Annotated in this window: 54 protein-coding genes (2 of these 54 running past the window's edge); 19 read left to right on the forward strand and 35 right to left on the reverse strand. The window is 62.1% G+C overall.

Features of this window, described 5'->3' with window-relative positions; translation table 11 throughout:
* Positions 1–469 carry the 3' portion of a sulfite exporter TauE/SafE family protein gene (locus WDB91_RS19345; protein ID WP_339115300.1) on the forward strand. It extends 398 nt beyond the left edge of the window, so the window shows 469 of its 867 coding nt (coding positions 399–867); the start codon falls outside the window, past its left edge; the stop codon is at positions 467–469.
* A 104-nt stretch (positions 470–573) separates the two neighbouring features.
* Here WDB91_RS19345 and WDB91_RS19350 read toward each other — a convergent pair whose 3' ends face one another.
* On the reverse strand, positions 574–1788 hold the full coding sequence (locus WDB91_RS19350) for a GTP-binding protein (RefSeq protein ID WP_339115301.1): 1215 nt from the start codon (positions 1786–1788) through the stop codon (positions 574–576).
* Positions 1789–2071: 283 nt separating this feature from the next.
* On the opposite strand from WDB91_RS19350, the gene WDB91_RS19355 reads away from it, so the two are divergent.
* Positions 2072–2944 (forward strand): DMT family transporter, encoded by an 873-nt coding sequence (locus tag WDB91_RS19355; protein WP_339115302.1) that lies wholly within the window; start codon positions 2072–2074, stop codon positions 2942–2944.
* A gap of 55 nt (positions 2945–2999) precedes the next feature.
* Positions 3000–3332 (forward strand): DUF2322 family protein, encoded by a 333-nt coding sequence (locus WDB91_RS19360; RefSeq protein ID WP_339115303.1) that lies wholly within the window; start codon positions 3000–3002, stop codon positions 3330–3332.
* A gap of 57 nt (positions 3333–3389) precedes the next feature.
* Here WDB91_RS19360 and WDB91_RS19365 read toward each other — a convergent pair whose 3' ends face one another.
* Both WDB91_RS19365 and WDB91_RS19370 read right to left on the reverse strand, forming a co-directional pair.
* Positions 3390–5276, reverse strand: a complete 1887-nt coding sequence (locus WDB91_RS19365; protein ID WP_339115304.1) for a PhoX family phosphatase — start codon at positions 5274–5276, stop codon at positions 3390–3392.
* Positions 5277–5410: 134 nt separating this feature from the next.
* Entirely contained in the window at positions 5411–5935 is a 525-nt protein-coding gene (locus tag WDB91_RS19370; protein WP_339115305.1) for a VOC family protein, read from the reverse strand.
* A gap of 500 nt (positions 5936–6435) precedes the next feature.
* Here WDB91_RS19370 and WDB91_RS19375 point away from each other — a divergent pair, with 500 nt between their 5' ends.
* Positions 6436–6696: a hypothetical protein gene (locus tag WDB91_RS19375; RefSeq protein ID WP_339115306.1), complete on the forward strand. Its 261-nt coding sequence runs from the start codon at positions 6436–6438 to the stop codon at positions 6694–6696.
* A gap of 198 nt (positions 6697–6894) precedes the next feature.
* On the opposite strand, the gene nrdF is transcribed toward WDB91_RS19375, so the two are convergent.
* The 9 genes from nrdF to WDB91_RS19420 all read right to left on the reverse strand — a co-directional run bounded on the left by nrdF (position 6895) and on the right by WDB91_RS19420 (position 17274).
* Entirely contained in the window at positions 6895–7863 is a 969-nt protein-coding gene (gene nrdF / locus WDB91_RS19380; protein WP_339115307.1) for a class 1b ribonucleoside-diphosphate reductase subunit beta, read from the reverse strand.
* A 23-nt stretch (positions 7864–7886) separates the two neighbouring features.
* Entirely contained in the window at positions 7887–10022 is a 2136-nt protein-coding gene (gene nrdE, locus WDB91_RS19385; RefSeq protein WP_339115308.1) for a class 1b ribonucleoside-diphosphate reductase subunit alpha, read from the reverse strand.
* Positions 9998–10420 carry a class Ib ribonucleoside-diphosphate reductase assembly flavoprotein NrdI gene (gene nrdI / locus WDB91_RS19390; RefSeq protein ID WP_339115309.1) on the reverse strand — a complete coding sequence of 141 codons (423 nt, stop codon included), beginning with the start codon at positions 10418–10420 and terminating at the stop codon, positions 9998–10000. The genes nrdE and nrdI overlap by 25 nt, the downstream gene beginning before the upstream one ends.
* A gap of 10 nt (positions 10421–10430) precedes the next feature.
* A complete protein-coding gene (gene nrdH / locus WDB91_RS19395; RefSeq protein ID WP_339115310.1) occupies positions 10431–10655 on the reverse strand; it encodes a glutaredoxin-like protein NrdH in 225 nt (74 codons plus the stop codon).
* Between the two features lie 630 nt (positions 10656–11285).
* A complete protein-coding gene (gene purU, locus WDB91_RS19400) occupies positions 11286–12170 on the reverse strand; it encodes a formyltetrahydrofolate deformylase (protein WP_339115311.1) in 885 nt (294 codons plus the stop codon).
* A gap of 84 nt (positions 12171–12254) precedes the next feature.
* The gene (locus WDB91_RS19405; RefSeq protein WP_339115312.1) at positions 12255–12809 is read right to left on the reverse strand and encodes a sarcosine oxidase subunit gamma; all 555 of its coding nucleotides are present in this window, start codon (positions 12807–12809) and stop codon (positions 12255–12257) included.
* A complete protein-coding gene (locus tag WDB91_RS19410; protein WP_339115313.1) occupies positions 12802–15747 on the reverse strand; it encodes a sarcosine oxidase subunit alpha family protein in 2946 nt (981 codons plus the stop codon). The genes WDB91_RS19405 and WDB91_RS19410 overlap by 8 nt, the downstream gene beginning before the upstream one ends.
* Positions 15744–16013 carry a sarcosine oxidase subunit delta gene (locus WDB91_RS19415; protein ID WP_339115314.1) on the reverse strand — a complete coding sequence of 90 codons (270 nt, stop codon included), beginning with the start codon at positions 16011–16013 and terminating at the stop codon, positions 15744–15746. The genes WDB91_RS19410 and WDB91_RS19415 overlap by 4 nt, the downstream gene beginning before the upstream one ends.
* 10 nt (positions 16014–16023) lie before the next feature.
* Positions 16024–17274 carry a sarcosine oxidase subunit beta family protein gene (locus WDB91_RS19420; protein WP_339115315.1) on the reverse strand — a complete coding sequence of 417 codons (1251 nt, stop codon included), beginning with the start codon at positions 17272–17274 and terminating at the stop codon, positions 16024–16026.
* Positions 17275–17384: 110 nt separating this feature from the next.
* Between WDB91_RS19420 and WDB91_RS19425 the strand changes: the two genes are divergently transcribed.
* Positions 17385–18335: a GlxA family transcriptional regulator gene (locus WDB91_RS19425; RefSeq protein WP_339115316.1), complete on the forward strand. Its 951-nt coding sequence runs from the start codon at positions 17385–17387 to the stop codon at positions 18333–18335.
* Between the two features lie 31 nt (positions 18336–18366).
* On the opposite strand, the gene glnT is transcribed toward WDB91_RS19425, so the two are convergent.
* From glnT to queD, 8 genes are all read right to left on the reverse strand, one after another.
* Positions 18367–19671 (reverse strand): type III glutamate--ammonia ligase, encoded by a 1305-nt coding sequence (gene glnT / locus WDB91_RS19430; protein WP_339115317.1) that lies wholly within the window; start codon positions 19669–19671, stop codon positions 18367–18369.
* Positions 19672–19739: 68 nt separating this feature from the next.
* Positions 19740–21065, reverse strand: a complete 1326-nt coding sequence (locus WDB91_RS19435; protein ID WP_339115318.1) for an FMN-binding glutamate synthase family protein — start codon at positions 21063–21065, stop codon at positions 19740–19742.
* Between the two features lie 11 nt (positions 21066–21076).
* Complete coding sequence (locus tag WDB91_RS19440) at positions 21077–21760, reverse strand: GXGXG domain-containing protein (RefSeq protein WP_339115319.1); 684 nt, start codon at positions 21758–21760, stop codon at positions 21077–21079.
* Positions 21761–21763: 3 nt separating this feature from the next.
* Entirely contained in the window at positions 21764–22651 is an 888-nt protein-coding gene (locus tag WDB91_RS19445; RefSeq protein WP_339115320.1) for a glutamine amidotransferase family protein, read from the reverse strand.
* A gap of 167 nt (positions 22652–22818) precedes the next feature.
* On the reverse strand, positions 22819–23454 hold the full coding sequence (locus WDB91_RS19450; RefSeq protein ID WP_339115321.1) for an XRE family transcriptional regulator: 636 nt from the start codon (positions 23452–23454) through the stop codon (positions 22819–22821).
* A gap of 63 nt (positions 23455–23517) precedes the next feature.
* Positions 23518–24861 carry a dGTP triphosphohydrolase gene (dgt, locus tag WDB91_RS19455; RefSeq protein ID WP_339115322.1) on the reverse strand — a complete coding sequence of 448 codons (1344 nt, stop codon included), beginning with the start codon at positions 24859–24861 and terminating at the stop codon, positions 23518–23520.
* Positions 24862–24921: 60 nt separating this feature from the next.
* Positions 24922–25647 (reverse strand): 7-carboxy-7-deazaguanine synthase QueE, encoded by a 726-nt coding sequence (gene queE, locus WDB91_RS19460; protein ID WP_339115323.1) that lies wholly within the window; start codon positions 25645–25647, stop codon positions 24922–24924.
* Entirely contained in the window at positions 25644–25997 is a 354-nt protein-coding gene (gene queD / locus WDB91_RS19465) for a 6-carboxytetrahydropterin synthase QueD (protein WP_339115324.1), read from the reverse strand. Before queD ends, queE begins: the two co-directional genes overlap by 4 nt.
* A gap of 264 nt (positions 25998–26261) precedes the next feature.
* On the opposite strand from queD, the gene WDB91_RS19470 reads away from it, so the two are divergent.
* Positions 26262–26603, forward strand: a complete 342-nt coding sequence (locus tag WDB91_RS19470; RefSeq protein ID WP_339115325.1) for a zinc ribbon domain-containing protein YjdM — start codon at positions 26262–26264, stop codon at positions 26601–26603.
* A gap of 23 nt (positions 26604–26626) precedes the next feature.
* On the opposite strand, the gene WDB91_RS19475 is transcribed toward WDB91_RS19470, so the two are convergent.
* Genes WDB91_RS19475 through WDB91_RS19485 form a run of 3 tightly spaced genes read right to left on the reverse strand, consistent with a single transcriptional unit; the run spans position 26627 to position 29782 of the window.
* Positions 26627–27550: a TIM barrel protein gene (locus WDB91_RS19475; protein ID WP_339115326.1), complete on the reverse strand. Its 924-nt coding sequence runs from the start codon at positions 27548–27550 to the stop codon at positions 26627–26629.
* Between the two features lie 4 nt (positions 27551–27554).
* The gene (locus tag WDB91_RS19480) at positions 27555–28586 is read right to left on the reverse strand and encodes a Gfo/Idh/MocA family oxidoreductase (protein ID WP_339115327.1); all 1032 of its coding nucleotides are present in this window, start codon (positions 28584–28586) and stop codon (positions 27555–27557) included.
* Between the two features lie 47 nt (positions 28587–28633).
* On the reverse strand, positions 28634–29782 hold the full coding sequence (locus tag WDB91_RS19485; protein WP_339115619.1) for a Gfo/Idh/MocA family oxidoreductase: 1149 nt from the start codon (positions 29780–29782) through the stop codon (positions 28634–28636).
* Between the two features lie 336 nt (positions 29783–30118).
* On the opposite strand from WDB91_RS19485, the gene WDB91_RS19490 reads away from it, so the two are divergent.
* The 4 genes from WDB91_RS19490 to WDB91_RS19505 are packed head-to-tail and all read left to right on the forward strand — an operon-like array spanning position 30119 to position 32712.
* Positions 30119–30847, forward strand: a complete 729-nt coding sequence (locus WDB91_RS19490; RefSeq protein WP_339115328.1) for an ABC transporter ATP-binding protein — start codon at positions 30119–30121, stop codon at positions 30845–30847.
* The gene (locus WDB91_RS19495; RefSeq protein ID WP_339115329.1) at positions 30822–31469 is read left to right on the forward strand and encodes an energy-coupling factor transporter transmembrane protein EcfT; all 648 of its coding nucleotides are present in this window, start codon (positions 30822–30824) and stop codon (positions 31467–31469) included. The genes WDB91_RS19490 and WDB91_RS19495 overlap by 26 nt, the downstream gene beginning before the upstream one ends.
* Positions 31459–32004: a biotin transporter BioY gene (locus WDB91_RS19500; RefSeq protein ID WP_339115330.1), complete on the forward strand. Its 546-nt coding sequence runs from the start codon at positions 31459–31461 to the stop codon at positions 32002–32004. The genes WDB91_RS19495 and WDB91_RS19500 overlap by 11 nt, the downstream gene beginning before the upstream one ends.
* 30 nt (positions 32005–32034) lie before the next feature.
* A complete protein-coding gene (locus WDB91_RS19505) occupies positions 32035–32712 on the forward strand; it encodes a nitroreductase (RefSeq protein WP_339115331.1) in 678 nt (225 codons plus the stop codon).
* Here the strand turns inward: WDB91_RS19505 and WDB91_RS19510 are convergent.
* From WDB91_RS19510 to aroQ, 3 genes are read right to left on the reverse strand one after another with little or no spacing between them, the layout of a single operon-like run.
* Positions 32709–33770, reverse strand: a complete 1062-nt coding sequence (locus tag WDB91_RS19510; RefSeq protein WP_339115332.1) for a thiolase family protein — start codon at positions 33768–33770, stop codon at positions 32709–32711. The genes WDB91_RS19505 and WDB91_RS19510 overlap by 4 nt on opposite strands.
* Positions 33767–34870, reverse strand: coding sequence for an AMP-binding protein (locus WDB91_RS19515; protein WP_339115333.1), 1104 nt, complete (start codon positions 34868–34870; stop codon positions 33767–33769). Before WDB91_RS19515 ends, WDB91_RS19510 begins: the two co-directional genes overlap by 4 nt.
* A gap of 3 nt (positions 34871–34873) precedes the next feature.
* On the reverse strand, positions 34874–35311 hold the full coding sequence (gene aroQ, locus WDB91_RS19520; protein ID WP_339115334.1) for a type II 3-dehydroquinate dehydratase: 438 nt from the start codon (positions 35309–35311) through the stop codon (positions 34874–34876).
* A 202-nt stretch (positions 35312–35513) separates the two neighbouring features.
* Here aroQ and WDB91_RS19525 point away from each other — a divergent pair, with 202 nt between their 5' ends.
* Positions 35514–36188, forward strand: coding sequence for a GntR family transcriptional regulator (locus WDB91_RS19525; protein ID WP_339115335.1), 675 nt, complete (start codon positions 35514–35516; stop codon positions 36186–36188).
* Between the two features lie 75 nt (positions 36189–36263).
* On the opposite strand, the gene WDB91_RS19530 is transcribed toward WDB91_RS19525, so the two are convergent.
* A complete protein-coding gene (locus WDB91_RS19530) occupies positions 36264–37367 on the reverse strand; it encodes a ParB N-terminal domain-containing protein (protein WP_339115336.1) in 1104 nt (367 codons plus the stop codon).
* Complete coding sequence (locus WDB91_RS19535) at positions 37364–38671, reverse strand: AAA family ATPase (RefSeq protein ID WP_339115337.1); 1308 nt, start codon at positions 38669–38671, stop codon at positions 37364–37366. The genes WDB91_RS19530 and WDB91_RS19535 overlap by 4 nt, the downstream gene beginning before the upstream one ends.
* A 478-nt stretch (positions 38672–39149) precedes the next feature.
* Here WDB91_RS19535 and WDB91_RS19540 point away from each other — a divergent pair, with 478 nt between their 5' ends.
* Positions 39150–39821 carry a hypothetical protein gene (locus WDB91_RS19540; RefSeq protein WP_339115338.1) on the forward strand — a complete coding sequence of 224 codons (672 nt, stop codon included), beginning with the start codon at positions 39150–39152 and terminating at the stop codon, positions 39819–39821.
* A 39-nt stretch (positions 39822–39860) separates the two neighbouring features.
* Here WDB91_RS19540 and WDB91_RS19545 read toward each other — a convergent pair whose 3' ends face one another.
* The gene (locus WDB91_RS19545) at positions 39861–41177 is read right to left on the reverse strand and encodes a DEAD/DEAH box helicase (protein WP_339115339.1); all 1317 of its coding nucleotides are present in this window, start codon (positions 41175–41177) and stop codon (positions 39861–39863) included.
* 393 nt (positions 41178–41570) lie between these two features.
* On the opposite strand from WDB91_RS19545, the gene WDB91_RS19550 reads away from it, so the two are divergent.
* The 6 genes from WDB91_RS19550 (at position 41571) to WDB91_RS19575 (ending at position 49885) form a co-directional block, all read left to right on the forward strand.
* Positions 41571–43628 carry a PAS domain-containing methyl-accepting chemotaxis protein gene (locus WDB91_RS19550; protein WP_339115340.1) on the forward strand — a complete coding sequence of 686 codons (2058 nt, stop codon included), beginning with the start codon at positions 41571–41573 and terminating at the stop codon, positions 43626–43628.
* Between the two features lie 61 nt (positions 43629–43689).
* The gene (locus WDB91_RS19555) at positions 43690–44694 is read left to right on the forward strand and encodes an NAD-dependent epimerase/dehydratase family protein (protein WP_339115341.1); all 1005 of its coding nucleotides are present in this window, start codon (positions 43690–43692) and stop codon (positions 44692–44694) included.
* Between the two features lie 141 nt (positions 44695–44835).
* On the forward strand, positions 44836–46023 hold the full coding sequence (gene hpxO, locus WDB91_RS19560; RefSeq protein WP_339115342.1) for an FAD-dependent urate hydroxylase HpxO: 1188 nt from the start codon (positions 44836–44838) through the stop codon (positions 46021–46023).
* A 144-nt stretch (positions 46024–46167) separates the two neighbouring features.
* The gene (locus WDB91_RS19565; RefSeq protein WP_339115343.1) at positions 46168–46674 is read left to right on the forward strand and encodes a 2Fe-2S iron-sulfur cluster-binding protein; all 507 of its coding nucleotides are present in this window, start codon (positions 46168–46170) and stop codon (positions 46672–46674) included.
* Complete coding sequence (locus WDB91_RS19570) at positions 46671–47690, forward strand: xanthine dehydrogenase family protein subunit M (RefSeq protein WP_339115344.1); 1020 nt, start codon at positions 46671–46673, stop codon at positions 47688–47690. Before WDB91_RS19565 ends, WDB91_RS19570 begins: the two co-directional genes overlap by 4 nt.
* Complete coding sequence (locus tag WDB91_RS19575; protein ID WP_339115345.1) at positions 47687–49885, forward strand: xanthine dehydrogenase family protein molybdopterin-binding subunit; 2199 nt, start codon at positions 47687–47689, stop codon at positions 49883–49885. Before WDB91_RS19570 ends, WDB91_RS19575 begins: the two co-directional genes overlap by 4 nt.
* Positions 49886–49927: 42 nt before the next feature.
* On the opposite strand, the gene WDB91_RS19580 is transcribed toward WDB91_RS19575, so the two are convergent.
* From WDB91_RS19580 to WDB91_RS19590, 3 genes are all read right to left on the reverse strand, one after another.
* Positions 49928–50473, reverse strand: coding sequence for a nucleotidyltransferase family protein (locus WDB91_RS19580; protein WP_339115346.1), 546 nt, complete (start codon positions 50471–50473; stop codon positions 49928–49930).
* The gene (locus tag WDB91_RS19585; protein WP_339115347.1) at positions 50470–51390 is read right to left on the reverse strand and encodes an XdhC family protein; all 921 of its coding nucleotides are present in this window, start codon (positions 51388–51390) and stop codon (positions 50470–50472) included. The genes WDB91_RS19580 and WDB91_RS19585 overlap by 4 nt, the downstream gene beginning before the upstream one ends.
* A gap of 131 nt (positions 51391–51521) precedes the next feature.
* Positions 51522–52541, reverse strand: coding sequence for a 1-aminocyclopropane-1-carboxylate deaminase (locus tag WDB91_RS19590; RefSeq protein WP_339115348.1), 1020 nt, complete (start codon positions 52539–52541; stop codon positions 51522–51524).
* Between the two features lie 136 nt (positions 52542–52677).
* On the opposite strand from WDB91_RS19590, the gene WDB91_RS19595 reads away from it, so the two are divergent.
* Entirely contained in the window at positions 52678–53154 is a 477-nt protein-coding gene (locus tag WDB91_RS19595; protein WP_339115349.1) for an Lrp/AsnC ligand binding domain-containing protein, read from the forward strand.
* Positions 53155–53186: 32 nt separating this feature from the next.
* Here the strand turns inward: WDB91_RS19595 and WDB91_RS19600 are convergent, their stop codons facing one another.
* The 3 genes in view from WDB91_RS19600 to WDB91_RS19610 are tightly spaced (at most 16 nt apart) and all read right to left on the reverse strand, a layout consistent with a single transcriptional unit that may run on beyond the window.
* Positions 53187–54080, reverse strand: a complete 894-nt coding sequence (locus WDB91_RS19600) for a zinc ABC transporter substrate-binding protein (RefSeq protein WP_339115350.1) — start codon at positions 54078–54080, stop codon at positions 53187–53189.
* A gap of 16 nt (positions 54081–54096) precedes the next feature.
* Positions 54097–54969 (reverse strand): metal ABC transporter permease, encoded by an 873-nt coding sequence (locus WDB91_RS19605; RefSeq protein WP_339115351.1) that lies wholly within the window; start codon positions 54967–54969, stop codon positions 54097–54099.
* Positions 54966–55699: the 3' portion of an ABC transporter ATP-binding protein gene (locus tag WDB91_RS19610; RefSeq protein ID WP_339115352.1), read on the reverse strand. Its footprint extends 16 nt past the window's final position; 734 of the gene's 750 nt are visible here — the last part of the coding sequence; the start codon falls outside the window, past its right edge; it ends in the stop codon at positions 54966–54968. The genes WDB91_RS19605 and WDB91_RS19610 overlap by 4 nt, the downstream gene beginning before the upstream one ends.

Genomic DNA, 55699 nt, shown 5'->3' on the forward strand with positions numbered 1-55699 from the left:
CGAAGGGCCGGTGACGCAGCTCGGCAATATCCTGATCGGGGCGCTCGGGGCCTATCTGATGGCGCGCGCTCTTCTGGGGCTCTGGCGGAGCCTGCGCAAACCCCGCACCCAACACCACCATCATCACGAAGGCTGCGGTTGCAGCCATGCCCATGCACCCGATCCCGAAAAATCGGCCCGCGCAAGCCTGCCCCAGGCCCTTCTGCTGATCGGGTCGGTCGCGTTCCGGCCCTGCACGGGCGGGCTGTTCGTCATGCTGCTGGCATGGCTGATTGGTGCCCCATGGACGGGCGCCTGGGCGGTTCTGGCGATGGGGGTGGGCACAGCCGTCGTGACACTGGCCATCGCGCTGGCGGCAGGCCATATGGGCAACCGATTTGCCCGCAGGCCCGACCGACCGTGGCTCGGCATCGCGGGGCGGTTCTTCGAGATGGCGCTCGGCGCGATCATTCTGGCCATCGCGATCTGACCCCTGACACCAGCAGAACGCCCCCGCCTCGGGAAGGGACGGAGGCGTTCCAGATCCGCACCGCCCGTCGTCACGGGCAGGGGCGGCGCGGAAATCCGGGGGGCTCAGGCCGCTTCAGGCTGACGCCAGCGCGGGAAGGGATCGGGCAGATCCGCCCAGCTGTGCGGCGGGATCTCTTCGGGATCGATCAGGGCGCTATCGAGTGCGCGGGTGATCCCCTCCTCGTCCAGCCCCGCCCCGATAAACACCAGCTCCTGACGCCGGTCGCCATAGGGTTCCTGCCAGTGCTGCTCCAGATAGCTGCGTGCCGACGGATGGTCCGGCCAGCGCGCCTGCGGCACCGAGGCCCACCAGATCCCCATCGGCTTCACCGCCGACAGCGCCCCTGCCAGCGAGAACTCCGCCAGCCAGTCGGGACGGGTCGCCAGCCAGAAATGGCCCTTGGCGCGGATCACCCCGCGCAGCGGCCCGTTCAGCACATCGTGAATACGCTGCGGATGGAAAGGCAGGCGCGCGCGATAGACGAAGGACGACACGCCATATTCCTCGGTTTCCGGCACATGATCGGCAAAACCATAAAGCTCCTTGGCCCAGAGCGGATGCTCATGCGCGGTGTCGAAATCGAAAAGGCCGGTATCGAGAATCCGCCCGGGCGCGACCTTGGAATGGTCGGTCTCGATGATCTGTGCATCGGGATTGAGCGATGTGACGATCTTGCGGGCCGCATCGACCTTGGAAGGCCCTGCATCGCTGACCTTGTTGAGCACCACGACATCGGCAAATTCGATCTGGTCAACAAGCAGATCGACGATCCGGCGCTCATCGCCCTCCCCCATGCTCTCGCCGCGATCGGCAATGAAATCATGGCTCGAATAATCATTGAGCAGGTTTGCGGTATCGACCACCGTCACCATCGTATCGAGTCGCGCGACATCCGAGAGGCTCTGCCCGTCCTCGTCGCGGAACTCGAAGGTCGCGGCCACCGGAAGCGGCTCGGCAATGCCCGTGCCCTCGATGAGCAGATAATCGAAGCGCTTCTCGGCCGCCAGACGGCGCACCTCGGCCAGAAGATCGTCGCGCAGGGTGCAGCAGATGCAGCCATTGGTCATCTCGACCAGTTTTTCCTCGGCATGGCTCAGCTCGGCCCCGCCCGAACGGACGAGATCGGCATCGATATTCACCTCGGACATATCATTGACGATCACCGCAACGCGGCGGCCCTCGCGATTATTGAGGATGGAATTCAGCAAGGTGGTTTTTCCGGCCCCCAGAAATCCCGAGAGCACGGTGACCGGCAAACGGCTGTCTTCGACTGACATGATGGGTCATTCCTTTTATGCCATATCCAGTTATGTTATGCTATAACAATCACACTCCAACCAAGGACGCAAGCCCCCTCTTGTCACCCAAATGTAACCGCGATAGCCTCGGCGCGATCGACAGAGTGGCAACTAGGGTTCCGGGCGTATCGCGCTGCCAGCGACCGAGCGTTGCAGAGACCACGGGCTTCCTTCCGTGGCTGCACCCGAGGGGGAAAATCCCAGAGGAGGAGACGTCGAGATCAACCAACGTCCCGTTCCGGGGCGCTCAAAGGGGGTCTCTATGACTGTATCTTCCGTCCTGATGGTGCTTTGCGCCGCCATCCTCCATGCCAGCTGGAACCTGATTGCCAAACGAAGCGCCAAAGTCGGGCCGGTTTTCGTGTTTGTCTACTCGGGCTTTGCCTGCCTTTTCTATGCGCCATGGGTGTTCTGGGTCATGGCCGATGGCACCTTCACATGGAGCGCCTTGGGGCTTGCAGTGATGGTCGCAAGCGGCGTTATCCATCTGGGCTATAATCTCTGCCTGCAACAGGGCTATGCGAAGGCCGATCTCTCGGTCGTCTATCCGGTGGCGCGCGGCACAGGCCCGCTCCTGTCGGTGCTCGGGGCGTTCTTGCTGCTAGGGGAGCAACCTACGGCAGGAGGGGTCGCGGGAATGCTCTGTGTGGTCGCGGGGATCTTCCTGATCGCCACCCAAGGCCGTCTCGCGGTCTTCACGAGACCCGGCGGCAAGACCGGTCTCCTCTGGGGGCTGGCGACCGGAAGTCTGATCGCCTGTTATACCGTGACCGATGCCTCTGCCGTGAAGCTATTGGGCATTGCGCCCGTGATGCTCGACTGGGTGTGTAACCTGATGCGGGTGGGGCTTCTGGCACCGGCCGTGCTGCGCCACCCAGACCATATGCGGGCGAGGATGCAGGGGCATTGGGGGCGCGCCGCCCTGATCGGGCTATTTTCTCCGCTGGCCTATATTCTGGTGCTGACCGCCATCTCGCAGGGCGCGCCGCTCAGCCATGTGGCGCCGTTGCGCGAAAGCTCGATGATGGTGGGCGCACTTCTGGGCATGGTGCTCCTGAAGGAGCCGGTGGGCGCGGGGCGGCTTGCGGGCTGCGCTATTCTGGTGGCGGGTGTGATCTTGCTTTCGGGTCTCTAGGCGCGCGCGCGCCAACCTGCTAAGCCCGCGCAAACCAACCCGAAAGGATGACCCCATGATCCAGCCAAGCGCCTCCTTCAAAGACAATCTGCAACAGCTGCCGCCGATCGACGCACTCGCACGGATCGAGCTGCTCGATGCTACCGGCACGGTGGTGGACACGATCGAGAACGAAGCGGGCCGGAAAGGCTCTCTGGCCGTCTACAACTATATCGCAGGCACCTTCGAGGCGCTGGATGCCAAGGCGGCGGCACATGCGGTGGCTGTGTTTGCCGAACATGGCGAGGAGGCGAAATCCCATCGCGGCTCGCACCCCAATATCGACCGCCTGCTCGATATCATTGGCGGTGCCCCCGCACTTGCGCTGCGCCCCGTTCTGGCGGCCTGATCGGCCATGGAAAAACCCTCCGGCGCAGGCCGGAGGGTTCGGTATTGAGCGGGTGGCTCAGCCGACCAGCTGACCGTCATCGCGTTTCACCGCGATTACGCTCGAGCGCGGCAGACCGCTCTCGGCAGGCCAGCTCCCGCCCGGGTGCTGGATGCCCACGAACATGGTGCGGCGGTCCGCCGACCAGCAAAGGCCGGTGATCTCGCAGCCATTAGGGCCGGTCAGGAAGCGCGCGATCTCGCCGGTGGTCGGGTCGCCCGCGAGCTGCTGGTTATTGCCCATACCGGCATAATCGCCCTCGTTGCTATCCTCGCCATCGGTCTGGATCCACAACAGGCCCGCGCTATCGAAGGTCATGCCATCGGGCGAGTTGAACATATTGCCGCCGGTGACATTCTTCGAGCCTGCATAGGCATCCGAATGCACCTCCGGATTGCCCGCCATCACGAAGAGATCCCATTTGAACGTCTCTCCGGCATGGTTGTCGTCGCTCGGATACCAGCGCACGATCTGGCCGTAATTATTGGCATTGCGCGGGTTCGGACCGTTGACGGCGGTGTCATCGCCACCGGCATTCGGCTTCACGCCGCGGTTCTTGTTATTGGTCAGGCAGCAATAGGCCTCGACCGCATAGGGGTTTACGGCAATCCATTCGGGGCGGTCCATCGTGGTCGCGCCCAGTTTCGAGGCCGCCTGACGGGCGAAGATCAGCATCTCTGCCATCTCCATGCCGGTGGTCTCGGGGGTCATGGCGAGCCACTCGCCGGTCTGGTCATCGTGGAACTTGGCCACATAAAGGATGCCGTCATCCAGAAGACCGTCCGTCGGCTGACCCGCGACATAGGGGTAGGTCGAGACATAGCGGTAGAGGAACTCGCCGCGCTCGTCATCGCCCAGATAGACCACCACACGCCCGTCGGGCGCCAGCGTGACTTCGGCATTCTCGTGTTTGAAACGGCCCAGAGCGGTGCGTTTGACCGGCGTACTCTCGGGGTTGGTCGGGTCGATCTCGACCACCCAGCCGAAGCGGTGCGGCTCGTTGGGGTTCTGGCCCAGATCAAAGCGCGGATCGAATTTCTCGTAGCCATACTGGCTCTCGTCGCCCAGACCATAGCGGTCATACCCCGCCTTGACCGTATCGGAGATACCGGTCGCCATGCCGCCGAAATAGCCGTTGAAGTTTTCCTCGCAGGTCAGATAGGTGCCCCACGGCGTCTTGCCCGCGCCGCAATTGCCCATCGTGCCCAATACCTTGGTGCCGGTGCTGTCTGCCGCGGTCTGCATCAGCGCATGGCCTGCGGCCGGACCCGAGATCGCCATCTCCGCATTATGGTGCAGGCGGCGGTTAAAGCGCGAGTTCTTCACCGGTGCATAGCCGTTCTCGCCCTCGGCGATCTCCATCACCGTCACGCCCTGGAAGTTCTGGAGCGTGCGCACATCCTCGGCCGATTGCGGAACGCCATCGGGGGTATGGGGGAGGTTGATCTCGGAATTCACATATTCATTGTTGATCGCGATGATCTCGTGCGATCCGATCTGGAACGTCTCCATCCCGTCGGTATTCTCGCCGAAGACCTTGTCCGAATCCGCCGCGGTCACACCGTTGGTGGCATCGAAATCGGCCACATTATCGAAGAGCGGGTCGCCCCAGCTGACCATGGTTTTCCAGTTCCAGCCCTCGGGCACATGCACCGTCATATCGGTCTGTGCGTCGATCGGGGTGAAGGGGAAACGCGAGGCGGCCTGGGCCTGCGCCGAGGTCGAGTTCAGAAGGCCGGTGCCCATTGCAACCGCGCCGGAACCGAAGGCCACGAGGCCACTCAGGAAGCCACGGCGCGAGATGGCGCGCTCGACCACACGGTCGAATTCGTTCTCTTCGGGGCGGGGAAAATGCAGCTCATCCCACTCATCGGCGGGCATCTTATGCGGAGGCAGCTTCGTCATTTTGGCGTTCCTCGTTTCACTTGATGAGCGAGGAGTTAATGAGCCAATGAAAAGGTTTTGTGACGTTTGCCTTAAGAAATCACGACATGCTCCCTTTCCTGTGATTGGAAAGGGAGCATTGATATCTTTCTTTTTTAGTCCGGGAAATAGCGGGTCTGCGTCGCTTCTTTCGCGTAGTGCATCGGCGACGGCATGTGATTGAACTCGATGATCAATCCCCAAGGCGTTTTGCAGAATTGGGACTGGTTTCCGGGCCCCTCTTCCGGCCCTCCCCCGTCAATCGGGCCTTTCAGGATCTCGGCACCAGCGGCCTTCAATTTGGCAATCGCCTCCTGCATGTCACGGCAATAGATGCAGATATGATGATAGCCCTGATCCTCGAAGCGAGGCTGGTCCTTACGGCCGGTATTCTCTACCTCGAACAGCTCGATATTCGGACCGGATCCAATCCGAATCATGGTGATCGCCTTCACGGCACTTTCCATCGCCAGATCGTTGATCGGGTTCATTTCAGGACCGGTAATCGGATCCTCGTCTTTGGTTTTGGCACGGAACAGGATTGTCGCGCCAAAGGCCTTCTCGAAAAACACCTCGGCTTCGGTAATATCGGGAACGGTCAGCGCCACATGTTCAAGCCCCAGAAACACATCATCTGTCATGCTACAACCTCTTATAATATAAGAAAACTTCCCGCGACCCGCGGGTATACCCGGTCAACGCGTCTGCCTCCGCTTGGGTTTCGGGATTTTTCAAAATTTTGCCGTGAGCAGGATAATGGTGAATATTTCGGAGATAAATCTTGACTTAAGGATCAAAAATACCAGATGCTAGAGAGGATCGTGGGAAGCCTATGGCTGCTCTCGATCCATCGGGGATATCCCCGATCACGCCCACCGAACGGCGTTACGATTTCCGGTCAGAAGTGACCTACCACGCTACAGCTGCTCCTGTAGGTGGTGCCGCATATCCGGTTTTTGCCTGATATGCAGGTCGGCCCTGTGCCGATCGGGCTGGAAATTTCATGGAAATGTCATGGATCTGTTTCCGAGTTGGAAAGATTCCCAGCGCATACTCCGTGAAGTTCACATGATGAACGCAACCCAGGGGCGCACCTGACTGACACAATGCCCCGTGTCTCACAAGAATAAAGGATAACCGAATGGGACTTAAACTGACTGAACTGACGAACCATCACGCCACAGGCGAGCTTGATGGCCAACCTTTCCACCTGACCGTCGAAAACGGCCAGTATTATGTGCGGATCAAACCCGAAAACGCCGCAGCCGGTCATGACTGGACCTTGGCGGATACCTTCGTGGCCCCCGTATCTACCCGTAAGGGAATGGCGGACCGGATCCGTTCCTATGCTTATGCGGCGACGGCAAAATACCGTCAATTCCAGCGCTTCGGCGCGATCTGATCGCCACGATCCGGCCTCCGGATCGGGCAGATGATACGACCGGCCCCGGCATATGGCGATTGCGCCTCTGGCTCGGGCCCTGGTCGGGATCACCCCTCCCCTACCTTCAAACGCATCAGCCCCCGACAGGTCGTCAGGGGCTTTGTTTTACGCGGGGTCTATAAAAACGCCCCGCTCTGGTGGAGCGAGGCGCGAGGATCAGAAATCCCAGTCTTCGTCTTCGGTGGCCACGGCCTTGCCGATGACATAGCTTGAACCGGAGCCCGAGAAGAAGTCGTGGTTCTCGCTATCGGGCGAGAGGGCCGCCATGATCGCGGGGTTCACCTCACAGGCTTCCGGCGGGAAGAGCGGCTCGTATCCCAGATTCATCAGCGCCTTATTGGCGTTGTAATGCAGGAAGTGGCGGACATCCTCGGTCAGGCCGATATCGTCATAAAGCTCCGCCGTATACTGCGTTTCCACCTCGTAGAGGTCGAACATCAGCGCGAAGGCGAAATCCTTGACGGCCGCACGTTCCTCTTCGGAGACCTTCTCCAGAGCGCGCTGGAACTTGTAGCCGATGTAATAACCATGCACCGCCTCGTCGCGGATGATCAGGCGGATCATATCGGCGGTGTTGGTCAGCTTGGCGCGGCTCGACCACCACATCGGCAGATAGAAGCCCGAATAGAACAGGAAGCTCTCGAGGAAGACCGAGGCCACCTTCTTGCGCAGCGGATCCTCGGCTCGGTATTCCTTGAGAATCAGATTGGCCTTGCGCTGCAGATGCGGGTTTTCCTCAGCCCAGCGGAAGGCCTCATCCACCTCGGCCGTCATGCAGAGCGTCGAGAAGATCGAGGAATAGCTCCGCGCATGTACGGCTTCCATGAAGGCGATATTCGACAGAACCGCCTCTTCATGGGGCGTGACCGCATCTTCCATCAGCGTCGGCGCACCGACGGTGTTCTGGACGGTATCCAGAAGCGTCAGACCCGTGAACACACGGATTGTCAGCTGGCGCTCATGTTGCGTCAGATTGGCCCAGGAGGGCACGTCATTGGACAGCGGCACCTTTTCCGGCAGCCAGAAATTCGACGTCAGACGGTTCCAGACCTCAAGATCCTTATCATCCTGAAGCCGGTTCCAGTTCACCGCCTTGAGCGGAGCTTTTTTCATTTGGTCAAGCATGAAACTCTTTCCTTTCCCGACAGTTACAGGCTGCAGGAGACGCAGCCCTGCACTTCCGTGCCTTCGAGCACGGCTTGGCGGAGCCGGATGTAGTAGATGGTCTTGATCCCAGATTTCCATGCACGGATCTGTGCACGGTTGATATCGCGGGTCGTCGCACTATCGGGGAAGAACAGCGTGAGCGACAGCCCCTGATCGACATGCTCGGTGGCCGCCGCATAGGTGTCGATCAGCTTTTCGGGACCGATCTCGTAGGCATCCTTGTAATATTCAAGGTTGTCATTCGACATATAGGGCGCCGGATAGTAGACGCGGCCGATCTTGCCTTCTTTGCGGATCTCGATGCGCGCGGTGATCGGGTGGATCGAGGCGGTCGCATTGTTGATATAGCTGATCGAACCGGTCGGCGGCACGGCCTGCAGGTTACGGTTATAGAGCCCATGTGCCATCACCGCCTCACGCAGCTTGGCCCAATCGGCGCGGGTCGGCAGGGTGATGCCGAATTTCTCGAAGAGCGCCGTGACGGTCTCGGTTTCCGGCAGCCAGTCGCGGGTCACATATTTCTCGAAGAAGCTGCCATTGGCATAATCCGACTTCTCGAAATTCACGAAGCTCTCGCCCTTCTCGCGGGCGATCAGGTTCGAGGCCCGCAGTGCGTGATAGGCCACAGCCGCGAAATAGGCCGAGGTGAAATCGATCCCCTCTTCCGAGCCGTAATGAATGCGCTCGCGCGCAAGGAACCCGTGCAGGTTCATCTGGCCCAGACCAATCGCGTGGCTCTGGTCATTACCCTTGCGGATCGAGGGCACAGCATCAATCGCCGACATTTCCGACACAGCCGTCAGCGCGCGGATCGCGGCCTCGACGGTCGCGCCCAGATCGCCGCCATCCATCGCGCGCGCGATGTTGAGCGAGCCGAGGTTGCACGAGATATCCGTGCCCATATGGTCGTAGCTCAGATCCTCGTGGAAGGTCGAGGGCTCGGCCACCTGCAGGATCTCGGAGCAGAGGTTCGACATGGTGATGCGCCCGTCGATCGGGTTGGCGCGGTTCACCGTGTCTTCGAACATCAGATAGGGGTAGCCGGATTCGAACTGGATCTCGGCGAGGATCTCGAAGAAGCGGCGTGCACGCATCTTGGTCTTGCGGATACGGGCATCGGCCACCAGCTCGTCATATTTCTCGGTGACCGAGATCTCGGAGAAGGCGCAGCCATAGACTTTCTGGATGTCATGCGGCGAGAAGAGATACATCTCGGCATCGCGCTTTGCCAGTTCGAAGGTGATATCGGGGATCACCACACCCAGCGACAGCGTCTTGATGCGGATCTTCTCGTCGGCATTCTCGCGCTTGGTGTCGAGGAATTTCAGGATGTCCGGGTGGTGGGCGTTGAGGTAAACGGCCCCTGCCCCCTGACGCGCGCCCAACTGATTGGCATAGGAGAAGCTGTCTTCGAGCAGTTTCATCACCGGAATGACGCCCGAGGACTGGTTCTCGATGCCCTTGATCGGCGCGCCCGCTTCGCGCAGGTTGGTGAGCATCAAGGCCACACCACCGCCGCGCTTCGACAGCTGCAGCGCCGAATTGATCGAGCGGCCGATCGATTCCATGTTGTCTTCGAGGCGCAGCAGGAAGCAGGACACCAGCTCGCCGCGGCTCTTCTTGCCCGCGTTGAGGAAGGTCGGCGTTGCCGGCTGGAAGCGGCCCGCCAGCATCTCTTCGGTCAGCGACAGCGCCATCTTGCGGTCACCGCGCGCCAGCGCTAGCGCGACCATCACCACACGGTCCTCGTAACGCTCGAGGTAGCGCTGGCCGTCGCGGGTCTTCAGCGTATAGGCGGTGTAATATTTGAATGCGCCAAGGAAGGTCGGGAAGCGGAACTTCTTCTTATAGGCGGCATCCCAGATCTGGCGGCAGAAGTCGCGATCATAAAGCTCCAGCACGGCGGCATCGTAATAGCCCTCGTCAACGAGGTAATCGAGCTTCTCGTCCAGCGAATGGAAGAACACGGTGTTCTGGTTCACATGGTTGAGGAAATAGGCGCGCGCGGCCTGACGGTCTGCCTCGAAACGGATTTTCCCATCCGCATCGTAAAGGTTCAACAGCGCGTTCAGCGCGTGGTGATCGAGCCCTTTTACGGCGTCTGCTTTGTCAAGCATTGTGCTCTCCAGAATTTCTCGAGCCCGTCTCTGACGCGGGCAATATCTAGGTCGGTGCCGCTCAACTCGAACCGGTAGAGCAGCGGGATCTTGCATTTCTCGGCGATCACTTTGCCCGCATAGCCATAGTAGATCCCGAAATTGGTGTTTCCAGTGCCGATCACACCCCTGATATTCTTGCGTATCTCGGGGTTGTTCAAAGCATGGATCACGGGTTTCGGAACCGCTCCCCGGCCCTCGCCATCGCTATAAGACGGGCATATCAGCACAAAAGGCAGCTCGGCCAAACTGGCCGAGCGATCTTCGGTGCCCCCGATGCGTATAGCAGGCAGACCGAGCCGGGTGACGAAGCGATGCGTGTTTCCGGTGGCCGAGGAAAAATAGGCCAGTCCGGTCATCGGCTTGCGATCAGGCGACGAGGGTCGCGATACGATCCGGACGGAAACCTGCCCAATGATCAGCGTCGGTCACCACAACTGGGGCCTGACGGTAGCCAAGGCCGGTCACTTTTTCCATCGCATCCGCATCCAGCGTCAGGTCGATCACATCATGCTCGATCCCGCGGGCATTGAGCGCGCGAATGGTGGCAGTGCATTGGACGCAGGCAGGTTTGGAATAAACCGTAATAGACATAGGCTCTCGACCCCGAAGCAAAGGGGCGGACATTCGGAAGGTGGATCGCATTTCTGCCAAACTCCCCCCGGACATACCGCCCGTGGACATTATCACTCATCAGATCCGCAGGAGGCGCCCATAAGGCCCGCTCTATTCTCCGTCTAGTGCCACAACAGTCCCCCAGGACCTGAAAAGCAACTTACCCTACGGAGGGTCCGGCTCAACTTCCGGACCTCTACACGGAGCGGATATGGTATCCGGTTCCATCTGATGCGCTATATATAGTAGCTGAATTGCGTCTGAAGTCCAGAGGTTTTTAGCCATTCCCCGCGCTTCCCTAGGGGCGGAAGACCCCGCATCCCCGACAGCGCGCAACCGCCTGAATCGTTGGAGCTCTGGCTACAAAGAAGACCGCCGGAAGCAAAGACCGAAAAAAATAATTGTTGGGCTGGACGAAAGACGGGGGTTCTGCAACTCGAATCGCGGGCGCGGATTCGTCCACAGGACCGGTCGCCCAGAGCACGAGCCTAGCACGGATCCGCTCGCCTGTCCCCTACGTCAACATCACGCCTCAAATGCCCGATGGCCGCCCCGGGGGACGGCCATGGAAGATGCACACCACTATATCTAGGAGGAAGCTCTTACCGCTCAGCCCATACGCTCGGAGGAGAACGAGCCCGGAGAGGCGGGGAAGACCACCGTTTTCGAGCCGTTGATAAAGACCCGACGATGGGCATGGGCATGGATCGCCCGCGCCAGAACCGCGCTTTCCACATCGCGCCCCAGCGAGACATAATCCTCGGGCGATTGCGCATGGGTCACGCGCACCGTGTCCTGCTCGATGATCGGGCCCTCATCGAGATCGGCGGTCACATAATGCGAGGTCGCCCCGATCAGCTTCACCCCGCGGGCAAAGGCCTGCTTATAGGGGTTCGCGCCCTTGAACGACGGCAGGAAGGAATGGTGGATATTGATGATCCGCCCCGACATCTTCTGGCACATCTCGTCCGAGAGGATCTGCATGTAGCGTGCCAGAACGATCAGCTCGGCGCCTGCCTCCTCGACCACCTGCATGATGCGGGCCTCGGCCTCGGGCTTGTTTTCTTTGGTCACCTTGATGCAATGGAAGGGAATATCGTGGTTCACCACGACCTTCTGGTAATCCATATGGTTCGAGATCACGGCCACGATCTCTACCGGCAGCGCCCCGATACGGGCGCGATAGAGCAGATCGTTCAGGCAATGCCCGAAGCGCGAGACCATGATGACGACCTTCATCTTGGCCGCCTCGTCATGGAAAGCGAAATTCATGTCGAAGCCGGAGGCCACGGGGGCGAACTCGGCGCGCAGGCTGTCGGCATCATTGCCGGTCTCCGAGGCAAAGCTCACCCGCATGAAGAAATTGCCCGTCTCCAGATCGTCGAACTGGGCGCTATCGGTGATATTACACCCTTTATCGGCCAGAAAACCGGAAATGGCAGCGACAATCCCGCGCTTGGTGGGGCAGGTGACGGTCAGGCAATATTTGGTCATGACTATATCCAGAAATCTTTCGCCCGATCAGATATGACCGATCGGCCGCAGGAAGAGAAGAGGCAGGGACACTACCCTAAAACATCAGCCAAGGCGCGCAGCGGCCTCATTAAGCGTATGCCAGAGACTGCCGGCATAGGAGCGCATACCCCAGATCCGGCAGTGATCGGGCGCAAGCCGCAACAGAAAGACCGACATATGGTGCAGGCCGGTGCGGGTTGCCATGCCGGTGGCCTTGGCCGCGTCAGGCAGGTTCACCAGCCGCTCGAGGAGCGCCTCGACATCCTCGCCTGTTACGTCAAACGCCACCCAGCCATCGGTCTGCTCGGTCACCGAGGCGCCCTCGGCCTGCGTTTTGACCCATGCGGCGAAATCCTCATGCGCGCGGGATGGCCCTTCGATCATCCACTGTCCCTGCCCCGCCCAGAAGGCGGTCAGACCTGCGCCCTGCGCGAGCGCACCGGGTGCGGGCAGGACCATCCCTGCCAGCTCGCTCAGGCTCTGCCCGCGCCGCATGGCCAGCGAGGCCAGCGCGATATCTGGACGTTCGGTCAGGGTCATGGACCCGAAGGTTTCAACCTTGGGCGCGGTTTCACCCAAAGCGGTGAGCGCAATCAGATCAGTCACGGGCTTAGTCACGGAGACGCTCCCCCTCTGGGTCAACAAAATGGGCAGGCACAATCCGGCAATCACAGCCCGAATTTTCCAGCGGATTATAGGCGACAATCACCTCCCCCATCCGCGTCTCGCCATGTTCCACAAAACCAAGCGCGATATGGCTTCCGACATGCGGCGAATAACAGGCCGAGGTCACCCAGCCCTGATCGGTGTCCATCGCGCGCCGGTCCCCACGGGTGAACAGATGCGACCCCGCCATGATCCGTTCTGCCGGATCCAGCGGTTGCAGCCCCACAAGACGGCGCTTGTCGGCCGCCAGCCCCTCGCGGCGCGACATGATCGCCCCGATGGAATCCTTCTTGGCAGAGACCATCCTGCCCAGACCCAGCATCTGCGCGGTAGTCTGACCATTCAGTTCCGCTCCCGCGGCATGACCCTTCTCGATCCGCAGCACAGCCAGTGTTTCTGTCCCGTAAGGCGTCACACCCAGATCGGCGCCCTGCGCCATCAGCCGGTCCATCAGCGCATTGCCGTAACGCGCAGGCACCGCGATCTCATAGGCCAGCTCGCCCGAGAAGGAGATCCGGAAGAGCCGCGCCCGTAGCCCGCCGCAGATGGTAAGTCCAGCACAGGCCATGAAGGGAAACGCCTCGTTCGACAGATCGAACCCGTCAACAATCCGCGACAGAAGCTCACGCGATTTCGGCCCCGCCACGGCAATCTGCGCCCAAGCCTCGGTGGTGGAGATCAGTTGCACATCCAGATCGGGCCACAGACATTGCCGCGCGAATTCCATCTGCCGGTAGCACAGCCCCGCATTGGCGGTGGTGGTGGTGACCACATAGTGATCCTCGGCCAGCCGCGCGCAGGTGCCGTCATCATAGATATGGCCATCCTCGCGCAACATGATCCCGTATCGCACACGGCCCACCGGCAGCGTGCCCATCATATTGGCATAGATCCGGTTCAAAAACTCGCCCGCGTCCGCACCCTGCACATCGACTTTGCCGAGCGTGGTCACGTCGCATAGCCCAACGCCCGCACGCACGGCCAGCACTTCACGGTCCACACTCTCGCGCCAGTTTGTCTCCGCGCCTTGCGGGAAATATTGCGCGCGCATCCATTGCCCGACCTCGACAAATTCGGCCCCCTGCGCTCTCGCCCATTCATGGGTGGGCGTCAGCCGCGTCGGGCGGAAATGCGCGCCACTATCGCCTCCGCCGAGCACCCCCAGAGACACGCCGGTATAGGGCGGGCGGAAGATGGTGGTGCCGGTCTCCGGGATGGATTTGCCGGTAAGTTCGGCCATGACCGCCAGCGCCGAGACATTGGCCGTCTTGCCCTGATCGGTGGCCATGCCAAGCGTCGTCCAACGTTTGAGATGCTCGATGGGGCGCATATTCTCCTTATGGGCCAGCGCGATGTCCTTCACCGTCACATCATTCTGGAAATCGACCCAGGCCCGTTTTTTGCCCGGCACATGCCAGAAGGCCGCCTGCTCCAGCGGTATATCCTCGGCCTTGGGCAGATCGGGCACAGAAGCCGCGATCCCGAGATCGCCGAGCGCGCGCGCCGCCGCCCGCGCGCCAGACGCCATCGCCTGCGCGGTCGAGCCCTCACCATTGCAGGCCCCTGCGGGGATCAGCCCCGCAGGCCCGCCCTCACCCGGCACGAAGGCCAGCAGATCCTCGTTCCAGACCGGACGCCCGCGATGATGCGAGGCCAGATGCACATTGGGGTTCCAGCCGCCCGACACGCCCAAAGCGCCGCAATCGAGCCACTCGGCCTTATGCCCCGAGCGGATCTCGATCTTCTGGAGCCCGAGCCGCCCCTTGCTGCCCGTCACCACCGATCCGGCATAAAGGCGATAGTCACCCAGAGCCTTGGCATCGGTGCGCACATCCACCACGCCCGCCACCTTGGCACCTCTGGCCAGAAGATCGAGCGCCGTCCGGTGACCATCGTCATTATTTGTGAAGATCGCGATCCCGTCGCCCGCCTGCCGCACGGGCGCCACCGCCCAACGGTTGGCATAGGCGCGCATCGCGCCCGCCAGCATGATGCCCGGACGGTCATTATCGGCAAAGGGAATATGCCGCTCGGTAGCACCTGCGGCCAGCACGGTGCGCCGCGCGGTGATCCGCCAGAGCGTCTGGCGGACTTTCCCGCCCGCCTCCGCCAGATGGTCCGACACGCGTTCGACCGCGCCGTAAACGCCGTGATCATAGGTGCCGAACACCGTCATCCGCGTCATCACCCGCACATTGGGCATCGCGCGCAACTCGGCCTCGGTGGCGCGCACCCAATCGGTCGCGGGCGCGTCATCCAGCGTATGGCTTTCGGCCAGAAGCCGCCCGCCCAAAGCGAAATCCTCATCGGCCAGAATGACCTTGGCCCCCGCACGGCCCGCGGTCAGCGCCGCCATCAGGCCCGCTGCACCACCACCGACTATCAGGAGGTCGCAATGCAGGTATCCGCGATCATAGGCATCAGGGTCGGGCAGGCCCGACAGCGCCCCGAGCCCCGCCGCCTTGCGGATCATCGGCTCGTAGAGTTTCTCCCAGAAGGCGCGCGGCCACATGAAGGTCTTGTAGTAGAACCCCGCCGCAAAGAAGGGCGACAGGAGATCATTCACCGCCAGCCAGTCGCGCTCGAGCGCGCCTGCATAATTCTGCGAGGACGCTTCCAGCCCATCATAAAGCTCTGCCACGGTGGCGCGGGTATTGGGCTCGGCATAGGCGCCGGTGCGCAGGGTCACCAGCGCATTGGGTTCCTCCGAACCTGCCGCCACCACACCGCGCGGGCGGTGATATTTGAACGAGCGCCCCATAAGCTGCACACCATTGGCCAGAAGCGCCGAGGCCAGCGTATCGCCCTGAAACCCCGAATACTCGACCCCATCAAAACGGAAGCTCAAAGGCACGTTACGGTCCACCAGACCGCCAGACAAACGGCTCATTTCGCGCCCTCCGCGTTCATTGCAAGCTCGGCGCCCAAGATCTCGTGGGTCAGCGTGTTGCGGGTGACGATCAGCCACGAGCGGTCGCCCTGCTCGTGATACCAGAGCTCGCGATGCACACCTGCCGGATTGTCGCGCAGGAAAACATACTCGGCAAAGGCCGCCTCGCCCGCATCAGGCGCAGGCCGCGCCATCAGGGAGACATCGCCCAGATAAGCAAACTCCTGCGCGTCCCGCAGGCCAAGAAGAGGATGGGGTATCAGCATGATCTGGGCCTCAGTGCAGGTTCGGTTGGGCACCAACGCCCTTTTCATCAATGACATAGCCACGCGCGAAACGATCAAGCCGCATCTTCGCGGTGACCTCGTGGCTTTGCCCCGTGGCCAGAAGATGGGCAAAGCAGAAGCCCGAGGCCGGCGTCGCCTTGAACCCGCCATAGCACCAGCCCGCATTCAGGTAGAGCCCCGAGACCGGCGTCTCGTCGATGATGGGCGAGCCATCCATCGACATATCCATGATGCCGCCCCAATTGCGCAACAGCCGCGCGCGCCCGATCATCGGCATCAAGGCCATGCCGCCTTCGAGCACATCCTCGACCACCGGAAGATTACCGCGCTGCGCATAGGAATTATAGCCGTCGATATCGCCGCCAAAGACCAGCCCGCCCTTATCGGACTGGCTGATATAGAAATGCCCCGCGCCAAAGGTGATCACATTGTCGATCAGCGGTTTCAGCCCTTCGGATACAAAGGCCTGCAGCACATGGCTCTCGATCGGCAGGCGCATCCCCGCCTTTTCCATAACACGGCTCGTGGATCCTGCCACCGCCACACCGACCTTCTTCGCCCCGATAAATCCGCGCGAGGTCTCGACCCCCTCGACACGGCCATTATTGATACGGAAACCGGTAACCTCGCAATTCTGGATGATATCGACGCCGCGCTGGTCGGCGCCGCGCGCATAGCCCCAGACCACGCCATCATGGCGCGCCGTGCCCGCGCGGGGCTGGATCAGCGCCCCTTTGATCGGGAAGCGGGCATTGTCGAAATTGAGATAGGGGAGCATGCCCCGCAGATCGGCCGCATCCACCAGTTTCGCGCCAGCCTCCGAGAGCATCATCGCATTGCCGCGCCGACGATAGGCATCACGCTGTCCGTCGCTATGGAACAGGTTGTAGATCCCGCGCTGGCTGACCATCGAGTTGAAATTGGTCTCCTGCTCGAGGTTTTCCCACAGCTTCATCGACAGCTCGTAGAAGGGCTGGTTTCCGGGCAAGAGGTAGTTCGAGCGGATAATCGTGGTGTTCCTCCCGATATTGCCCGAGCCGAGCCAGCCCTTTTCCAAAACCGCGATCTTCAGATGGCCGAAGTTTTTCGAGAGATAAAAGGCCGTCGAGAGACCATGACCACCGCCGCCGACGATGATCACATCATAGGCCGGTTTGGGCTCGGGATCGCGCCACAAAGGCCCCCATCCCTTATGCCCCGTCAGCGCCTCTTTCAGCACCCTGAACCCTGAAAACTTCATGACCTGCGCTCCTTTATCTGGCTCAGGCTATGCGGGATCAGATGAATAAACTTCTTTATATACGCCATATACTATCGTAAAAATGCCATTAGGATTAATCGGGCAAGCCTATGCAACATATCGCCTTTCTGCTTCTGGACGGCTATGCGCTAATGTCCACGGCCTCGGCCCTCGAGCCATTGCGCGCGGCCAACCAGTTCCGCCCGGGCAGCTACGAGATCACGATTCTCGCGGGCCAGGAGCGTGCGGTCTCCTCGATCGGGTCGGAATTTCCGGCACGCCCCTTCCGCACGACCCCGCCCGAGTTCGATCTGGTCTTCGTGGTGGCGGGCGGCGATCCGGCCCGCGTGACCGACCCTGCCTTGATGGCATGGCTGCGTGAGGCCGACCGGAAGGGCGTGGCCTTGGGCGGCATCTCGGGCGGGGCGCTGGTCCTTGCACGGGCGGGGTTGCTGGAAGGGCGGCGTTTTACCGTCCATTGGCATCATTATGAGGATATCGAGGCGATGGGCGGCGACTGGCTGCTGGAACGGCGGCTCTTTGTGATCGACCGCAACCGCTATACCTGCGCAGGCGGCACAGCGCCTCTGGATATGATGTATGCGCTGATTACACGCGATTTCGGCACGGGCTTCGCACGGCGGATCGCGGACTGGTTCATGCAGACCGAGGTGCGCGGGCCCGAAGCCCCGCAAATCGCCTCGATCGAGGCGCGATACGGGGTGATGCCGCCTGTGGTGACCGCCTGTATCGAGCTGATGGAAAGCCATATCGCCGATCCGCTCGACCAGAGCCAGTTGGCAAGCCTTGCAGGTGCCTCGCTCAGGCAGGTGCAGCGGCAGTTCAAATCGGCCATGGACCGGACAATGATGGAGGTCTATCGCCAGATCCGTCTGGAGAAGGCACGCGAGCTGATCGTGAACACGCGGCTGCCGCTCTCGGAAATCGCGCATCTGACGGGTTTCGCCACGCAGTCGCATTTTACCGACCGCTTCCGCGAGGCCTATGGTCATGCGCCGCGCAGCCTGCGCGACAAAAAAAGCCCGACGTCACGAGAGTGAGCGCCGGGCATCAGGAGGGGTAATTCCGCGCTCAGATATCGAGCGTATTGTCCTTTTCCCATTGCGAGAAATGCGACACGAAGGACGTCCATTCCTGCATCTTCATCTTGATATAGGAGGCCGAGAACTCCGACCCCATCGCGGCTTTCAGCCCCTCATCGGCGTCAAAATTGCGCAGCGCATCGAGCAGGTTCAGCGGCAGGCGCGGCGCATCCTTCACCTTGTAGCCTTCGGCATACATGTCGATGTCATGGCGCGGCCCCGGATCGGCCTTGGAGCGGATGCCCGAAAGCCCCGCCGCGATGATCACCGCCTGCAACAGATAGGGGTTCACCGCCCCATCGGGCAGGCGCAGCTCGAACCGGCCCGGACCGGGAACGCGGACCATATGGGTGCGGTTATTGCCGGTCCAAGTGACCGTATTGGGCGCCCATGTCGCACCAGAGGTCGTGCGCGGCGCATTGATCCGCTTATAGCTATTGACCGTAGGGTTGGTGATCGCGGCCAAGGCTTCCGCGTGCTTCATGATGCCGCCCAGGAAGGTGCGGCCCTGATCCGAGAGACCCAGCTCTTTGGACTTATCGGCAAAGGCATTGACCTTGCCCTCCAGATCCCAGACCGAGATATGCGCGTGGCAGCCATTGCCCGTCAGCCCCTCGATGGGTTTGGGCATGAAGGTGGCGCGCATACCGTGTTTCTCGGCGATCGACTTCACCATGAACTTGAAGAAGCTGTGGCGGTCGGCGGTGACCATCGCATCATCAAAGCCCCAGTTCATCTCGAACTGGCCATTGGCATCCTCATGGTCGTTCTGATAGGCACCCCAGCCGAGCTCCAGCATATAATCGCTGATTTCGGCAATGATATCATAGCGCCGCATCACGGCCTGCTGGTCGTAGCAGGGTTTGGCCGCGGTATCATAGGGGTCCGAGATCTGATCGCCCTCAGGCGTCAGCAGGAAGAATTCGGCCTCGATACCGGTCTTTACCCGCAGCCCCTCGGCCGCCGCCTCATCGACCAGCTTCTTCAGCACATTGCGCGGTGCCTGATCCACCGGCTCGCCTTCCATCACGCAATTGGCCGGAACCCATGCCACCTCGGGTTTCCATGGCAGCTGGATCGCGCAGGCGCTATCGGGGACCGCCAGCATATCGGGATGGGCAGGCGTCAGATCGAGCCATGTGGCAAAACCCGCAAATCCCGCGCCGTCTTCTTCCATATCGGTGATCGCCTGCGCGGGCACCAGCTTCGCGCGCTGGCCCCCGAAGAGATCCGTATAGGAGACCATGAAATATTTGACGCCCTTCTCGCGGGCAAATTCGGCCAATCCTGCCATCTGAACACCTCTTATCCCTGTTGCATGGGGCGGGGCGTTTGCCGCCCTCGCCCTGTCTTCCGGCTGGCTCAGAAGCCGCCCTTGCCCGGCCACCAGTTGGTGCCCGCCAGCGGCACCTGCGCCATTGCGGCCGCTTCCATCGTCAGCGCGCACAGATCCTCGGGCTCGAGATTATGGACATGGTTATGGCCACAGGCCCGCGCGATGGTCTGGCATTCGAGCGTCATCACGTTGAGGTAGTTGCGCAGCCGGCGCCCTGCCGCCACCGGATCGAGCCGCTTCATCAGCTCGGGGTCCTGCGTGGTGATGCCCGCCGGATCTCGGCCCTCATGCCAGTCGTCATAGGCGCCCGCCGTGGTGCCGAGCGCGTTATATTCGGCCTCCCAACGCGGGTCGTTATCGCCAAGCGCGATCAGCGCCGCCGTGCCGATCGCCACCGCATCCGCGCCGAGGGCCAAGGCCTTTGCCACATCAGCCCCCGAGCGGATACCGCCCGAGACCACCAGCTGCACCTCGCGGTGCATGCCGAGATCCTGCAGCGCCTGCACGGCGGGGCGGATACAGGCCAGTGTCGGCTGGCCAACGTTTTCAATGAACACATCCTGCGTGGCGGCCGTGCCGCCCTGCATGCCATCAAGCACCACCACATCGGCACCGGCTTTCACCGCAAGCGCCGTGTCGTAATAGGGGCGCGCACCCCCCACCTTGATATAGATCGGCTTCTCCCAATTGGTGATCTCGCGCAGCTCCAAGATCTTGATCTCCAGATCATCGGGGCCGGTCCAGTCGGGGTGCCGGCAGGCCGAACGCTGGTCGATCCCCACCGGCAGATCACGCATGCCCGCAACCCGTTCGGTGATCTTCTGACCCAGCAGCATCCCGCCACCGCCCGGTTTGGCGCCCTGCCCCACCACGATTTCAATCGCATCGGCGCGGCGCAGGTCATCGGGGTTCATCCCGTAACGCGAGGGCAGATATTGATAGACGAGTTTCTCGGAATGGCCGCGTTCTTCCTCGGTCATGCCGCCATCGCCGGTGGTGGTCGAGGTGCCCGCAAGGCTGGCCCCGCGCCCCAGAGCCTCTTTCGCATGGCCCGACAGCGCGCCAAAAGACATGCCCGCAATGGTGATCGGGATCTTGAGCTCAATCGGCTTCTTGGCAAAACGTGTGCCCAGAGTCACCGAGGTGTCGCATTTCTCGCGATAGCCCTCGAGCGGATAGCGCGACATTGACGCGCCCAAGAACAACAGGTCGTCGAAATGCGGCACACGGCGTTTTGCGCCCCCGCCACGGATATCATAGATACCGGTCGCCGCGGCACGGCGGATCTCGGAATTGACCTCCTTGGAGAAGGTCCAGCTCTGGCGCGGTTCGGTCTGCGGTGTCTTTTCCATCTACGCGCTCCTCAATATTCGTCTGCGTGGTCGATGTTGAAATTGTAGAGCTTGCGCGACGAGCCGTAGCGTTTGAACTCTTCGGGTTTGGCATCGGCGCCGGTCTTCTCGAGAATATCCTTCAGGAAGGCGATATGCTCGGGGCGCATCTCCTTCTCGACGCAATCGGCGCCGAGCGATTTCACTTTGCCGCGCACAAACAGACGCGCCTCATAAAGGCTGTCGCCCAAGGCATCGCCCGCATCCCCCAGCACGACCAGATTGCCGCGCTGCGCCATGAAGGCCGACATATGGCCGATATTGCCATGCACCACGATATCGATCCCCTTCATCGAGATCCCGCAGCGCGAGGACGCATTGCCCTTGATGTTCAGGAGCCCACCACGACCAGTGGCACCGGCATATTGGCTGGCATCGCCCTCGATGGTGACCATGCCCGACATCATATTCTCGGCCACCCCCGGACCGGTCGAGCCCTCGACCGTCACTGTGGCTTCCTTGTTCATGCCCGCGCAGTAATAGCCCGTCGAGCCCTTGATGGTCACGCTCAGCGGGCCATCAAGCCCCACGGCCACCGCATGGGAGCCGCGCGGATTGGTGATGTCGAAGGCTTCATTCTTGCGGTCTTTGGCGGCCGCCTGCAAGGTGGAGTTCAGCTCGCGCAGCTCCATCTGCGACATATCCAGAACACTCATGGATCAACGCTCCCAGAAATAGACAGTGGCGGGTTCGGGCTCCCAGACGCGGGCCGCCTCGATTCCCGGCAAATCGGCAAAGGCGCGGTATTCGGAGGCAAAGGCCACATAATCCTCGGTCTCGGCCATGATCGCGGGCTTGCAGGCGATCGGGTCACGCACCACGCCAAAGCCGTTCTTGGTGCCGGTGACAAAGGTGAAGAAGCCGTCGAGATCCTTCAGCGTGCCTTCCAGCGCCTCGCCAAGGCTCGCGCCCTCGGCAATGCGCGAGGAGATATAGGCCGCCCCCACTTCGGTATCATTCTCGGTCTTGGTGAAGACACCCTTCTTGGCCAGCTTGCGGCGCATCGAATTGTGGTTCGAGAGCGAGCCATTATGCACCAGACATTGGTCATCGGCGGTCGAGAACGGGTGCGCACCTTGCGTTGTCACGGCGGATTCGGTCGCCATACGGGTATGGCCGATGCCGTGGCTGCCGCCCATTTCACGGATACCGAAGCGCGCCGCCACATCCTTGGGCAGGCCGATCTCCTTGTAGATCTCCATGCTTTCGCCCACGCCCATCACGCGCAGCCCCTTGGCCTCGACGGCCGCCAGAAGGGCAGCCTCGGCTTCCATCGGCGCCTTGATAACGGCATGGGTGGACACAACCTTCACCGACACCCCAACGCCTGCGGCCTTGGACAGATCGTCTTCCAGACCTGCAAAATCCACATCCGGCGTATCCGATTGCACGGTGATCTTCACACCATCGCTCTCATCGCCATAGATCGCGATCCCCGCACTATCGGGGCCGCGTTCAGTCATGGTGATCAGCATATCGGTCAGCATATCGCCCAGCTTCGGGCGCAGATCGTCCTTCTTCAGAAAAAGGCCAACAATCCCACACATAGGTCATCTCCCAGACATCGAGACCGGCGCCAGCGCGCCTTCTTCAAAATCACTAAGGAGAATTTTTTATTCCTAATAGGAAAATAATTACGATCCCGATCACTGCCCCGCCATTGCCTAGAATTTAACCGCCCTCGCGCATTGATGGTCACGCGTTGGGCGCCCGGTCAACGCGATTGCGGATAGGTGATGATCGACAGATAGCGGATCGGCAGGTCCGAGAGATCCTCCGGCCCATGCGGCGCATCCGCATCGAACAGAAGCGAGTCGCCCGCCTCCAGCACATAGCGCTGGTCGCCATGGCGGTAGGTCATCGTGCCATCGATCATATAGAGAAGCTCGATCCCCTCATGCTGGAAGATGGGGAATTTGTCCGACGGGCTTTCAAGCGTGATCATATAGGGCTCGACCACCACGCCCGAATTGTTCGAGCCGATATGGCCCAGAAGCTGGTATTGATGACCGGCCCGCGTGCCCTCGCGCTCAATCTCCACGCCATCGCCGGCCTTCACATGCATGCAGCCGCGCGCTTCCTCATAGCCCGAGAACAGCTGCACCAGCGGCACACGCAGCGCATGGGCCAGCACCGAGATCGTCGAGAGCGAGGGGGAGGTCACGCCATTCTCGATCTTGGACAGCATCCCCACCGACAGCCCCGTCTGCCCCGCCAGATCGGCCACCGTCATACGCTGGCGCTTGCGCAGATCGCGCACCTGACGGCCAATCGCCACCTCGAGATTCTTCTCGCGGATCTCGCGCACGGCATGGGGGTTCTGTTGCAGCCCCTTCCTGGTCTGTGGCACCTCTGGCTCCTTCGCTATCCTCGAAGGGCCATCTTGCAAGAAATTTTCCTCTCAGGAAAGACTTCAGATCCCCGACAGCATCCGCGAAATACGCAGCGCATAGCGGTCGGTCATGCCCGAGACGAAATCCCCCATCGCATGCAGCGCCGTCTCGGGGCTGCGCACATCGCGCAGATCAAGCCCCAGCACCCGCACCACCTGCGCCGAATGCGCATCGAGTGCTTCCGCATCCCAGCCTTTCGCGCCAAGCCTGTCATAGATCGGCGCGATACCATCGAGCACATTGCCGATGATCCGGTAACCCGACACCTCCAGCTCGGTCTTGCGCGGGGCGGTAAAGATACGCGCCTTGGCCAGCGCACGGATCGCCGCGAACTGCGCGCCCAGACGCCCCGCCTCCACCAGCCCCTGGCCGAAGGTGCCGCCCATGATCTCGCCGTAATTCTGTTTGAATGCCTCGAGGCAGCTGTCGATCGCCCGCCCGATGCTGAGCGCGCGCAGCAAAGCAATCTCTTCGGCCTGCGTCATGCCCTGCGCACCGCGATTGGGTTTTTCGGCCAGATTGAACAGCGCCTCGCGCACCACATCAAAGGGTAGCTCGCCGGTGGTGAACGCATCCTCGAGATCGACGATATTATAGCAGATGTCATCGGCGGCCTCGACGACATAGACCAGCGGATGCCTGCGCCACCATTGATAGGGGCCCACGGCAATCTGCGGCAGACCAAGGCTGGATGCTGCCTCGGCAAAGAGCCCCAGATCGGAATTGAAAATACCGAATTTCTTGGCTCCGAAATAGCCCGCCGAGCGGTAATCGCTCAGCCCCGCATGTGTTGCCGCCGAGAGCGGGTATTTCATGAACGCGCCCAGCACCGCCTTCGACAGGCGCATACCGCCATCATTGCGATACATCTCCTTGCGGGCGATGATGCGGAAGCCTTGGGCATTCCCCTCGAAATGGCAAAATTGCGGGTGTAGCTCGGGGTCCAGATCACCACAGACCCCGCGGGCCTCGTCAAAGGCACGGGCAAACCACGCCCCGATCGAGGCCTCGCCCGAATGACCGAAAGGCGGATTTCCGATATCATGGGCCGCGCAGGCCGCCTGCACGATATTGGCAATCGCGTTTTCCTCGCCCGCCGCGATCTCGTCTTCCTCCACCAGCCATTGCCCGATGGACATCGCCAGAGACCGGCCCACCGACCCCACCTCGATCGAATGGATCAGCCGGTGATGGACATGGTCATGCTCGTAAAGCGGCTGCACCTGCGTCTTGTTGGCCAGACGGCGGAACGGCTCGGAGAAGACGATCCGGTCGTAATCCTGCGTGAAGATCGACCGGTTGCGGGCTTCCGAATATTTCCGGTCGCGCAGGCGTTCGTTCGACAGAAGGCTCGTCCAGTCCATGCTCATCTCCGTTGGGGCCGTCTCCTTCTAGCGCCCGAAGACAGCAAAGGCGAGACGCGATCACACGCCGCGTTTATTGCCCCAGATCATTACATGCAGCTGCGGCAGCACGCGCGGGCGGAACCATTTCGCCGCAATGGTCAGGTCAACCAGCCATTCGAGCCGCTTGGCCGCCTGATCCAGATCGACGGGCAGAGCGGGGTCCACCTCCGGATTGCCCGGTTGCAGATAAAGGGGGAGTTCGGGATAGCTCGCCGCCGCCGCACGGGCAAAGGCGAAATCCTCCTCGTCGAAAATGACGATCTTCATCACCACCTGCGTATGCGGCCCTGCGGCCTTCACACAGTCGTCGAACCGCTCCCAGACCACGCGCTCGCCACTCGAAGGGGGCTTGGGGCTCAGCACCAGCGTGTCGAGCATCCCGAACCACGGCGCGGGGATCGAGCCCTGGGTCTCGCAGGCAAAGCGGTAGCCCGCCGCCTGCCCCATCGAGATTACCGGCCCCAGATTCTGGATCGCCGGATTGCCGCCCGAAAGCGATACCGTCAGCGGACGGTTGCCCGAGAGATGCTGCACCTCGTCCCAGATCTCGGCGGGTGTCATCTTCTGCCATGTGTGGCGATACTGGCTATCCACGGCATGCAGGCTGTCACACCAGCTACAGCGGTAATCGCAGCCGCCGGTGCGCACGAAGACCGTGGGCTCGCCGATCAGCACGCCCTCACCCTGAATGGTGGGGCCGAAGATCTCCGAGATGCGCAGTGTCTCGATGCGCTCCGCACTCATGGCCGGAACTCCGCCCAGGTCTTGGGCGTCTCCGACACCTTCACCGCCGTGACCTCGGGCCAGCGCGCCTTGCACCATTGATAGAAGTGATGCGCCATATGCTCGGCCGTCGAGGGGCAATCGAGCACATCATTGAGATGGCGGTGATCGAAGCGGGTGTCGATATAGTCCTTCAGATCCTTCAGCTCGTGATAATCGCGCACGAACCCGTCGGCATTCAGCTCGCTGGCCGACAGCTCGACCACGACCACATAGTTATGCCCGTGCATCCGCGCGCATTGATGGTCGGCGGGCAGATGGGTCAGCTGGTGCGAGGCTGAAAAATGGAATTCTTTCGTGATGCGGAACATCAGGGCATCTCCTTGGCAACGGGCAGGACACACCATAATGCAACATCAAAGGGGCATGGCCCCTGCAGGATACTCGTCATAGCTCAGTCCTTGTTTTGATAACCGGGTAGGCTGCGACCGGTGATTTTTCCGATACCGTTTCTGATGGGCTCTTGCAAGACATAGGCGGGGATATGGAAAATGCCGCCACATCACATCTGATTATCAGCGCAAACCTATCGAATTTTCTTGCCAAATGGAGAGGTGCCCCCTATCGCAGGCGCCATGATGGATACATTGCCCCCCTGCCCCAATTGCGCCTCCGCCTATACCTACGAGGTCGACGCGCTACTCACCTGCCCCGAATGCGGGCATGAATGGTCGGCGCAAGCCGCCGGCGACGATGACGAGATCATCCGCGATGCGGTTGGCAATATTCTGGCCGATGGCGACACCGTGACCGTGATCAAGGATCTCAAGGTCAAGGGCAGCTCGTCGGTGGTCAAGGTCGGCACCAAGGTGCGCGGCATCCGTCTGGTTAGCGGCGATCACGACATCGACTGCAAGGTCCCCGGCATCGGCCAGATGGGGCTGAAATCGCAATTCGTGAAAAAGGTGAACGAGTAAGGGCGCACCCTTACCCGTTTCTCTCAGACAAATCCCGTCTCGCGCAGATAGCTGCGCGAGGCCGCCAGATCCTCGAGGATCGAGCCGGTATTACGTGGATCGCGCTCCTGCTCGATGGTGATATAGCCGCCATAGCCCTTCGCTTCCAAAAGCGCATGGATGGCCGGATAATCGATCACCCCGCGCCCGATCGGGCACATCACCCCTTCGCCGCAGGCATCGAAGAACCGGATCCGGCGGCCCATCACATCGGCAAACACCTCCGCATCGATATCCTTGAAATGGATGTAATCGAGCCGGTCCCAGTATTTTTCAAGCGTGGCCACAGGATCCATCCCCGCATAGAGCGTATGGCCCGTATCCAGACAGAGCCCCGCCACCTCGGGCGGAATATCCGCCACCAGCCGTTCGATCTCATCGGCAAACTCGATATGCCCACCCGCATGCGGATGGATCACCGCCCGCACACCATAGCCTCTGGCCACATCGGCAATCTGGCGCAGGGTCTCCATCATCCCCGCCCATGCCGTGTCGGGCAGGCGCAGCGCGCGGTCACTGTGACCGGCAGCATAATCACGCGCGTCATGGCCCCAATCCATCACCGTCAGGTAGGGCGCGGGGAAACGCTGGCCCCCATGCGCAGGCGGCTGGGGCAGTGCCGTGATCAGCGCGCAGATCTCGCGGGTCTGGCGCAGCAGGTTCTCGCGATTGGCGGGCGTCACCAGATCATCGAAGATCGTGCCCGCCACGATGCTCAGCCCGCGTGAAACAAGCGCCTCGCCCACCAGAGTAACATCGAGCGGCATATAGCCATAAGGCCCCAGCTCTAGCCCACCGAAACCGGCATCACGCGCTTCATCAAGCACCTTCTGCCAAGGCGGAAGATGCGGATTTCTCACATCATCCACCCCCCAGCAGCAGGGCGCACAGGTCACGGTCACATCCATGCTCTCACCGCAGCGAAACGCTGCGCCCCTCTTCGGCGCTCAGCCGCGCGGCATCGAGCACCGCCAGCACCGCCACTGCCTCATCGGGCGTCACGGGCGCCGGTCCACCGGCTGCGGCAGATTTGGCAAAGGCCTCGTAATAGGCGTGATAGGCGCCCTGTTCGGAGGGGATCACCTCATCGCCTTGCCCGCGCAGGCGCAGCACACCCCAGTCTTCCTCGGCCTCATAGCCCCAGCCCGCCAGATCATCGACAGGGCGTTCGCCCGAGAAGATCTGCTTGGCCTGAATATCCTGGCCTTGCGAGATATAGCTGCCATTCGCGCCATAAAGCCGGAATTCCTTCATCACCACAGCGTTCATCTTGCTGGCCGAGAGATGCGAATGCACCCCGCTCTCGTGGCGCAGGGTGATCGTGTAACCCGCATCGGTCGCGCCCCCCTCCAGCTCGGCAATATCGAGCTGCGCATCGACCGAGACCACCGGCCCCAGCAGCGCCAGCGCCTGATCGACCATATGGCTGCCCAGATCGCGCAACAGCCCACCCTCGGGACCGGCCTCGACCGTCTCGGGGCTGTCCTGCTCGATACGCGAATGGAAGCGCCAGAGGTTGCCCAGCTTGCCCGCCGCCTTCACCGCCATCAGCGTGCGGAAATCGGCGTCCCACCGACGGTTGTGATAGACCCCCAGCGTAATCCCCGTCTCCCGCGCCAGCGCCGCGAGCGAACGTGCGGCCTCCGCCGAGGGCGCGAAGGGCTTGTCGGCCACCACATGCACGCCCTTGGCCGCTGCCTCGCGCACCAGCGCATCGCGGGTGGCAGGCGGGGTGGTGATGGTGACCGCATCAACCGTCCCACTGTCCAGCATCTCGGTCAGGCTGGAGAATATCGCCACATCGGGGAAATCGGCGCGCACCTTGGCAATGGTCGCCGGTGCCCGCGCCACGATCCCCGTCAGCTCGCAGCCCTTGGCCGCCTGAATATAGGGGGCGTGGAAATGCTGACCGCCCGTGCCGTAACCTACAACTCCAAATCGCATAATCGTCTCCTGATCCTCAATCATTTTCACCTGTTGCCGCGTGGCGCTCAGGCGTAATCCACCCAAGCCCCGCCAGCTTCGGCCGAGCGGATGCAGTTTTCAAGCCAACGCACGCCAGAGGTGCCAGCCGCCATATCGGGATAGCGCGCGGGCGGGTTTCCGGCGATCGCCTGCGCGATCCAGAGATAGATATTGGCCCATGAATCGCCCAGACCCTCGGTGTGCAGCGCCCCCATCCGGTCATATTCGTGCCCCTCCTCCTCCAGATAGGGCATCCCGTGATGCAGGATGCGCGACGGCTCGCCCTGCACCTCGTAAAGCAGCTCGTCGGGCCGCGCCGCGTGCCATTCGACCGAGGCCTTCGCGCCCACAAAGCGGTAGCGCTGCGCATCCATCTGCCCCGCATCGACCGAACTCACCCAGAGCCGCGCCCGTGCGCCATTGTCATAATGCATCAGCACCGTAGCATGATCCTCGAGCGGCGCGCGCGAGGGGATAAAGGCCGTGCGATCACACAGAAGCTTCTCGATCTTCAGATGCGGCAGCACGATTTCCGAGAGATATTGCAGATGGGTGCCGATATCACCCAGCACAAAGGTGCCCCCCGAACGCGCCGGATCGACCCGCCATTGCTGCGCCTCGGAGGCGCCCGTATCATCGCCCGCGTTGAAGCCGTGGGTATATTGCATATCGACGATACGGATCTCGCCCAGCATCCCCTTGGCCACCATCGCCGCCATCTGCGCCACCATCGGATGGCCGGTATAGCCATAGGTGACGCCCACAATCAGCCCTTTCTCGCGGGCCAGTGCGGCGATCTCGTCGCATTCGGCCACGCTGAAGAACAGAGGCTTTTCGCAGATCACATGGATCCCCGCGCTCAGCAGCGCCTTGGTGATCTCGTAATGGGTGAAATTGGGCGTGGCGACAGATACCACCTCGACCCCGTCCGCTCGCGCGGTTTCGGCCGCGATCAGCGCCTGATAGCTGTCGTAACAGCGCTCCTCGGCCACCCCGACGCGCATCCCGAAATCGCGCCCGCGCGCGGCATCCACATCGAAGGCCCCGCAGACCAGATGATAGGTCCCGTCGCGCAACGCGCCTGTACGGTGCTTGTAACCTACCTGACCGGTGCGGCCACCGCCCACCATGCCCCAGCGCAAAGGCCGAGCCAGTTGCAATTCTCCGTTGATCATCATCCCCCCGATTTTCATCCGGCGCTCCCCGCGCGAAGCACGCCTGCGCGCGCCCCGCAAGCGGTTGATCCGCCTCTCCTCCACCCTCCCGCCAATGCGGGCCTCCTTGGGCATACGGGTGATGTTAGCGCCGGAAATTTCGCGGTAAAGTGGTGGCAGATGCCGCAAAGGGGCGCGCCGCGATTTTGTTTCATTCGTGAGAGCATGCCTGTGCAATGGCGAGACAATTCCATGGCTGCACCATATGCCTGACCTTGGTCAGGGACCGGTTTCTTGCAAATCCGCCCACTTTCCGGCAGGAGGATGAGGCCCGCACGCCTTGTCCGCAGGAACCCCATGGCCCACAGCCCCCGCCTGACACTCGACCATCTGACACTCGACCTTGCCGGAAAGCCGGTGCTGAAGGATCTGGTCTTCGACCACGAGATCCGCCGCCTCGGAATCGTCGGGCGCAACGGCTCGGGAAAATCCACCCTTGCCCGCGTGGTAGCCGGGCTGATCGAGCCCTCCTCCGGCACGCTCACCCTCGACGGGATCATCCCCGCCCGCGACCGTCACGCCGCCCTCAACCGCATCGGCATCCTGTTCCAGAACCCCGACCACCAGATCATCTTCCCGACCGTGCGCGAGGAACTGGCCTTCGGTCTGCGCCAGCAGGGGCACGGCAAGGCCGAGACCCAGAGCCTGATCTCCCGCATGCTCGCGCGGTTCGGTAAATCCCACTGGATCGATGCACCCGTCTCGACGCTCTCGCAGGGCCAGAAACAGCTGGTCTGCCTGATGGCGATCCTGCTGATGCAGCCGCAGCTGATCGTGCTTGATGAACCCTTCTCCGGCCTCGATCTGGCGATCCGTGGCCAGCTGACACGGCTCTTCGAGAGCCTGCCGCAGGCCCTTATCCATATCACCCATGATCCGGACTGCCTGCGGGGATATGACCACGCGCTCTGGATCCACGAGGGCGAAATCCGGCAGTCAGGCACACCCGAGACCGTCCTGCCCGACTATCTCGACTATATGAACCAAGCGGGGCTGGGCGATGATCTCTCTGACCTCACCGATTGAGACCCGCGCCCATCGCTGGCCCGCGGGGCCGAAACTGGCGGGACTGTGTCTGGCAACCGCCTTGCTGTTCGCCCTGCCCTCGCTGCCGCTGCAACTTGCGGCCTTCGCCATCATCGCGCTTCTCTACCTGCTCCCCGGCCTGCGCTTTGCCAAAGCCGGAGCAAAAGCGCTGCGTCCACTCTGGCCTATCGCGCTCGTGCTCGCCCTCTGGCACGGGCTGACCGCCGATTGGGCGGAAGGCGCGCGTATTGTGCTGCGCTTCACCACCGCCGTGGCTCTGGCCAATCTGGTGACGATGACCACCCGACTTGCCGATATGCTCGACACACTCCACTGGCTGACACGGCCCTTGGCGGCACTCGGGGTCAATACCCGCGCGGGCGAGCTGGCCATCGCGCTCACCATTCGCTTCACACCGATCCTTGCCCAGAAAGGCCAGATGCTGGCCCAAAGCTGGCGCGCACGTTCGGCCAAGCGCGCCAACTGGCATCTTGTGCTCCCCTTGGGGATTCTGGCATTAGACGATGCAGAACATGTGGCCGAAGCGCTGCGCGCGAGGGGGGGAGTAAACCCCGCGCCGCCCTCGGCTTCCAAGGGAGGAGACCCGACAAATGGAACGTAATCTAACGATGGTGGCGCTCTTTGCCGCGCTGATCGCCGCCCTTGGTCTCGTGCCGAGCCTTACGCTGGGCTTCGGCGTGCCGATCACCGCGCAGACGCTGGGCGTCATGCTGGCGGGCACCGTGCTGGGCGCCAAACGCGGGGCGCTGGCCGCCCTGCTGATCGTGGTGCTCGTGGCGCTCGGCCTGCCGCTTCTGGCCGGTGGCCGTGGCGGCCTCGGCATTTTCACCAGCCCCACCGCAGGCTTCCTGCTGGGCTGGCCTCTGGGGGCCTTTGTCACCGGCCTGATCACCGACAAAACCCGCCAGCTGCCACTGTCGGTCTCCGCCATTATCGGCGCGGTCATCGGTGGTATCGGGATCGTGTATCTGTGCGGCGTCATCGGTATGTCGATTGTGCTGGACAAAACCCTGATCGAGGCCACATGGCTGGTCACTGCTTTCATTCCGGGCGATGTTGTGAAGGCAGTGCTGGCGGGCTTCATCACACAGGGGCTCGCCAAAGCCCGCCCGCAAAGCGTTCTCACCAGACACTGACCGACGACTAGACAAGGACGACCCCACCGCATGTCGACAAGCGTGGAAAACCTGCTGAAGGCGCGCCAATCCACCCGCGCCTTCCTGCCCGACCCCGTCTCGCGCGAGACGGTCGAACATCTGCTATGGGCCGCGCGCCGCGCGCCCTCGGGGGCCAATCTGCAACCGGGCAGCTTCCATGCGCTGACCGGCGACGCCTTGGCCACGCTTGTCACCAATATGACCCGCGCCATCGACGACCATCGCCCGCAAGTGGCGGAGTACGAATGGTTTCCCCGCCCGATCCCCGCGCATCTGAAAGCGCGGCAACGGGCGGCGGGCTATGCGCTTTACCAGAGCCTCGGCATCGAACGCCGCGATATCGACGGACGCCGCAGCCAGTTCAAGGCCAATTACCGCTTCTTCGACGCGCCTCTCGGGATCGTGGTCGCCATCGACCGGCGTATGGGCGAAGGTGGCTATATGGATCTGGGCATGTCGATCATGGCGCTGATGCTGGCCGCGCAGGACAAGGGTCTGGGCACGGTAGGGATCGGGGCATTGGCCAATTATGCCGATGTCGTCCATGAGACGCTGGGCCTGCCCGAGGACGAGATGGTGCTTTGCGGCATCGCCATCGGCACCCCTGACGAGAGCGCTGTGATCAACAGCTTCCGCACCGAGCGCGAACCGCTGGAGAGCTACGCCACCCTTCGCGGCTTCGACTAATCCCGATGGAACAGCAAGGCGGTGCCGATACCGCCTGCTGCCGCAATGGCGGCCAGTCCGGTCTCGCCCCTGGCGAGGTCATGGAAAAGCCGCACCGCCAGTATCGCCCCCGAAGCGCCGATCGGATGGCCCCGCGCCAAGGCACCGCCTTTCAGGTTGACACGATCCGGATCGATCCCCGCCTTGCGAAGGCAGGCCAGCGCCTGCACCGCATAGGCTTCCATGATCTCCACGCGATCCGCCCCTGCCCCGTCAATCGCCTCGATAGCGGCGACTGGCGCGAGACCCGGCAGATCGGGTGTGGCGCCCAGCGTGCGGCCCCGCCCAATGCGCACACCGCGCCCTTGCGCCTGCGCCCCGGCCATCAGCACGCAAAACGCCGCGCCGTCGGCGGCCACCGCCGCATTGCCCGCCGTCACATCGCCCGCAATCACCGGACTGTGCGCCATCAGCTTGGCACTGGCCTTGCGCGCAAAAGGATCACGGCGGATTTCATTAATTTCCGCAATTTCAGGAAACTCAGAACAAACTGTTCTCAAATGGCTTTCAACAGCCCACGCATCGGCTTCCTGGCGTGATATCCCGCAGAGACGGCCAAGCTGGTCCGCCGCATCAGCCATATCGGGATCGCGCTCCGGCCAAGGGGTAAACGGTGCTTGAGTATAGAACTCCGGCCCCTCCGCCCGTTGAAACGCCCGCAGCGGGCGGCGCGAATAGCTCTCTACCCCACCGGCAATCACGACCCGTGCCTGACCGCTGGCAATCAGCGCCTGCCCGAGCATGATCGCATCAAGCCCGCCCGCGCATTGCCGGTCAAGGCTCAGCCCCGCCACGCGCTCGGGCAGCCCCGCGCCCAAGGCCACGACCCGCGCGACATTTCCCCCCGGACCGATCGCATTGGAACAGATCACCTCGTCCACATCCTCCGGTCCGATCCCCGCATCCGCCAGACAGGCGGCAATCACCGGCGCGGCGATCTCGTGCGGGTCGAGCCCGGCAAAGCCCCCCCCGCGCGGCACAACGGCCGAACGACGTGCGGAGATGATGCGCACCGTCATATCATCGCCTCGAGCCGTTGCAGATCGGGCTTGCCGCTGGGCAGCAACGGCAACGGATCGACCCGTTGCCAGCCATGCGGGGCCGCAGTCGGACCGACCCTGTGACGGAAGGCCGCCAGCGCCTCCTCGACCTGCGCACCCTGTGGCCCCTGCCCGACCATCGCCCAGAGACGCGCCCCGCGCAGAGCGTCACGCCGCGCCACCACCGCAACCGGACAGCCCAGCCTTTCCGACAAAAAGGCCTCCGCCGGTTCGGGGCTCACAAGATGGTCCAGCACCTGCACCACCCGCCCCTTGCGCCCTTGCACATAGACATAACCGTCGGCATCGATCTGGCCGATCTCCCCCACGGACAGAAACCCATCATCGGACCAGCGTGTCTCTGGGCTCCCGCCGAGCCCGTAACCCTCGAAAAGATAAGGGCTCCTCACCCATAACTCCCCTGCCCCGTCGGTCCGGATCTCGACCTCCGGATAAGCGCGTCCGACCGAACCTTCAGGCGCATCCCCCGGATCCAGTGTAATGAAACTCGTCTCGGAGGCGCCGTAGAATTGCGCCACCCGCGCCTGTGGAAACCGATGTGCCAGACGCTGCCGCAGATCGGCCGACAAGCGACCGCCGCCGATAATCCATTGCCGCAGAGAGGGCGCGTTGCCCTCGCCCATCAGGATCATCTCGGCCTGCGCGGGCGTGGCATAGACATGACTGACCCCGTGCGCGACCAGCTGGCCAAGCTGCCGGTCCGCCCGCAACCCCGACAGATCGACAAGCCCTGCCCCCGCCCATGCCGCCTCGAGCGCAGCATAGAGCGTCAGCGATTGCGCCATCGTTCCGGGGAGTCCGATCACCGCATCCTGCAAGCCGAAGAGCGCCCCGTTGCGGACAAAGCTGCGCGTCCAGCTCTCGAGACTCCGGCGGATGCGTTTGGGCGCCCCGCTACTCCCGGAGGTGGTGCATTCGATATGGCCCGCATCGATAGCGGTGATCCCGTCCGACCCGACGCGCACGCCCTGTCCGGCGGCGACCATCCCGCGCAAATGGCCGAATGTGCCCCGAGGGTCGAAAAGGATCGGCCCCTGCCAATCGATACAGGCCACCATCACTCAGCCCAGAAGGCTCAGGATACGGCGGACGGCAAATTCGTAGCCCTCGATCCCGCAGCCGCAGATCACGCCATCCGCACGTCCCGAAACATAGGAGTGATGGCGGAAGGCCTCGCGTTTGTGGATGTTGGAGATATGCACCTCGAGGACCGGCCCTTCATAGGCGTTGAGCGCGTCAAGGATGGCGACCGAGGTATGACTATAGGCGCCCGGATTGATCACGATTGCGCAGGCTTTCTCACGCGCCTCGTGGATCGTATCGATGATCACGCCCTCATGGTTGGACTGGAACAGTGCGACCTCGGCACCGCCCGCCTCGGCGACGGCACGGCAGTTTTTCTCGATATCATCCAGAGTATCGCGGCCGTAAATCTCCGGTTGGCGCTTGCCGAGAAGATTCAGGTTTGGTCCGTTCAGGATATAGATTAACTTAGACATTGGTGCATCCTTTGACTCCATGCCACCGATCTATCGTGACGCGGCATCTGCGTCAAAGGACAGGACCTGAATGCGCCGCTTTTCTCATGGGTTTGAGGCATATAATCGATGTTATCATACTTCGTCGATTTTTATAGCCATGTATACTATTTACAGCGTATAGATCGGCTTAAGTTAATATGAGTCCCATCTTCAGGTTATCATGCGCAAAGCAACCCTCGTCTCTACGCTCTACGATGCGTTATTGGACCGTCTTCTGAGCAATCAGTTGAAGCCGGGCGAAAAGATCAATCTCGACCGGCTCCGCGCCGAACTCGGGGTTTCGATCAGCCCCTTGCGCGAAGCTGTATCCCGCCTGACCGGCACGCGCCTCATTCAATTCGAGGACCAGCGCGGTTATACCGTGTCGGAGGTCTCGCTCGTTGATTTCCACGAGGTGATGGAGATCTGCCGCAATAGCGAATGCTTCGCGCTGACCCGCGCCATCGAACAGGGTGACCTGCAATGGGAAAGCGACATCACCGCGGCCCTTTACCGTCTGCGCAACACCGAGGCCAATCTGCGCTCCCCTGAATGGGAGATCGCTCATCGGGACTTCCATCGGACCCTCGTTTCGGCCTGCAAGATGCCGCGTATCCATGCCATCATCGAACAGATCGCCATTGCCCAGAGGCGCTACCGCGGGCTGATTGACGCCCATGCGCTGAGCGACCGATCTGCAGATCACATCCAGCTCGCCGAGGCGGCTCTTGCGCGGGATGCCGAGCGCGGCTGCGAGATCATGCGCCAGCACATCTCCAGCGTCGAGCAGGAGATGACACTGCTGCTCCATGGTTATTTCGAGCGTGAGAGCGCGGGAGATATCGCCGCGCAATAGAGCCTGCCTCTGACAATACTCCATAAAAAAGCGGCGGGGAAACCCGCCGCTTTTTCTTCCCCACGGGGAAGGTTTTCATGAAAGCCCGTCTAGAAGATCTTTCAGGGCACGTTCCAGACTGGTGCGATCCACAGTCGAGAAATCGCGATCAAGCCGGATCTCCAGCCGGCCATTCGAGGCCGTACATTTGGCGGCTCCGGTACGGGTCTGGACCTGGAACACGGTGCGCGCCTTACCGCTCCGCGGCTTGGCGGCGGGTTTCGGCACGAGAGCCGGACGAGCGGTGTCCTCGCCGATCGCCTGCCGCAACACATCCAGCTCGTCACTGGCGGAATGGTTATCCCAGTCTTTCAGAGCCTCACGCACCTGCGCCACGATCTCGGGCCGGTCCTCCATTTCAGAGACGAACTTCAGTCCCAGCGAACGGGGCACATGCTGGATGAACTTCAGATCCTCGCCCAGACGGTCCACCAGCTTGATGAAGCTGCGGATATAGCTGCGTTTCTGGTAGCCCGCGCTTGCGAAGAGCTCGGCCACCGCCTTGTCGGGATCCATCTGCGCGGTGCCGGGATCCTTGGCATAGTTCAACGCGAGCCCGGCCATCTCTCCGAAGGAGATGTCCTTACGCACGAGGTTCTCGTCGACCATGCGGCGGTAAAGACCCTCAAGACCTTCCCCGCGGGGAAGAATGCCAGCGGGGATTACCCCCCAACGCTCGGCATCACCGGTCTCCTCGAGCAGGGACTTATAGGCCGAAAGCCTCCTAAACCCTTGAATTAGCTCGAATTTCCCATCATCGCGCGCTTCGACACGGATCGGATTGGACAGCCCCAACTCGCGGATGGACTTGATCAGCTCGGTCAGCTCGAAATCATCGTCCTTGGCACGGTCGCGGATCAGCTTCCACGTCTCGATCTGGTCGAGCGGGATCATATCGACCATCAGGCCGAGCTTTTTCATCCGCACATGCTCTGCGGCCAGCGCGTCATTCTCGGCGCGGATCTTTGCCTCGAGAGCTGTCCGGTCGCGCAGGCTGGCCGCGTTCTCGCTGATGGCGGCGGCCATGGGCGAGCGCCGGTTCTGCGGGGCAGGGGCCTCGGGTTCGACCTTCCCCGCAGGGAAGGTGCCTGTTTCATCGTCCTCGGGAAGGTCGATGGCGAAGGTCCGACGCTTCTTCATTCAATCTCCTCCAGTTTCTCCCATGCGTTCAGGAAGGTCGCACGGAACTCATCATAGGCGCGGTCAAAGGAGGCGCGCGCCCTGCGCCAGGTCTCTCGGGTCATCGTGCGGTAGTCTATCTCGTAAACAGATGACAGGAAACGCCCCGACTGCTCGACCGCCCGCGTCATCTCGATCGGGTTATCGGCTAAGCGTTCACCAAACACATTACGGAAGGCTTCGAACATCGCACGGTGCAGATCGTTGCCCGGCTCGAACCGCGTCATCAGGAAACGGATGTCGAGGAATTCCTTCGGCAAGGTCATATTCCCCGCGGGGAAGGTCCCCTCGAACCCGTGGGAGAGATCGCCCAGGGCTTCCGAAAGCTGTCCGATGAAGGAGGTGGTCGAGTCGTATTCCCAATAACCGGGCCCCGAGGGAATATAGAGGACATCGGCCGCGAAGACCGCGTTCATCGACTGGTATCCGATGGCCGGCGGGCAGTCGAACACGATGACATCATAGCTGTCATGGGGCACCGCATCGAGATAGCGGGCGACCGCGGCGAAGAATGACCAGTCAGGATTGAGATGGCGGTATTGCGCGGAGGCGAACTCGACGAAGGCCGCGTTGGCGCAGGAGGGGATCATGTCGATCGTAGGCCACGCGGTGGTGCGGATGAAATCGGTGATGCGAAGGCTGTCGAGCCCCAGATCAAGGATCGAGCCGGGAAGCCTGCGATGGGGCAGGGCCGTGCCGGATTCGGCTGCGCGGGGCGCATTGTTCATCCGCTCGGTCTCGCGGATGAGGTCGCGCGCGATGATCCCCCAGACGGTCAACTCCTCGGAGACATCGGTGAGGCCCATCGAATGGGTCAGCGTGGCCTGCGGGTCGAAATCGACGAGCAGGACGCGATAGCCATCGAGGGCCGCCGCATGCGCCATATGGAGTGCCACGGTCGATTTACCGGCTCCGCCCTTGAAGTTGGAGATGGCCACGCGGATCGCGCGCTTCTTATGCGGTCGCGGCGGCTGCAGGGAGCGGCGGTTAACCTTCATCTTGCGCCGCATCTCGTTGATCTCCGGAAGGGTGAACCAGCGCTGGCGGCCCTCCTCCTCGACTTCCCCGCCGGGAAGGTCAAGATCGGCGGCCAAGCGGCCACGGAAGGTCGATTGGTTGATCTTCAGGATCAGCTCGGAGACCTCCCAGCTGGAGAAGCGGCGCAATGTCTTCTCGTGCTCGGGCGAGAAGGTCTGCTTGCGGATGGCTGCCTGCATCTTGAGCGAGCGGGAATGCAGCTCCTCCAGACTTTCGTGAGTGAACATATCTGCCTCTTTCGGACGTTGATTATCTCTGAACCCAGAAATACGCCGGATTTGCCTTTGACGCAAAAAGAAAGTTATAAATATAGCGGAAAGTTCGAACAGCGTCCGGCGCCAATGAATTAAACGGTCTCGAGACCGAATCGACCTGCCAGTGATTCTCCCGTGTAGACCGAGTCGCGGGCGATTCCTTGAGGGGACAATATCGGGCCATTCCGGGCAATTAGGGTGACATTTCCACCCAATTAGGGTGACAGCCTATATGTCCCCCTTAACCTATGATTACCATTTTTTCTGATCAAAAGAGGATTGGAAGAAGGGTGAAAAACCCATCTGCTTGACAGAATCGAATTTCCGGACGCAAATGGCCAACATCGAGAGGAAAGCGTTGGCTTGATGTGGCTAACCGTGATACTCTCGGCAAATGAGGCGCGAAATGACGCCCGAACAATGAAGCGCTCAAATGCGCCGGAGCAGTGGCATGATGAAAAAGGCAGTGGGTCGCGGTGCGGCCGCGCGTAAATACGATTTGCTGTCCGTCCTTGGAAGCTATGCACTTTCACAGGACAAGTATATCCAGAAGCAGGCGCTCCGGCTGATCTGCCTGATAACAGCGCGATATAATTGGCAAAATGACGAGCTATCGATGGGGCAGGCCGAGATATCGAAGCTGTGGTCTGTCGATGTGCGCACGGTCAAGCGCGAGATGGCGGCGCTACGCCAACGTCGCTGGCTGATCGAAAAGCGTCCTGCGGCGCGGGGCAGGGTGGCCCTTTATGGTCTGAACGTCGCACAGATCCTCGAGGATACACGGGAGGGTTGGGCAAAGATCGGACCCGATCTGGTCGAGCGGCTCGCTCCGAGCGAACCTGCAGCGCCGGAAACGAATGTGGTGCCACTCAGGGCCGCCGATCTGCCGAGCAACGGGATCTGGCCGGACGTGGCGCGCCGTTTGCAGAGCCATCACCCGACCTTCTGGGGGGCGTGGTTCGCACAGCTGACAGTGGTCTCAGAAACCCGCGAGAGCCTCGTTCTGCGGGCAGGATCGGAATTTCAGGCCAGCTATATCGAGACGCATCTGCGCAGCACGCTCGAGGCGGTGATCCGCAATGTGGCGCCCGAGATTACGCGGGTGCAGATTGTCGCGCATTGAAAAACGCCCCGCCGGAAGACCGGCAGGGCGTGTATCTGATCAGTGCTGTGGCGCGCGGCGCTTTGCGGGCCCGGCATCGGCGGGACCCCGTTTGCCCGAGCCTTGCGGTTTGCGGCGGCGGTTCTGGCCATTCGGTTTGCCCTCACCCGCAGGTTTGAACGCCCGCACGGCGCCCGATTTCGGCGGGCCACCCCGACGACGGCCACGCGGGGCAGGAGAGACACCGGCAGGGCGCGAGCCCGCGGCCACGGGGATCTCGATCTTCATCAGCTTCTCGATCTGGTCGAGAAGCTCGACCTCTTCCTCGCAGCAGAAGGCGATGGCCTGACCTTCGCGGCCCGCACGCGCGGTCCGGCCGATGCGGTGTACATAGCTATCAGGCACTTCGGGGAGGTCGAAGTTGATCACATAGGCCACGCCCGGAATGTCGATACCGCGGGCGGCCACGTCGGTGGCGACCAGAATGGTGGTCGTGCCGGCACGGAAGCCCTCGATGGCGCGGTCGCGCTGGTTCTGGCTTTTGTTGCCGTGGATCGAGGCGGCGGGGAAGCCGTCTTTCTCGAGCGAGCGCATCAGTTTCTCGGCACCGTGCTTGGTGCGGCAGAAGACCAGAGTCAGCGCGCCCTCGTCCTGCGAGAGGATCTTGCGCAGTCGGTTGGGCTTTTCGGCCTTGTCCATGAACTGCACCGACTGGCTGACCTTATCGGCCGCTTTGCCGGGCGGGCTCACCTGAACGCGCTGGGGATTGTTGAGATAGGCCTTGGACAGCTCTTCCATCTGCTTGGGCATGGTCGCCGAGAACAGCATGGTCTGGCGCGGCGTGCCCAGACGCGGTGCGATCTTGCGCAGCGCGTGGATGAAGCCGAGATCGAGCATCTGGTCGGCCTCGTCGAGCACGAGATGCTTGGTCTGCGACAGATCGACCGAGCCGCGGTCCATCAGGTCGATGAGACGGCCAGGGGTGGCGACGAGGATATCGCAGCCCCGATGCAGCGCGCCGATCTGGCGGTTGATCGACTGGCCGCCGACGACGGTGATGATGTGGATCTTGGTGCCTTTGGTCAGCGTGCGCAGCCCGTCGGCGATCTGGTTCACCAGCTCACGGGTGGGTGCGAGGATGAGCGATTTGGCGGTTTTGGGCGCGGGTTTGGACGGCGCCTGCAGCAGTTGGTCGATCAGCGGCAGGCCGAAGGCCAGCGTCTTGCCGGTGCCGGTCTGGGCGAGGCCCAGGATGTCATGGCCCTGCATGGCCAGCGGAATGGCCTTGTTCTGGATGGGGGTCGGTTCTTTGAACCCTTGCGCGCTCAGCGCGTCTTTAAGTGCGGGGGAGAGCCCCAGCATATCGAAATCGAACATGAATATCCTTTGTGCCCGTAACCATCATGGCTGGGCGCGACCGCGGGGAGGCGGCCTGAGGGGTGTGACGCCGCAACCTCGAAAGCCACGGGCGCATCCCGCAGGCCTTGGCCGGACGATACGAACCCTGCGTGATGGGGAACGGGTGGGTGTCATACTGCTGCGTCAAACGGGACGCGGCTTGCTCACGCGGCAGCGCAGTACTACTCTATATATGAGCCATATTTCTGCATTTGTCAATTCGGTCTATTCGCGTCTTCCCCGCAGGGAAGGTTCTGCGGAGAAGCGCCGGATTTGGGTCATGCTCATGATAACCAGACAGAGAAACCTCGGATTAACCTGTGCAGGCTAGGGTCGGGAAAGTGATATGATTCCGCCGGCTATGGAGCATCTATGTTCAATTCAAAAAAACTTCGCCAAGAGCTAGAAGACCTGCGTCGCGAAGTGAATGCATTCGAGAACTCCCATGCGGTCGCGCGGGTTAGTATTGACCGTAAATTCTTGTATATTAATGAAATATTCGCCACTATGTTCGGATTCAAGACGACAGATGTCCTAGGGCAGCCCTATGACAAACTGGTGCGTGATAAGGATCTGCATCAGGAGGATTTCAACGATATCTGGCGCATCCTGAAACTCGGGACACCCGTCAACCGGATCGTGCCGCGCCTGAATGCAAGGGGCGAGGAAATCTGGCTCGATACGACCTATTCGCCGATCAGCAGCAAGGACGGGGTCACCGAGCATGTGCTGATTGCCGCGCGCGAGATCACGACGATGCATCTGCGGCGCAGGGATAACCGCAGTCAAGTCGATGCGCTCAAACGTTCGATGGCGGTGATCGAATTCGACCTGAAGGGCAATATTCTTGATGCGAATGAACGGTTCCTGACCGCGACGGATTACAAGATCGACGAGATCCGAGGTAAGCCGCACCGGATCTTCATGCCGAAAGGTGAGGCCGATAGCCAGGAATATCGTGACTTCTGGCATAGGTTGGAACTGGGTTCCTCGGAAGCGGGCCGCGTGCGGCGGGTGAACAAACACGGAGAGATCCTCTGGCTCGAGGCGGCATACGAGACGCTGATCGATCCGGAGGGACGGCCGTTCAAGGTTGTGAAATATGCGTTCGATATCACGGATGCGCGCAATATGGCTGCGGATGCCGAGGGCCAGATTGCAGCGATCCAGAAGGTGCAGGCGGTGATCGAATTCGATCCGCAAGGCACGATCACGTCGGCCAATGACCTGTTCTGCAAAGCTATGGGTTACGAGCGTTCCGAGATCCTCAATAAACCCCATAGCATGTTCATGCCGGCCGATCAGGTGAATGGTGCGGAGTATAGCACCCACTGGAAGCGTCTGCGCGCGGGCGAGACGATCGAGGGCGATTTCATCCGCATTGGAAAGGGCGGGAAGGAAGTCCATATCCGCGCAAGCTACAACCCGATTCGCAATGCGGCGGGCAAGGTCGTGAAGGTCGTGAAATTCGCCGTTGATACGACCCCTTACATGCGTATGAACAATGCGATGGAGAGCTGTCTCGAGCGGCTGTCCGAGGGCGATCTGGGAACGCGGATCGATACCGATCTGGGCGAGTTCGACAATCTGCGCGTGCAGTTCAACGAGGCGGTCGGCCGGATCGAACAGGTGGTGGTCAGCGTCCTCGAACAGACCGCACAGATCGCGCAGGAAGCGGCCTCGATCACCGCGGGCACCACCGAATTGTCGCGCCGTTCCGAGCGGCAGGCGGCAACACTCGAGCAGAGTGCCGCAGCGCTTGAAGAGCTGACGACCTCGGTGCGGGGCGCCGCCGAGATGACGCTGACCGCGCGTTCCAAGGCTGAGAAGGCGAAGGAGCAATCCGACCGCTCAAGCGTCGTGGTGAATGATGCGGTGACCGCGATGAACGAGATCGCGGCCAGTTCGCAGTCGATTTCGCGGATCACCTCGGTGATTGACGATATCGCTTTCCAGACCAATCTTCTGGCGCTGAACGCGGGTGTCGAGGCCGCGCGGGCAGGCGATGCGGGACGCGGCTTCGCCGTCGTGGCCTCCGAGGTGCGCGGGCTGGCACAGCGCTCCTCGGATGCGGCGCGCGAGATTGCCAATCTGATCGAGGCCTCGACCCGTCAGGTCGGGCGCGGCGTCGAGCTTGTCGGTCAGGCGGGGGAGGCGCTGCAATCCATCGACGAATCGATCACCGGCATTCGCGATTCGATCCAGCAGATCGCGTCCTCGGCGCAGGAGCAGAGCAACGGCCTGAACGAAATGAACACCGCCGTCAGCGATCTTGACCGCGCGGTGCAGCAGAACGCAGCCATGGCCGAACAGAGCTCCGCAGCCGTACAGATGCTGCAGAAAGGGATCGACACGATGAGCGAGAATGTGGGGTATTTCCGTTGTGGCGAGGCTGTACCCACGGCATCCGAGGACCGGATGGCAAGCTGACAAGGCTTGCCCCCGCGCCGGCTTAGGGGCAATAACGAGCCCGTAAAAGCGGAGGTTGATCATGCCCACCATTCTCGTCACCGGCGCTGCCGGCTTTATCGGGTCCTTTGTCTGCCAGCGGTTCCTGTCGGAAGGCTGGCGGGTTGTCGGCCTTGACGGCATGACCGACTATTACGATGTGACGCTGAAAGAGGCGCGGCTCGACCAGCTCCGCCCTGACGGGAATTTCCGTGAAGTGACGGGTATGGTCGAGACGCCCGGTCTGCTGATGAGGCTCTTCGAGGAAGAGACGCCCGATGTGGTGATCCACCTCGCCGCTCAGGCCGGTGTGCGCTATTCGATCGACAACCCGCGCGCCTATCTCGAAGGCAATATCATCGGAACCTTCGAGTTGCTGGAGGCCGCGCGCGCCCATCCGCCGAAACATATGCTGCTGGCCTCCACCTCTTCGGCCTATGGTGCCAATACGCAGATGCCCTATCGCGAGACCGATCGGGCCGATCACCAGATGAGCTTCTATGCCGCCACCAAGAAATCGACCGAGTCTATGGCGCATTCCTATGCCCATCTCTTCGGTCTGCCGGTGACGATGTTCCGCTTCTTCACGGTCTATGGTCCGTGGGGCCGCCCCGATATGGCGCTGTTCAAATTCACCCGCGCCATTTTCGAGAACAAGCCGATCGACGTGTATAATCATGGCGATATGAAACGCGACTTCACCTTTATCGAGGATCTCGTCGAGGGCATCCGGCTACTGGTGGATGCGGTTCCCGCGCGGCTGGACGCGGTCCCCGAGGGCGACAGCCTCTCGCCGGTTGCGCCGTTCCGCGTGGTGAATATCGGCAATAATGACGCCGTCCAGCTGACCGATTTTATTTCGGCAATCGAAGAAGCGACGGGGCGGATAGCGCAAAAAAACCTGATGCCGATGCAGGCGGGGGATGTGCCTGCGACATGGGCGGATGCGGGTTTGTTGAAATCCCTGACCGGTTATGCACCGAAAACCTCGGTGCGAGAGGGCGTAAAGGCCTTTGTGGACTGGTATCGCGGTTATTACAGGCTCTGAAATCCGCTAGAGCGTCTGCGATGCCTGCACGGAAAAGCGGCAGCGGCGCAAATTCGCACCATTGGCCCGCGCAACCATCTGGCGATCTCGTAGTCAAGCCGCTAGCCTTCCAGAAAACCGATTTCCAAGGAGGAGCAGGCCATGGCCCAGAAGACAGTCATCATCATCGGAGCAGGGATTGGTGGGCTGTGCGCGGGAATTGCGCTGCGCCGTCAGGGGTTTGACGTAAAGATATTCGAGAAGGTGCGCGAGGTGCGCCCGGTCGGGGCGGGGCTTTCGCTTTGGCCCAACGGGATCCAGTGCCTCAACCATTTGGGGCTGGGCGAACAGATCGCCAAGCTTGGCGGGATGATGGAGGATATGGCCTATATCGACGGGCTGACCGGCGAGACGATGTGTGCCTTTCCGCTGACGCCGCTGTGGGAGAAATCCGGCCAGCGCGGCTATCCGGTGGCGCGGGCTGCCACGCAGGAGATGCTGATGGACGAATTCGGGCGCGAGGAGATCGCGCTCGGGATGCGGCTGGTGGGCGTCGAGGATCTGGGCGAGACGGTTGTCGCGCGGTTCGAAGATGGCACCGAGGTGGTGGGCGATTTTCTGATCGGGGCGGATGGGGCGCATAGCCTTGTGCGTGAGCATCTTCTGGGTCCGAAGGCGCGCCGCTATGCGGGCTATGTGAACTGGAACGGCATTGTCGAGGTCGATACGGCGATTGCGCCTGCCGACCGCTGGACGACCTTCGTGGCCGAGGGCAAACGCGCCTCTGTCATGCCGATCGGAGCGGGAGATGACGGCGAGGGGCGGTTCTATTTCTTCTTCGACCAGCCGATGCCGTCGGGCGTGGCCCCCGAGCGGGCCGAATACAGGGCGCTGTTGCAGGAGAGTTTTGCCGGTTGGGCCGAGCCTGTGCAAAAACTGATTGCGGCGGCCGATGGCGGGGCAATCAACCGCGTCGAGATCCATGATATCGATCCGTTCATGACATGGGCCAAGGGGCGGATCTGTATTCTAGGCGACAGCGCGCATAACACCACGCCCGATCTGGGGCAGGGGGCCTGCATGGCGATCGAGGATGCGGTTGTGCTGGAGGATATGCTGGCGGCGCATGCGGATATTCCCGCTGCGCTGCAGGCCTATCAGGCGGCACGGGCCGAGCGCTGCGCCGATCTGGTGCTGCGGGCGCGGGCGCGGTGTGATGTGACCCATGGTGTGGATATGGCGGTGACCGAGGCGTGGTATGCAGAGCTGCGGCAGGAAACCGGCGAGGCGATTTTGTCGGGAATTTCCAAGACAGTCGAAGGTTCGCCGGTTTATGCGGAATTCGCCTGACTAAGGTCAGGCATCACGCTGACACGGGGTCAGGCCGGTTTATAAGGATTTCTTTGGAACCAGCCAGCGCCCGACTCGTTGGGGGAGTTAGAGACCGCGGACCGGCAGCGCCGGTCGGCTTATCCAACCCCCACGGGAGTCACCATGCATACCGAATTGAAGGTCAACGGAACGACCCACAGGCTGGATCACGATCCTCGCCTGACACTACTCGACGCGCTGCGCGACCATCTGGAGCTGACCGGCTCCAAAAAGGGCTGCGATCATGGACAATGCGGAGCCTGCACGGTTCTGGTAAACGGGCGTCGGGTGAATGCCTGCCTGTCGCTGGTCGCGATGCATGATGGCGATCAGGTGACCACGATCGAGGGGCTGGGCAATCCCGAGAACCTGTCCGATCTGCAGGCTGCCTTTGTAAAGAAGGACGGCTATCAGTGCGGGTATTGCACGCCCGGTCAGATTATGTCGGCCACCGGGATGATGGAAGAGGCCAAGGCGGGGGCGCCGTCACATGTGTCGCCGGATCTGGCGGGCGAGGTCAGCCTCGACGACGCCGAGATCGCCGAGCGGATGAGCGGCAACCTGTGCCGGTGCTCGGCCTATCCCTTTATTCGTGAAGCAATCGCAATGGCGGCGGAGGTGAAGAAATGAGGGAGTTCACCTATAGCCGTGCCGAAGATCAGGCCGCCGCGATCGGGGCGATGAGCAATGGCGCGCGCGCCATTGCGGGTGGGACCAACCTGCTGGATCTGATGAAAATTCAGGTCGAAGTGCCTCAGGCGCTCGTGGATATTTCCCGCGTGGCAGGTCTGGACAAGGTCGAGCCGCAGGACGGGGGCGTGCGGATTGGCGCGCTGGTGACCAATGCCGATCTGGCCGCCGATCCGAAGATCCGCGCGCTCTATCCGGTCCTGTCTCGCGCCATTCTGGCAGGGGCCTCGGGCCAGATCCGCAATAAGGCCACCACGGGCGGCAATCTGCTGCAGCGCACGCGTTGCCCGTATTTCTATGATACCTCGATGGCCTGCAACAAGCGCGAGGCGGGCACCGGCTGTTCGGCGCAGGGCGGTGTCGGGCGTATGTTGGCGATTTTCGGCACCTCCGAGGACTGCATGGCGGCGCATCCGTCGGATATGGCCGTGGCGATGCGGGTGCTCGAGGCGCAGATCGAGGTCACGGGCGAAGATGGCGCGCGTCTGGTTGCGATGGATGAGTTCTACACCCTTCCGGGGGATCGCCCGGATGTGGAGACGGTGCTCAAGCCGGGCGAGATGATTACGGCGGTGGTATTGCCCGCGCCGGTCAAAGGCTCGGTTCAGGCCTATCGCAAGGTGCGCGACCGCGCATCCTATGCTTTCGCTCTGGTGTCGGTGGCGGCAGTGATCACGCTGGAGAACGGCAAGATTGCGCAGGCCTCGCTGGCCTTTGGCGGTGTGGGCGTGCGCCCGTGGAAGAACGCCACCGTGGACGGGATGCTGGTGGGGCAGGAGCCAAGTGACGCGCTCTTCGCAAAGGTGGCCGAGGCGCTCTGCCGCGATGCCAATCCGCATCCCGAGACCGAGTTCAAACTTCCCCTTCTCAAACGCAGCCTGATGGCCGTGCTGCGGGAGGCCGCGGGCCTCGCACCGGCCTCGGCTGGCACCGATAAAACGAGGACTGCCGCATGAATGATGTCTTCCGTATGGACAAAGCCCAACCCCGCCTTCTCGACGAGATGCAGCAGGGGGTTTTGGGAAAACCGCTCGACCGGAGCGAGGGCGCGCTGAAGGTTTCGGGTCTTGCCACCTATGCCGCCGAGGTCAAACTGCCCGGTCGGGTCGATGGGGTCTTGGTGCGCGCCACGATCACCAAGGGGAAGGTGACAGGCATCGACGAGAGTTCGATTGCGCATCTTCCGGGGATTCTGGGCGTGTTCCACGGCCCGAAATTCCTGCGCAACCCCGCGCAGGGCATGGCGGACGAGGCTCCCTCGCAGCCCGATACGCGGGTCGATTACTACGGTCAGCCGGTAGCGCTGGTCGTGGCCGAGAGCTTCGAGCAGGCCCGTGACGGCGCGTTGAACCTGAAGATCAGCTATGAGGCCGAGGAGGTCTCGGTCGATCCGCTCGATGAGGCCTGCCATGCGCCCGACAATGACGGCGCGGTCATCAAGGGCGAGATCGACAAGGTGATGGCGGCGGCGGATGCTGCGGTCGATCTGACCTTCACCACGGCGGGCCATGTGGCGGCCGCGATGGAGCCCCATGCCGCCGTGGCCGAGTGGAAGGGCGAGCATGTGATCCTGCATGGTTCGCTGCAGATGCTGCGCTTCAACCGCAACGAGTTGGCGGATTCGCTTGGGATCGACCCGAAATATGTGCGGGTGCTCTCGCCCTATGTGGGCGGCGGGTTCGGGTCCAAGCTCGGCGTGGGCGCGGAGGCCGTGGCAGCCTGTCTGGCCGCCAAGGAGCTCGGGCGCCCCGTGCGGGTGGTGATGACGCGCCAGAACGTGTTTGACGCGGTGCTGCACCGGACCCAGACCGTCCAGCGGCTGCGCTTTGCCGCCGATAAATCGGGCAAGCTGTTGGCGATCGGTCATGACGATCTGGTGACGAACCTGTCGGATGAGGGCTTTGCCGAGCCGTGCTCGCAGGCGTCGCAATTCCTCTATGGTGCTGAAACACTGCATTTCCTGCAGACGGTGGCGCAGGTGCATCGCACGCCCACGGGCTCGGTGCGCGCACCGGGCGAGGCTGTGGGGATGGTGCCTTTTGAGGCCGCCTTTGACGAGCTGGCCGAGAAGCTGGACATGGATCCGGTGGAGTTGCGGCTGAAGAACATCCCCGATGCCGATCCGGTGGACGGGCTTGCCTACTCGGCGCGGTCGCTGGCCGAGAGCCTGCGTGAGGGGGCCAAGCAGTTCGGCTGGGACCAGCGTCAGGCACCGCGTTCGCGGATGGAGGGCGATTGGTATATCGGGATGGGCGTGGCCTCTGCCGCGCGCAAGAACCTGTTGGTGCCCTCGGCAGCGCGTGTCATCCTGCGCGGGGATGGTGCCGTGGTCGAGACCGATATGACCGATATCGGCACCGGTAGCTACACGATCCTGGGACAGATCGCGGCGGAGATGCTGGGTCTGCCGATGGAAAAGGTCGAGGTGCGTCTGGGTGATACCGATCTGCCGGGGGCCTCGGGCTCGGGCGGCTCTTTCGGGGCCAATTCGGCGGGTTCGGCGGTATTCCTCGCGGCCAAGAAACTGCGAGAGGAGGTTGCGGGCAAGCTTGGCTGCGATGTGGCGGATCTCACGCTGAAAGACGGGATCGCGCGGGGCGGCAATCTGGAAAAACCGCTTTCCGAGTTGATCGAGAGCGAGATCTCGGCGGAGGGGGCCATCGAGGGCGGCAAGACCTCGGAAGAGTTCCTGTCCTCGGGCTTTGGCGCGCATTTTGTCGAAGTCGCGGTGCATCGCTGGACCGGCGAGACCCGTGTGCGGCGGATGCTGGGGGTCTTCGGTATGGGGCGGATCCTCAACGAAAAGACCGCGCGCTCGCAGGCTGTGGGTGGCATGATCTGGGGCGTGGGCACGGCGCTCAACGAAGAGCTTTCCCATGATCCGCGCACCGGTCATCTGGTCTCGCGCGATCTTGCCAATTACCACGTCCCCTCCCATGCCGATATTCCGGGGAAGATGGATGTGGTCTTTTTGGAGGAGCGCGATGATCAGGCCAACCCGATCCAGACCAAGGGCATTGGCGAATTGGGGATTTCGGGTGCGGGGGCCGCAATCCTGAACGCCATTCACAACGCTTGCGGCGTGCGGGTCTATGATGTGCCAGCCACGCCCGACAAGATTGTGGCGGGGCTCGAAGCTCTCGAGGGCTAAAGACAGCAAAAAACGAGAATAGGGGCGGCCTCAGGGCCGCCCCTATTCCATCAGATCTGCCAGAAAATCGATATCGCGCAGATGCGCGGCAGGCAGAATGACTCGCCTGAGATCGGGGCGGTGGCGCAGCAGGCGTCCTGCGCCCTGATCGCCTGTCACCTCCCTCAATGCGGCAATATCCTGCGGTGCGATCAGCACTGGCGGCATGATCGGGTCGTCCGAACCCGCGCAGGCACAGGCGGGGGCTGTGCCCTCTGCCACCCGCGCCAGATCCTTGCGGGTGAGGGCGGGCATATCGCCGAGCGTGATGAGGATATTGCGGGTAGGCGTCCCGAGCGCGGCCAGCCCTGCTTTCAGGCTCTCCGATTGAGGCTGGCCTGCGGCAATGCGGATGATCCGGTAGCCCGACGGGGCCAGAAGGTCCGCGACCCTCTCGTTGGAGGTTACGGCGATCGTGTCGCGGGTCAACTGGCGCAAGGCCCGCGCCATATGCAGCACCAGAGGCATACCGCGATACTCGGCCAGAAGCTTGTCCTCGGGCCCGAAGCGGCGCGAGGCGCCTGCGGCCAGAAGAAGTCCGGTGATCATGTGATCCGCGCCTCGGCCAGCACATCGGCCAGAACCGAGACCGCCAATGTGCGGGCGTCGCGCGCCGAAGGGATCAGCCCGAAAGGACGGTCCATCCGCGCGATCTGTTCGGGGGGCACACCGGCATCGGCCAGCGTGGCGCATCGGGCCTCATGGGTGCGCAGGCTGCCCTGCGCCCCGATATAGAAGGCGTCGCTGGCCAGCGCGTGCGTAAGGATCGGGGGTTCCCAGTCGTGATCGTGGAAAAAGAGCGTGACGGCGGTATAGGGGTCGGTCTGCAGGCCTTCGGGCCAGCGCGCCGAAACGAGGTGGCGCGCGGGATGGCCCTCGGCCTTGCCAATGGTTTCTTCGCTGGGTGAGAAGAGTTCGGTCGGATAGCCTGCCAGATGGGTCAGCCCCGCAAAAATCCGTGCTTCGGGCCCCTTGCCGAAGACCAGAAACCGCAGATCTGGCGTGAGGGTCAGCGCGACCTCGCCCGAGGCATCAGGGAGGGGCAGCCGCAGTGCGGCGGGGCGGCGTGCGGCCAGCTGCGCTTGCGCGGCGATGAAGGGCGCGCGGGCTTCGGGCGTGGAGACCGGCATCAGGAGGATATCGAGCCCGCCGCCGCAGGGCAGGGCCAGATCGGGATAGGGCGAGCCGCGGCCATAACGGATCACGCGGGGCGTGCCGCTGGCGCGGATCGAGGCGGCATGGAGCACCACATCCTCCTCGATGCAGCCCGAGGAGAGCGACCCCGTCCGGCGACCTTCGGGCGTGATCGCCATGCCGGCGCCTTTGGGCCGGTAGGATGGGCCTTCGGTGTCAACGATGAGCGCCAGGACATCGGCCTGCCCGCTGGCGAGGGGCGCGAGCGGGAAGTCCGACTGGGCGAGGGAGAAGGTCCGGCTCTGGGAGGCGGTGCGTTCGGTGGTGGTCATGGTCAGGTCCGGTTTTGTGTTGCTTCCCATGTAAATCGCGCGGCTGCGAATCCTAGCCCTGACCATTGCGCAATGTCTATTGCGGCCCGATAACGGTGTCGGGCCGCAGAGAAGGCGCAATCTTTGGGCGCTCAGCCCTCGCGATAGTAATAGCTGTAGCCGTTGAGCGCGGGCGCACCGCCCAGATGCGCATAGAGAACCTTCGAGCCTTCGGGGAAGAAGCCCTTTTTCGTCAGGTCGATCAGGCCTTGCATGGATTTGCCCTCATAGACCGGATCGGTGATCATGGCCTCGGTGCGGGCGGCAAGGCGGATCGCCTCGTTGGTTTCTTCCGAGGGGACGCCATAGGCGGGATAGGCGTAATCCTCGTTGATGACGATCTCGTCCTCGCGGATCCCGCGCCCGAGTTCCACGAGCTTTGCGGCATTATCCGCGATCTCGCGCACCTGCGCGCGGGTCTGCTCGGGTGTGCCCGAGGCATCAATGCCGATCACCCGGTCGGCGCGGTCCTGCGCGGCAAAGCCCACGATCATCCCCGCCTGTGTCGAGCCGGTCACCACGCAAACAACGATATAGTCAAAGGTGAAGCCCAGCTCCTTCTCCTGCTCGGCCACTTCCTCGGCAAAGCCGATATAGCCGAGCGCGCCATATTTATGGACCGAGGCTCCGGCGGGGATGGCATAGGGTTTCCCGCCACGATCCTTGACCGACTGGATCGCATCCTCCCAGCTCTTGCGGATGCCGATATCGAAGCCGTCCTCCACCAGCCGCGAGTCGGCGCCCATCAGGCGGGTCATCATGATATTGCCGACGCGGTCATAGACGGCGTCATAATGGGGCACCCATTTCTCCTGCACCACGACACAGCCCATGCCGAGTTTGGCGGCCGTGGCCGCGACCATGCGGGTGTGGTTCGATTGCACGCCGCCGATGGAGACCAGCGTATCGGCACCCGAGGCGATGGCGTCGGGGACAATATATTCCAGCTTGCGCAACTTGTTGCCACCCATCGCGAGGCCGGAATTGCAATCCTCCCGCTTGGCATAGATCTCGATGCCGCCGCCAAGCGCCTCGCTCAGGCGGGGCAGATGCTCGATGGGGGTCTTGCCGAAGGTCAGCGGATAACGGGGGAATTTGTCGAGTAGGCTCATCTGGGTCTCCGTTTGGTGATGGAGACAGGCTAGCGAGAAGTCTGTGAAAGGTGCTCTCTAACTTGGCTTGCAGATTTGCGGGATCTCTCTCAAAATTCTCCTGCTGTCGTGAAACAGGAAGATAAAGGGTGATATTTTGGAAGATCCTTCCACAGTAGATCTGGACAGAATCGATCTGTCGATCCTGCGGCTGTTGCAGTCCGACGGGCGGCTGAGCAATGCGGAGCTGGCGGCGCGGTGCAATATCTCGCCCGCCACCTGCCACAGGCGGACGCAGCGGCTGTTCGAGACGGGCGTCATCTCGAATGTGCGCGCGCGGATCGCGCCCGATTGTGTGGGGCTCGGGGCCTTGGTGATGGTGGGCGCGGTGCTCGACCGTTCGACGCCCGAGAGTTTTGCCGAATTCGAGGCGGCGGTGCAGAAGATGCCTGCGGTGCTCGACTGTATCCTCGTTGCAGGGGATTTCGATTATCTGATGAAGATCCGCGTGGGCGATATGCGCGATTTCAACCGCCTGCACGGGCGCGAGCTGATCACCCTGCCGGGGGTGCGCCAGATCCGGACCTTCTTTGCCATCAAGGAAGTGAAGGATGACGCGGCCCTGAAATTCTGAAAATGGGGCGGCTTGCGCGCCGCCCCGATGGATTACTTCTGCGAGATCGCCGTGGCGATCTGGTCCGCATTATAACGCATCAGATCCAGATAGGTTGGCGCCGGGCCGTCGGAGCCCGAGAGCGATTCCGGATAGAGTTCGCCGCCCGGCTGCGCGCCAGTGGCTTCTGCTATCTGTTTGACCAGACGCGGGTCGTTCGAGTTCTCGACGAAATAGGTCTTCACACCATCCGCCTTGATCTGGTCGATCATGCGGGCGACATCTGCGGCGGAGGCTTCGGTCTCGGTGGATACGCCCTGCGGCGCAAGGAAGGTCACGCCATAGGCCTCGCCGAAATAGCCGAAGGCGTCATGGCTCGTCAGGATCTGGCGTTTACCGGTGGACGTCTCGCCGATCTCTTCGCGGATCTTGCCATCCAGCGCACGCAGCTGGTCCTTGTATCTCGCGGCATTGGCCTTGAAATCAGTGGCATCGGCAGGATCGGCCGATGCCAGAGCCATCTCGATATTATCGACCCAGATCATGACATTGGGGATCGAGTTCCAGACATGGGGGTCGGTGACCTGCTTGCCGTCCTCATCAAACATATGGGTTTTGATGCCCTCGGAGACGATGACCGGCTCCTTGTCGGTGCCCGAGGCCTTGGCCAGACGTTTGAACCATGTCTCGAGGCCCTCGCCGCTGAGGAAGGTCACGGGTGCCGCTTTGAGCGCCTTCGCATCCTCGGGGGTGGGGGAGTAGTCATGGGGGTCGCCATTGGCGGGCACGAGGTTGCGCACAGTCACATGCGCGCCGCCCACGTTTTTTACGACATCGCCCAGAACCGAGAAACTGGCGACGACATTGATCGTATCGGCATGGGCGGCCCCGATGGTGGCGACGGTGATGGCCAGCGCCGAAAGCGTGGGGCGGAAGAGATGTGTCATTGCGGTTATCCTTTGATTAGCCCGCGAGATGGGGGCGGTGAAGGGCTCGGGCCAGAAAGCCTTGCGGCGCGACCAGAAGGGAGATGGCGTAGAAACAGCTGGCGGTGAGGATGATCGTGGGGCCGGAGGCAAAGCCCAGATGGTAGGAGACCAGAAGCCCCAGAAAGCCCGAGACCATGGCGATGGCCGCCGAGACCGCGACCATTGCGGGCAGGGTGCGTGCCCAGAGCTGGGCACAGGCGGCGGGCAGCATCATCAGCCCCACGGCCATCAGCGTGCCGAGTGCCTGAAAGCCCGCCACGAGGTTGATGACCAGCAGAAAGAGGAAGATCAGATGATAGAGGCTGCCACGCCCGCCGACCGAGCGCAGGAAGTTCGGGTCGAAACATTCCATCACCAGCGGGCGATAGACCAGCGTCAGCACGATCAGCGTGAAGCTGGTGATCCCGCCCACCATGTAGAGCGCCTTGGCATCGACCGACAGGATCGTTCCGAAAAGCACATGGAGAAGGTCGATATTGGAGCCTTTAAGCGAGACGATCAGCACGCCAAGCGCCAGCGAGGTGAGATAGAAGGTGGCAAAGCTCGCATCTTCCTTGATCTGGGTGCCGCGGGTGACCAGCCCTGCCAGCACGGCGACGCTCAGCCCCGCGACCGCGCCGCCGACCCCCATCGCGAGCTGCGATAGCCCGCCCGCCAGCAGGAAGCCGATCGCGGCGCCGGGCAGGACCGCATGGCTCATCGCATCGCCCACAAGGCTCATCCGGCGCAGCATCAGCAACACGCCTACCGGCCCCGAACCCAGCCCGAGGGCGATGGAGGCCACAAGGGCGCGGCGCATGAAGCCATAATCGACAAAGGGCTGGAGGACCGCGGAATAGAGGCTCATCTTGTGGCATCTTTCGGTTCGCAGGGGCCGGCATCGGGCATCCATGCGGTGGTGGTATTACGGGCGATGCGCAGATTGTCCTCGGTCAGCACCTGTGGCGTTGAGCCCCAGCCGATCATCCTGCGCGCGATCAGAAGCGTCTCGGGGAAGGCCGCGCGCACCTGTTGGATGTCATGCAGGACGGCAATCACCGTCCGGCCCTCGCCATGCCAGCGGGCGATGATGTCGAGCAGGTCGCGGGTTGTCGCCTCGTCGATGGCGGTGAAAGGCTCGTCGAGCAGGATCACCTGCGCATCCTGCACGATCAGCCGCGCAAAAAGCGTGCGCTGCATCTGCCCGCCCGAAAGCGACGAGATCATGCGGCTCTCGAACCCGCTCATTCCGACCGCCTCGAGCGCCGCGGCCACCTTCTGCGCAAAGCCCTTGCCGATGCTGCGGAAAGCCCCGATCCGGCGCCATGCGCCCATGACCACCACATCCGAGACCGTCATCGGGAAGCCGCGCTCGATCTCGGCCAGCTGAGGCAGATAGCCGAAATCATTGGGCCTGAGGCCGCCGAAATCGATCCGGCCCTCGACGCCCAGACGCTGACGCATCAGCGCCTTCATCAGGGTGGATTTGCCCGCGCCATTGGGGCCGACGATGGCGGTCTTGCTGCCGTGCGCGAAACAGCCAGACAGGTGGTGGACCGCCGGACGCCGGTCATAGCTGAGCGTGACATTGTCGAATG

Source organism: Thioclava sp. GXIMD2076 (assembly GCF_037949795.1).
Lineage (GTDB): Bacteria > Pseudomonadota > Alphaproteobacteria > Rhodobacterales > Rhodobacteraceae > Thioclava > Thioclava kandeliae.

What these genes read in the sequence shown, in the direction of transcription:
- WDB91_RS19350 (WP_339115301.1), bottom strand. Translation starts at nt 1,788, where the DNA reads ATGTCAGTCGAAGACAGCCGTTTGCCGGTCACCGTGCTCTCGGGATTT.
- WDB91_RS19355 (WP_339115302.1), top strand. Translation starts at nt 2,072, where the DNA reads ATGACTGTATCTTCCGTCCTGATGGTGCTTTGCGCCGCCATCCTCCAT.
- WDB91_RS19360 (WP_339115303.1), top strand. Translation starts at nt 3,000, where the DNA reads ATGATCCAGCCAAGCGCCTCCTTCAAAGACAATCTGCAACAGCTGCCG.
- WDB91_RS19365 (WP_339115304.1), bottom strand. Translation starts at nt 5,276, where the DNA reads ATGACGAAGCTGCCTCCGCATAAGATGCCCGCCGATGAGTGGGATGAG.
- WDB91_RS19370 (WP_339115305.1), bottom strand. Translation starts at nt 5,935, where the DNA reads ATGACAGATGATGTGTTTCTGGGGCTTGAACATGTGGCGCTGACCGTT.
- WDB91_RS19375 (WP_339115306.1), top strand. Translation starts at nt 6,436, where the DNA reads ATGGGACTTAAACTGACTGAACTGACGAACCATCACGCCACAGGCGAG.
- nrdF (WP_339115307.1), bottom strand. Translation starts at nt 7,863, where the DNA reads ATGCTTGACCAAATGAAAAAAGCTCCGCTCAAGGCGGTGAACTGGAAC.
- nrdE (WP_339115308.1), bottom strand. Translation starts at nt 10,022, where the DNA reads ATGCTTGACAAAGCAGACGCCGTAAAAGGGCTCGATCACCACGCGCTG.
- nrdI (WP_339115309.1), bottom strand. Translation starts at nt 10,420, where the DNA reads ATGACCGGACTGGCCTATTTTTCCTCGGCCACCGGAAACACGCATCGC.
- nrdH (WP_339115310.1), bottom strand. Translation starts at nt 10,655, where the DNA reads ATGTCTATTACGGTTTATTCCAAACCTGCCTGCGTCCAATGCACTGCC.
- purU (WP_339115311.1), bottom strand. Translation starts at nt 12,170, where the DNA reads ATGACCAAATATTGCCTGACCGTCACCTGCCCCACCAAGCGCGGGATT.
- WDB91_RS19410 (WP_339115313.1), bottom strand. Translation starts at nt 15,747, where the DNA reads ATGAGCCGTTTGTCTGGCGGTCTGGTGGACCGTAACGTGCCTTTGAGC.
- WDB91_RS19415 (WP_339115314.1), bottom strand. Translation starts at nt 16,013, where the DNA reads ATGCTGATACCCCATCCTCTTCTTGGCCTGCGGGACGCGCAGGAGTTT.
- WDB91_RS19420 (WP_339115315.1), bottom strand. Translation starts at nt 17,274, where the DNA reads ATGAAGTTTTCAGGGTTCAGGGTGCTGAAAGAGGCGCTGACGGGGCAT.
- WDB91_RS19425 (WP_339115316.1), top strand. Translation starts at nt 17,385, where the DNA reads ATGCAACATATCGCCTTTCTGCTTCTGGACGGCTATGCGCTAATGTCC.
- glnT (WP_339115317.1), bottom strand. Translation starts at nt 19,671, where the DNA reads ATGGCAGGATTGGCCGAATTTGCCCGCGAGAAGGGCGTCAAATATTTC.
- WDB91_RS19435 (WP_339115318.1), bottom strand. Translation starts at nt 21,065, where the DNA reads ATGGAAAAGACACCGCAGACCGAACCGCGCCAGAGCTGGACCTTCTCC.
- WDB91_RS19440 (WP_339115319.1), bottom strand. Translation starts at nt 21,760, where the DNA reads ATGAGTGTTCTGGATATGTCGCAGATGGAGCTGCGCGAGCTGAACTCC.
- WDB91_RS19445 (WP_339115320.1), bottom strand. Translation starts at nt 22,651, where the DNA reads ATGTGTGGGATTGTTGGCCTTTTTCTGAAGAAGGACGATCTGCGCCCG.
- dgt (WP_339115322.1), bottom strand. Translation starts at nt 24,861, where the DNA reads ATGGACTGGACGAGCCTTCTGTCGAACGAACGCCTGCGCGACCGGAAA.
- queE (WP_339115323.1), bottom strand. Translation starts at nt 25,647, where the DNA reads ATGAGTGCGGAGCGCATCGAGACACTGCGCATCTCGGAGATCTTCGGC.
- queD (WP_339115324.1), bottom strand. Translation starts at nt 25,997, where the DNA reads ATGTTCCGCATCACGAAAGAATTCCATTTTTCAGCCTCGCACCAGCTG.
- WDB91_RS19470 (WP_339115325.1), top strand. Translation starts at nt 26,262, where the DNA reads ATGATGGATACATTGCCCCCCTGCCCCAATTGCGCCTCCGCCTATACC.
- WDB91_RS19475 (WP_339115326.1), bottom strand. Translation starts at nt 27,550, where the DNA reads ATGGATGTGACCGTGACCTGTGCGCCCTGCTGCTGGGGGGTGGATGAT.
- WDB91_RS19480 (WP_339115327.1), bottom strand. Translation starts at nt 28,586, where the DNA reads ATGCGATTTGGAGTTGTAGGTTACGGCACGGGCGGTCAGCATTTCCAC.
- WDB91_RS19485 (WP_339115619.1), bottom strand. Translation starts at nt 29,782, where the DNA reads ATGATCAACGGAGAATTGCAACTGGCTCGGCCTTTGCGCTGGGGCATG.
- WDB91_RS19490 (WP_339115328.1), top strand. Translation starts at nt 30,119, where the DNA reads ATGGCCCACAGCCCCCGCCTGACACTCGACCATCTGACACTCGACCTT.
- WDB91_RS19495 (WP_339115329.1), top strand. Translation starts at nt 30,822, where the DNA reads ATGATCTCTCTGACCTCACCGATTGAGACCCGCGCCCATCGCTGGCCC.
- WDB91_RS19500 (WP_339115330.1), top strand. Translation starts at nt 31,459, where the DNA reads ATGGAACGTAATCTAACGATGGTGGCGCTCTTTGCCGCGCTGATCGCC.
- WDB91_RS19505 (WP_339115331.1), top strand. Translation starts at nt 32,035, where the DNA reads ATGTCGACAAGCGTGGAAAACCTGCTGAAGGCGCGCCAATCCACCCGC.
- WDB91_RS19510 (WP_339115332.1), bottom strand. Translation starts at nt 33,770, where the DNA reads ATGACGGTGCGCATCATCTCCGCACGTCGTTCGGCCGTTGTGCCGCGC.
- WDB91_RS19515 (WP_339115333.1), bottom strand. Translation starts at nt 34,870, where the DNA reads ATGGTGGCCTGTATCGATTGGCAGGGGCCGATCCTTTTCGACCCTCGG.
- aroQ (WP_339115334.1), bottom strand. Translation starts at nt 35,311, where the DNA reads ATGTCTAAGTTAATCTATATCCTGAACGGACCAAACCTGAATCTTCTC.
- WDB91_RS19525 (WP_339115335.1), top strand. Translation starts at nt 35,514, where the DNA reads ATGCGCAAAGCAACCCTCGTCTCTACGCTCTACGATGCGTTATTGGAC.
- WDB91_RS19530 (WP_339115336.1), bottom strand. Translation starts at nt 37,367, where the DNA reads ATGAAGAAGCGTCGGACCTTCGCCATCGACCTTCCCGAGGACGATGAA.
- WDB91_RS19535 (WP_339115337.1), bottom strand. Translation starts at nt 38,671, where the DNA reads ATGTTCACTCACGAAAGTCTGGAGGAGCTGCATTCCCGCTCGCTCAAG.
- WDB91_RS19540 (WP_339115338.1), top strand. Translation starts at nt 39,150, where the DNA reads ATGATGAAAAAGGCAGTGGGTCGCGGTGCGGCCGCGCGTAAATACGAT.
- WDB91_RS19545 (WP_339115339.1), bottom strand. Translation starts at nt 41,177, where the DNA reads ATGTTCGATTTCGATATGCTGGGGCTCTCCCCCGCACTTAAAGACGCG.
- WDB91_RS19550 (WP_339115340.1), top strand. Translation starts at nt 41,571, where the DNA reads ATGTTCAATTCAAAAAAACTTCGCCAAGAGCTAGAAGACCTGCGTCGC.
- WDB91_RS19555 (WP_339115341.1), top strand. Translation starts at nt 43,690, where the DNA reads ATGCCCACCATTCTCGTCACCGGCGCTGCCGGCTTTATCGGGTCCTTT.
- hpxO (WP_339115342.1), top strand. Translation starts at nt 44,836, where the DNA reads ATGGCCCAGAAGACAGTCATCATCATCGGAGCAGGGATTGGTGGGCTG.
- WDB91_RS19565 (WP_339115343.1), top strand. Translation starts at nt 46,168, where the DNA reads ATGCATACCGAATTGAAGGTCAACGGAACGACCCACAGGCTGGATCAC.
- WDB91_RS19570 (WP_339115344.1), top strand. Translation starts at nt 46,671, where the DNA reads ATGAGGGAGTTCACCTATAGCCGTGCCGAAGATCAGGCCGCCGCGATC.
- WDB91_RS19575 (WP_339115345.1), top strand. Translation starts at nt 47,687, where the DNA reads ATGAATGATGTCTTCCGTATGGACAAAGCCCAACCCCGCCTTCTCGAC.
- WDB91_RS19580 (WP_339115346.1), bottom strand. Translation starts at nt 50,473, where the DNA reads ATGATCACCGGACTTCTTCTGGCCGCAGGCGCCTCGCGCCGCTTCGGG.
- WDB91_RS19585 (WP_339115347.1), bottom strand. Translation starts at nt 51,390, where the DNA reads ATGACCACCACCGAACGCACCGCCTCCCAGAGCCGGACCTTCTCCCTC.
- WDB91_RS19590 (WP_339115348.1), bottom strand. Translation starts at nt 52,541, where the DNA reads ATGAGCCTACTCGACAAATTCCCCCGTTATCCGCTGACCTTCGGCAAG.
- WDB91_RS19600 (WP_339115350.1), bottom strand. Translation starts at nt 54,080, where the DNA reads ATGACACATCTCTTCCGCCCCACGCTTTCGGCGCTGGCCATCACCGTC.
- WDB91_RS19605 (WP_339115351.1), bottom strand. Translation starts at nt 54,969, where the DNA reads ATGAGCCTCTATTCCGCGGTCCTCCAGCCCTTTGTCGATTATGGCTTC.